At 72.4% G+C, this 56,671-nt stretch carries 47 protein-coding genes and 3 pseudogenes (1 of these 50 cut by a window edge); 20 read left to right on the top strand and 30 right to left on the bottom strand.

Annotation, left to right across the window (positions count from 1 at the left end; all coding sequences use genetic code 11):
* Nucleotides 1–91: 91 nt before the first annotated feature.
* The 6 genes and pseudogenes from ACZ7N4_RS00005 to ACZ7N4_RS00030 all read right to left on the bottom strand — a co-directional run bounded on the left by ACZ7N4_RS00005 (nucleotide 92) and on the right by ACZ7N4_RS00030 (nucleotide 7,753).
* The gene (locus tag ACZ7N4_RS00005) at nucleotides 92–1,192 is read right to left on the bottom strand and encodes a calcium:cation antiporter (protein ID WP_471351877.1); all 1,101 of its coding nucleotides are present in this window, start codon (nucleotides 1,190–1,192) and stop codon (nucleotides 92–94) included.
* A 162-nt stretch (nucleotides 1,193–1,354) separates the two neighbouring features.
* Nucleotides 1,355–2,356, bottom strand: coding sequence for a TerC family protein (locus ACZ7N4_RS00010; RefSeq protein ID WP_471351879.1), 1,002 nt, complete (start codon nucleotides 2,354–2,356; stop codon nucleotides 1,355–1,357).
* A 223-nt stretch (nucleotides 2,357–2,579) separates the two neighbouring features.
* Nucleotides 2,580–3,554, bottom strand: a pseudogene (locus ACZ7N4_RS00015) (TerD family protein); the annotation flags it as partial.
* Between the two features lie 386 nt (nucleotides 3,555–3,940).
* On the bottom strand, nucleotides 3,941–4,519 hold the full coding sequence (locus ACZ7N4_RS00020) for a TerD family protein (protein ID WP_471351882.1): 579 nt from the start codon (nucleotides 4,517–4,519) through the stop codon (nucleotides 3,941–3,943).
* Between the two features lie 173 nt (nucleotides 4,520–4,692).
* A complete protein-coding gene (uvrB, locus tag ACZ7N4_RS00025; protein WP_471351884.1) occupies nucleotides 4,693–6,834 on the bottom strand; it encodes an excinuclease ABC subunit UvrB in 2,142 nt (713 codons plus the stop codon).
* A 40-nt stretch (nucleotides 6,835–6,874) separates the two neighbouring features.
* On the bottom strand, nucleotides 6,875–7,753 hold the full coding sequence (locus tag ACZ7N4_RS00030) for an MHYT domain-containing protein (RefSeq protein WP_471351887.1): 879 nt from the start codon (nucleotides 7,751–7,753) through the stop codon (nucleotides 6,875–6,877).
* 278 nt (nucleotides 7,754–8,031) lie between these two features.
* Between ACZ7N4_RS00030 and ACZ7N4_RS00035 the strand changes: the two genes are divergently transcribed.
* Nucleotides 8,032–8,904, top strand: coding sequence for a glycerophosphodiester phosphodiesterase (locus ACZ7N4_RS00035; RefSeq protein WP_471351889.1), 873 nt, complete (start codon nucleotides 8,032–8,034; stop codon nucleotides 8,902–8,904).
* 41 nt (nucleotides 8,905–8,945) lie between these two features.
* Entirely contained in the window at nucleotides 8,946–9,500 is a 555-nt protein-coding gene (locus ACZ7N4_RS00040; protein ID WP_471351891.1) for a methylated-DNA--[protein]-cysteine S-methyltransferase, read from the top strand.
* 4 nt (nucleotides 9,501–9,504) lie between these two features.
* Here the strand turns inward: ACZ7N4_RS00040 and ACZ7N4_RS00045 are convergent, their stop codons facing one another.
* On the bottom strand, nucleotides 9,505–9,948 hold the full coding sequence (locus tag ACZ7N4_RS00045) for a VOC family protein (protein WP_471351893.1): 444 nt from the start codon (nucleotides 9,946–9,948) through the stop codon (nucleotides 9,505–9,507).
* Nucleotides 9,949–10,047: 99 nt separating this feature from the next.
* Between ACZ7N4_RS00045 and ACZ7N4_RS00050 the strand changes: the two genes are divergently transcribed.
* Nucleotides 10,048–10,956: a pseudouridine-5'-phosphate glycosidase gene (locus tag ACZ7N4_RS00050; RefSeq protein WP_471351896.1), complete on the top strand. Its 909-nt coding sequence runs from the start codon at nucleotides 10,048–10,050 to the stop codon at nucleotides 10,954–10,956.
* Nucleotides 10,941–11,876: a carbohydrate kinase family protein gene (locus ACZ7N4_RS00055; protein ID WP_471351898.1), complete on the top strand. Its 936-nt coding sequence runs from the start codon at nucleotides 10,941–10,943 to the stop codon at nucleotides 11,874–11,876. Before ACZ7N4_RS00050 ends, ACZ7N4_RS00055 begins: the two co-directional genes overlap by 16 nt.
* Nucleotides 11,877–12,143: 267 nt before the next feature.
* On the opposite strand, the gene ACZ7N4_RS00060 is transcribed toward ACZ7N4_RS00055, so the two are convergent.
* Nucleotides 12,144–12,938, bottom strand: coding sequence for a methyltransferase (locus tag ACZ7N4_RS00060; RefSeq protein ID WP_471351901.1), 795 nt, complete (start codon nucleotides 12,936–12,938; stop codon nucleotides 12,144–12,146).
* Nucleotides 12,939–13,113: 175 nt separating this feature from the next.
* Here ACZ7N4_RS00060 and corA point away from each other — a divergent pair, with 175 nt between their 5' ends.
* Nucleotides 13,114–14,241 carry a magnesium/cobalt transporter CorA gene (gene corA, locus ACZ7N4_RS00065; RefSeq protein ID WP_471351904.1) on the top strand — a complete coding sequence of 376 codons (1,128 nt, stop codon included), beginning with the start codon at nucleotides 13,114–13,116 and terminating at the stop codon, nucleotides 14,239–14,241.
* Nucleotides 14,242–14,298: 57 nt separating this feature from the next.
* Here the strand turns inward: corA and ACZ7N4_RS00070 are convergent, their stop codons facing one another.
* Both ACZ7N4_RS00070 and ACZ7N4_RS00075 read right to left on the bottom strand, forming a co-directional pair.
* A complete protein-coding gene (locus ACZ7N4_RS00070) occupies nucleotides 14,299–14,712 on the bottom strand; it encodes a PPOX class F420-dependent oxidoreductase (RefSeq protein ID WP_471351907.1) in 414 nt (137 codons plus the stop codon).
* Nucleotides 14,713–14,794: 82 nt separating this feature from the next.
* Entirely contained in the window at nucleotides 14,795–15,427 is a 633-nt protein-coding gene (locus tag ACZ7N4_RS00075; protein ID WP_471351909.1) for a nucleoside/nucleotide kinase family protein, read from the bottom strand.
* 452 nt (nucleotides 15,428–15,879) lie between these two features.
* Between ACZ7N4_RS00075 and ACZ7N4_RS00080 the strand changes: the two genes are divergently transcribed.
* Together ACZ7N4_RS00080 and ACZ7N4_RS00085 are read left to right on the top strand one after the other, a co-directional pair.
* The gene (locus tag ACZ7N4_RS00080) at nucleotides 15,880–16,578 is read left to right on the top strand and encodes a DUF2293 domain-containing protein (protein ID WP_471351912.1); all 699 of its coding nucleotides are present in this window, start codon (nucleotides 15,880–15,882) and stop codon (nucleotides 16,576–16,578) included.
* 584 nt (nucleotides 16,579–17,162) lie between these two features.
* On the top strand, nucleotides 17,163–18,650 hold the full coding sequence (locus ACZ7N4_RS00085) for a glutamate synthase subunit beta (RefSeq protein WP_471351915.1): 1,488 nt from the start codon (nucleotides 17,163–17,165) through the stop codon (nucleotides 18,648–18,650).
* 64 nt (nucleotides 18,651–18,714) lie between these two features.
* On the opposite strand, the pseudogene ACZ7N4_RS00090 reads toward ACZ7N4_RS00085, so the two are convergent.
* From ACZ7N4_RS00090 to ACZ7N4_RS00100, 3 genes and pseudogenes are all read right to left on the bottom strand, one after another.
* Nucleotides 18,715–18,915 (bottom strand): annotated as a pseudogene (locus ACZ7N4_RS00090) (carboxymuconolactone decarboxylase family protein); the annotation flags it as partial.
* Between the two features lie 114 nt (nucleotides 18,916–19,029).
* Nucleotides 19,030–19,284 (bottom strand): DUF397 domain-containing protein, encoded by a 255-nt coding sequence (locus ACZ7N4_RS00095; protein ID WP_471351917.1) that lies wholly within the window; start codon nucleotides 19,282–19,284, stop codon nucleotides 19,030–19,032.
* Complete coding sequence (locus tag ACZ7N4_RS00100) at nucleotides 19,285–20,145, bottom strand: helix-turn-helix domain-containing protein (RefSeq protein WP_471351920.1); 861 nt, start codon at nucleotides 20,143–20,145, stop codon at nucleotides 19,285–19,287.
* A 269-nt stretch (nucleotides 20,146–20,414) separates the two neighbouring features.
* Between ACZ7N4_RS00100 and ACZ7N4_RS00105 the strand changes: the two are divergent.
* The 3 genes and pseudogenes from ACZ7N4_RS00105 to ACZ7N4_RS00115 all read left to right on the top strand — a co-directional run.
* A pseudogene (locus ACZ7N4_RS00105) lies at nucleotides 20,415–21,005 on the top strand (ATP-binding protein); the annotation flags it as partial.
* A gap of 416 nt (nucleotides 21,006–21,421) precedes the next feature.
* A complete protein-coding gene (locus tag ACZ7N4_RS00110; protein WP_471351922.1) occupies nucleotides 21,422–21,898 on the top strand; it encodes a hypothetical protein in 477 nt (158 codons plus the stop codon).
* Between the two features lie 256 nt (nucleotides 21,899–22,154).
* A complete protein-coding gene (locus tag ACZ7N4_RS00115; protein ID WP_471351925.1) occupies nucleotides 22,155–24,254 on the top strand; it encodes an ABC transporter ATP-binding protein in 2,100 nt (699 codons plus the stop codon).
* A 105-nt stretch (nucleotides 24,255–24,359) separates the two neighbouring features.
* Here the strand turns inward: ACZ7N4_RS00115 and ACZ7N4_RS00120 are convergent, their stop codons facing one another.
* The 6 genes from ACZ7N4_RS00120 to ACZ7N4_RS00145 form a co-directional block, all read right to left on the bottom strand.
* A complete protein-coding gene (locus ACZ7N4_RS00120; protein WP_471351926.1) occupies nucleotides 24,360–24,536 on the bottom strand; it encodes a hypothetical protein in 177 nt (58 codons plus the stop codon).
* Nucleotides 24,537–24,710: 174 nt separating this feature from the next.
* Nucleotides 24,711–25,355, bottom strand: coding sequence for a DUF899 domain-containing protein (locus ACZ7N4_RS00125; protein ID WP_471351929.1), 645 nt, complete (start codon nucleotides 25,353–25,355; stop codon nucleotides 24,711–24,713).
* 131 nt (nucleotides 25,356–25,486) lie between these two features.
* Entirely contained in the window at nucleotides 25,487–26,929 is a 1,443-nt protein-coding gene (locus ACZ7N4_RS00130; protein ID WP_471351931.1) for an amidohydrolase, read from the bottom strand.
* A gap of 95 nt (nucleotides 26,930–27,024) precedes the next feature.
* The gene (locus ACZ7N4_RS00135) at nucleotides 27,025–28,914 is read right to left on the bottom strand and encodes an FUSC family protein (RefSeq protein WP_471351933.1); all 1,890 of its coding nucleotides are present in this window, start codon (nucleotides 28,912–28,914) and stop codon (nucleotides 27,025–27,027) included.
* Between the two features lie 164 nt (nucleotides 28,915–29,078).
* The gene (locus ACZ7N4_RS00140; RefSeq protein WP_471353114.1) at nucleotides 29,079–29,843 is read right to left on the bottom strand and encodes a nucleotidyltransferase domain-containing protein; all 765 of its coding nucleotides are present in this window, start codon (nucleotides 29,841–29,843) and stop codon (nucleotides 29,079–29,081) included.
* Nucleotides 29,844–30,421: 578 nt separating this feature from the next.
* On the bottom strand, nucleotides 30,422–31,117 hold the full coding sequence (locus ACZ7N4_RS00145; protein WP_471351935.1) for a uracil-DNA glycosylase: 696 nt from the start codon (nucleotides 31,115–31,117) through the stop codon (nucleotides 30,422–30,424).
* 127 nt (nucleotides 31,118–31,244) lie between these two features.
* Between ACZ7N4_RS00145 and ACZ7N4_RS00150 the strand changes: the two genes are divergently transcribed.
* Nucleotides 31,245–32,084: an RNA-binding S4 domain-containing protein gene (locus ACZ7N4_RS00150; RefSeq protein ID WP_471351938.1), complete on the top strand. Its 840-nt coding sequence runs from the start codon at nucleotides 31,245–31,247 to the stop codon at nucleotides 32,082–32,084.
* An 82-nt stretch (nucleotides 32,085–32,166) separates the two neighbouring features.
* On the opposite strand, the gene ACZ7N4_RS00155 is transcribed toward ACZ7N4_RS00150, so the two are convergent.
* On the bottom strand, nucleotides 32,167–32,847 hold the full coding sequence (locus ACZ7N4_RS00155) for a class I SAM-dependent methyltransferase (protein WP_471351941.1): 681 nt from the start codon (nucleotides 32,845–32,847) through the stop codon (nucleotides 32,167–32,169).
* A gap of 74 nt (nucleotides 32,848–32,921) precedes the next feature.
* On the bottom strand, nucleotides 32,922–33,830 hold the full coding sequence (locus ACZ7N4_RS00160) for an acyltransferase domain-containing protein (protein WP_471351943.1): 909 nt from the start codon (nucleotides 33,828–33,830) through the stop codon (nucleotides 32,922–32,924).
* A 48-nt stretch (nucleotides 33,831–33,878) separates the two neighbouring features.
* On the opposite strand from ACZ7N4_RS00160, the gene ACZ7N4_RS00165 reads away from it, so the two are divergent.
* Complete coding sequence (locus ACZ7N4_RS00165; RefSeq protein ID WP_471351946.1) at nucleotides 33,879–34,175, top strand: DUF6343 family protein; 297 nt, start codon at nucleotides 33,879–33,881, stop codon at nucleotides 34,173–34,175.
* A gap of 436 nt (nucleotides 34,176–34,611) precedes the next feature.
* Here the strand turns inward: ACZ7N4_RS00165 and ACZ7N4_RS00170 are convergent, their stop codons facing one another.
* From ACZ7N4_RS00170 to rpsA, 4 genes are all read right to left on the bottom strand, one after another.
* Complete coding sequence (locus ACZ7N4_RS00170; RefSeq protein ID WP_471351948.1) at nucleotides 34,612–34,992, bottom strand: tetratricopeptide repeat protein; 381 nt, start codon at nucleotides 34,990–34,992, stop codon at nucleotides 34,612–34,614.
* Between the two features lie 49 nt (nucleotides 34,993–35,041).
* Entirely contained in the window at nucleotides 35,042–35,659 is a 618-nt protein-coding gene (coaE, locus tag ACZ7N4_RS00175; RefSeq protein ID WP_471351951.1) for a dephospho-CoA kinase, read from the bottom strand.
* Between the two features lie 45 nt (nucleotides 35,660–35,704).
* Nucleotides 35,705–36,643 carry a PAC2 family protein gene (locus ACZ7N4_RS00180; protein WP_471351953.1) on the bottom strand — a complete coding sequence of 313 codons (939 nt, stop codon included), beginning with the start codon at nucleotides 36,641–36,643 and terminating at the stop codon, nucleotides 35,705–35,707.
* Nucleotides 36,644–37,008: 365 nt separating this feature from the next.
* Nucleotides 37,009–38,505 carry a 30S ribosomal protein S1 gene (gene rpsA / locus ACZ7N4_RS00185; protein WP_471351956.1) on the bottom strand — a complete coding sequence of 499 codons (1,497 nt, stop codon included), beginning with the start codon at nucleotides 38,503–38,505 and terminating at the stop codon, nucleotides 37,009–37,011.
* 221 nt (nucleotides 38,506–38,726) lie between these two features.
* Here rpsA and ACZ7N4_RS00190 point away from each other — a divergent pair, with 221 nt between their 5' ends.
* Both ACZ7N4_RS00190 and ACZ7N4_RS00195 read left to right on the top strand, forming a co-directional pair.
* The gene (locus tag ACZ7N4_RS00190) at nucleotides 38,727–39,704 is read left to right on the top strand and encodes a class I SAM-dependent methyltransferase (protein ID WP_471351959.1); all 978 of its coding nucleotides are present in this window, start codon (nucleotides 38,727–38,729) and stop codon (nucleotides 39,702–39,704) included.
* Between the two features lie 60 nt (nucleotides 39,705–39,764).
* Entirely contained in the window at nucleotides 39,765–42,740 is a 2,976-nt protein-coding gene (locus ACZ7N4_RS00195) for an ATP-dependent RNA helicase (RefSeq protein ID WP_471351961.1), read from the top strand.
* Here ACZ7N4_RS00195 and pgfA read toward each other — a convergent pair.
* From pgfA to ACZ7N4_RS00210, 3 genes are all read right to left on the bottom strand, one after another.
* Nucleotides 42,730–43,722 carry a cell envelope lipid trafficking protein PgfA gene (pgfA, locus tag ACZ7N4_RS00200; protein WP_471351964.1) on the bottom strand — a complete coding sequence of 331 codons (993 nt, stop codon included), beginning with the start codon at nucleotides 43,720–43,722 and terminating at the stop codon, nucleotides 42,730–42,732. The genes ACZ7N4_RS00195 and pgfA overlap by 11 nt on opposite strands.
* A gap of 26 nt (nucleotides 43,723–43,748) precedes the next feature.
* Nucleotides 43,749–43,883 (bottom strand): SPW_0924 family protein, encoded by a 135-nt coding sequence (locus tag ACZ7N4_RS00205; RefSeq protein ID WP_471351966.1) that lies wholly within the window; start codon nucleotides 43,881–43,883, stop codon nucleotides 43,749–43,751.
* A gap of 181 nt (nucleotides 43,884–44,064) precedes the next feature.
* A complete protein-coding gene (locus ACZ7N4_RS00210) occupies nucleotides 44,065–45,846 on the bottom strand; it encodes a lytic transglycosylase domain-containing protein (RefSeq protein ID WP_471351969.1) in 1,782 nt (593 codons plus the stop codon).
* Nucleotides 45,847–46,164: 318 nt separating this feature from the next.
* Here ACZ7N4_RS00210 and ACZ7N4_RS00215 point away from each other — a divergent pair, with 318 nt between their 5' ends.
* The gene (locus ACZ7N4_RS00215) at nucleotides 46,165–47,049 is read left to right on the top strand and encodes a DUF4184 family protein (RefSeq protein WP_471351972.1); all 885 of its coding nucleotides are present in this window, start codon (nucleotides 46,165–46,167) and stop codon (nucleotides 47,047–47,049) included.
* Here ACZ7N4_RS00215 and ACZ7N4_RS00220 read toward each other — a convergent pair.
* Entirely contained in the window at nucleotides 46,940–47,458 is a 519-nt protein-coding gene (locus ACZ7N4_RS00220) for a hypothetical protein (protein ID WP_471351975.1), read from the bottom strand. The two genes, ACZ7N4_RS00215 and ACZ7N4_RS00220, sit on opposite strands and share 110 nt — an antisense overlap.
* A 633-nt stretch (nucleotides 47,459–48,091) precedes the next feature.
* Nucleotides 48,092–50,818 carry a DNA polymerase I gene (gene polA, locus ACZ7N4_RS00225; protein ID WP_471351978.1) on the bottom strand — a complete coding sequence of 909 codons (2,727 nt, stop codon included), beginning with the start codon at nucleotides 50,816–50,818 and terminating at the stop codon, nucleotides 48,092–48,094.
* A 321-nt stretch (nucleotides 50,819–51,139) separates the two neighbouring features.
* Between polA and ACZ7N4_RS00230 the strand changes: the two genes are divergently transcribed.
* The 5 genes from ACZ7N4_RS00230 to ACZ7N4_RS00250 form a co-directional block, all read left to right on the top strand.
* Nucleotides 51,140–53,482, top strand: a complete 2,343-nt coding sequence (locus tag ACZ7N4_RS00230) for an FdhF/YdeP family oxidoreductase (protein ID WP_471351981.1) — start codon at nucleotides 51,140–51,142, stop codon at nucleotides 53,480–53,482.
* Between the two features lie 47 nt (nucleotides 53,483–53,529).
* Entirely contained in the window at nucleotides 53,530–54,021 is a 492-nt protein-coding gene (locus tag ACZ7N4_RS00235; RefSeq protein WP_471351983.1) for a hotdog fold thioesterase, read from the top strand.
* Nucleotides 54,022–54,264: 243 nt separating this feature from the next.
* A complete protein-coding gene (locus tag ACZ7N4_RS00240) occupies nucleotides 54,265–54,675 on the top strand; it encodes a hypothetical protein (RefSeq protein WP_471351985.1) in 411 nt (136 codons plus the stop codon).
* Complete coding sequence (locus ACZ7N4_RS00245) at nucleotides 54,672–55,289, top strand: Tat pathway signal sequence domain protein (RefSeq protein ID WP_471351988.1); 618 nt, start codon at nucleotides 54,672–54,674, stop codon at nucleotides 55,287–55,289. Before ACZ7N4_RS00240 ends, ACZ7N4_RS00245 begins: the two co-directional genes overlap by 4 nt.
* Before the next feature lie 290 nt (nucleotides 55,290–55,579).
* On the top strand, nucleotides 55,580–56,671 hold the 5' portion of the coding sequence (locus tag ACZ7N4_RS00250; protein ID WP_471351990.1) for a branched-chain amino acid ABC transporter substrate-binding protein. 144 nt of this gene lie beyond the right edge of the window; only the first 1,092 of its 1,236 coding nucleotides appear in the window; the start codon lies at nucleotides 55,580–55,582; the stop codon falls past the right edge of the window.

Genomic DNA, 56,671 nt, shown 5'->3' on the forward strand with positions numbered 1-56,671 from the left:
GCTACGAACGCAAGGCCGAGCACTTCCTGGCCTTCACCGCCATCGCCTGCACCCTCATCTGCTACCGCAGACTCACCAAATGAGATGACGTCTAAGGGTTGATCGCCAGTTCCAGGTAGGCCGCGAACAGCACGAGGTGGACGCCGCCCTGCAGGGGGGTGGCCCGGCCCGGCACCACGGTCAGGGAGCTGACCACCACGGTCAGCACGAGCAGCAGCATGTGGGTCGCGCCGAGGCCGAGGACGAGCGGCCCGGACAGCCAGACCGAGGCGAGCGCCACGGCCGGGATGGTCAGACCGATGCTGGCCATCGCGGAGCCGAGCGCGAGGTTGAGGCTGGTCTGCACCCGGTCACGGCGGGCGGAGCGCAGTGCGGCGATCGTCTCGGGCAGCAGGACGAGCAGGGCGATGATCACGCCGACCACGGCGTGGTGCAGGCCCGCCGCCGCCACGCCCGACTCGATCGTGGGTGACACGCCCTTGGCCAGGCCGACCACGCCGATCAGGGCCAGCGCGAGCAGGGCGAGGCTGGTCCAGGCGGTGCGCGCGGACGGGGGCCGGGCGTGGTCGTCGTCGGTGATGACCTCGCCCTGTCGGGTGATGGGCAGGAAGTAGTCACGGTGGCGCACGGTCTGGGTGGCCACGAACAGGCCGTAAAGGATCAGTGAGGACAGCGCGGCGAAGGTCAGCTGGACGCTGGAGAACTCGGGTCCGGGCTTGCTGGTGGTGAAGGTCGGCAGCACCAGGCTGAGCGTGGCCAGTGTGGCCACCGTGGCCAGCGCCGCACCCGTGCCCTCGGGGTTGAAGACTGCCGTGCCGTGCCGCAGGGAGGCGACCAGCAGGCTCAGTCCGACGACGCCGTTGCAGGTGATCATCACGGCGGCGAAGACCGTGTCCCGGGCCAGGGTGGAACTCTTGTCCCCGCCGTCCGCCATCAGTGTGACGATGAGAGCCACCTCGATGACCGTGACGGCAATGGCGAGCACCAGGGAACCGAAGGGCTCACCGACCCGGTGGGCGACCACCTCGGCGTGGTGCACCGCCGCGAGGACGGACCCGGCGAGGACGACGGTGACCAGGCCGACGACCGCGCCGGGCAGGTCTCGGCCCCAGGTGAAGACCAGCAGGACGATCGCGAGCACCGGCACGAGGATCGTCCATGAAGGGGTGAGCGACCGGAGCCGAGTGATCATGCGGCGATGGTCGCAGAGACCTACAGGGTTCGCATTCCACTCTTTTCGGACACCTCTCATCTTTTCGGCTGCGAGGCCCGGTGCCGGTGGGACCGGGCCCCGCGTCGCGACGAGACCCCGCTGGGGAGCAGTGCGGGATCGCGGGCTTCCGCGTCGTCGCCGTCAGACGTCGACGCTGTCCTTCCGAGCGCCCTCGCCTCCGGCCTGCGCAGCCTCGACGGCCCCCTGCTTCCTGGTGGCCAGCAGGCTGGTGATCGTGGTGACGGCGAGGACCGCGCAGATCACACCGAGCGAGACCGGGATGCTGATCTCGGGCACGTGGACACCGGACTCGTGCAGGGCGTGCAGCACCAGCTTCACCCCGATGAAGCCGAGGATGATTGACAGGCCGTACGAGAGGTGGACCAGCTTCTTGAGCAGGCCGCCGATGAGGAAGTACAACTGCCGCAGACCCATCAGGGCGAAGGCGTTGGCGGTGAAGACGATGTACGGGTCCTGGGTCAGTCCGAAGATCGCGGGGATGGAGTCCAGGGCGAACAGCACGTCGGTGGTACCGATGGCGAGCATCACGACCAGCATCGGGGTCATGACGCGCTTGCCGTTCTGCTGTATCCACAGCTTGGTGCCGTGGTACCGGTCGGCCACGCCGAACCTGCGCTCCGCGGCCTTCAGCAGCTTGTTCTCCTCGTACTCCTCGTCCTCCTCGTCCGCGCGGGCCTCCTGGATGAGCTTCCAGGCGGTCCATATCAGGAAGGCGCCGAAGAGGTAGAACACCCAGGAGAAGCTGGCGAGGATCGCGGCCCCGGCGGCGATGAAGACGGCCCGCAGGACCAGGGCTATGAGGACGCCGACGAGCAGGACGCGCTGCTGGTACTGGGTGGGCACCGCGAACTTCGCCATGATCAGGACGAAGACGAAGAGGTTGTCGACGCTCAGCGACTTCTCGGTGATGAAGCCCGCGAAGAACTCGCCGGCCGGCTGACCGCCGCCGAAGACGAGCAGACCGAGCCCGAAAAGACCGGCCAGGACGATCCAGACGACCGTCCAGATGCCCGCTTCCTTGATCGACACCTCGTGCGGCTTGCGGCCGATGAAGAAGTCGACCGCGATCAGGGCGGCGAGACCAACGATGGTGAGGACCCACAGGCCCATGGAGACTTCCACTGCACCTCCGGCAGTTACGTGACGGCAAACACATCAGCGTTGTCGCTGCCGGAGGTCTCTTCCACCCGCGATGGGCCGACGCCCCGGGACCCGGACCGGTCCGTACTGACGGGTGCGCCGCAGTCAGGGAGTACTCCCCTCCGTACGGATGAGAGTACCCCAATCCCCAAGGGAAGGTAAAGCGTCCAGTAAAAGAATCACCAAGTTGCGAGGTCAGAGGGCTTTACCACTGCTTGATGCGAGCTCTGGTCACCTCGGCGAGCACCACCTGGAGGATGTCGCTGCCGACCGGGACGAGTGAGGGCTCGTACGTCCAGGCGTGACCGACCCACGGATCCGCCAGGTGGTCGTCGGGCAGCGGAGTGAGTCGCAGCAGCGAACGCCACAACGGATCGAGCAAGGGACCGTAGGCGGCGGCGTCCTCACGGTCGGCCACCAGCAGGAGGTGCACGCCGACGGCCGGGCCTTCGTCGGCGAGATAGCGCAGCCGCGTCACCGAACGGTCGTAGAACCCGTGCGGAAAGTCATTGACGACCAGCAGGTGCTGGGCGGTGTCCACATCGGCCGGCAGCGACTCGGCCGCGCCGCCACGCACCGCCATCTGGACCAGGTCGACCCGCCGGGTGAGGCGCTCCAACACCTGCGCGACCCCCACCGCCCCGGTCGCGGGCGGCGCGGCCAGGACTCCGGACCGCGTCAGCGGAAGCAACGCCTGCGACCCGGCACCGGCCGGGTCGATGACCTGGACGCCGAAGGCCCCGGGCGGGTGCACGGCGAGCACACGCGCCGCGAGGGCGACCGCCACCGCCATGGCCAGGTGCCGTAGCCCGGCGGAGTCGGGCACACCGTCATCGGTGGCCCGCGTCGGACCGCTGTCGATCCACAGACCGCGTTCCAGCGGCATCCTGACCAGCAGCGGGAGGCGCAGAGGCACGCTTTCGGACAGGTGGACATCGCCTAGCCGCAAGGCGATCGGCGGCTCGTCTGGGGCCCGGTAGGCGTGCCAGACGGGGCTGTCCCAGCGGGCGAAGGCGGGTGGGAGCGCGGGTTCGACGACCTCGGCCTCGGCGGCGAGCTGGGCCAGATCGCGGTCGATGGCCGTGCGTGCCTGGTCGGCCAGCTGGGTCCGGCGAGTGTGGGCCGCCTCGCGGGCGGCGTCGCTCGCGGTGCCGAGCCGTTGACGCGGGTCGGCGAGGGCCGCAGGGCGAGGAACACGTCGACCCTGTGCACGGCCTCGGGCAGGGCGGTCAGGTCGACGGCCAGGCGGGGCTCGGCGGCGGCCAGGCGGGGCGCCTCGACGGAGGGCGGTGCTGGGGTGCCGGGGCCGGCCACCCCCTCCCGGCCGTGCACCGTGCCGTGTTCGTCGGCGAGTGTGACTCCGGCCAGTACCGGCACCCCTGCCGAGATCCGGATCTCCAGCCGGACCCGGGGCAGCGGGTGGTTCTGTCCCCGCACCAGCTCAGCCGCCATCGCCGTCGCCCCCTGTGTCGTTCCGTCGTGCGTACCGCCCTGATCGGCGCGCCGGACTCGCCGCCGTGCCGCCGCCGCGGAAGCGCCACCGCGCCGGTCGAGCGGGCGGTGCGTCTAGAGGTGCGGCACGATCGTCGGCATCAGGTCCTGGAAGGTGCGTCCGTTGGCCGGGGCGCCGATGGCGGTCATCGTCCAGCCGGTGCCCGACCGGTGGACCTTGGCCATGATCTGGGCGGTGTACTCGCCGCCGCCGGCCAGGGTGTAGCGGGCGAGTTCCTGACCGTTGGTCTCGTCCACGAGACGGCAGAAGGCGTTCTGCACCTCCTGGAAAGTCTGGCCGGTGAAGGAGTTCACCGTGAAGACGATCTGGTCGATGTGGACCGGGACGCGCTGGAGGTCCACCAGGATCGCCTCGTCGTCGCCGCCCTGTCCGGCGCCGCCGACGAGGTTGTCACCGGTGTGGCGCACGGAGCCGTCGTCGCTCACCAGATGGCGGAAGAAGACGACGTCCTTGGGCTCCGCGCCGGCGAAGAGGACCGCCGAGGCGTCCAGGTCGATCTCACGTGTGCGGGAGCCGAAGAGCCCGCGCCGCTTCGCCGCCTGCCAGCCCAGCCCCATGCGGACCGCGGTCAGGGTGCCTCCGTCCTTCTTCTCCAGGCTGATGGCCTGACCCTTGGACAAGTTGACGGACACGGCTGAATCCCCTCTCGAAGGTCCCCTGTTGCCGCGCCGAGCTGTCGCTGCGCACCGGCGCGGTTGTCAAAACCCTACGCAGGGCCGCTGACAGTGCCGACCCCCGACTCGCGCTTTGTGTCGGTGTTGCAACACTCGGCGCTCATGCCGGGGGCCGGCGTTGCCCTGCGGGTTCAGGCGAGGCCGGCCTCCCGCATCTGACGCAGTTCCTTCTTCATCTCCGAGACCTCGTCACGCAGCCGGGCCGCGACCTCGAACTGCAGCTCCGCGGCGGCGGCGCGCATGCGCTCGGTCATCTCCTCGATCTGCTCGGCCAGTTCGGCCGCCGGACGGTCCGTGGGTACCGTCTTGCCCTTGGCGGCCTTGCCGGCCTTCGCGCCCCCCTTGGCCGCCTTGTCACCGAGCGACGGGACGGGGGCCTTCGCGCCCTTGCCGTCCTTCGTCTTGCGGTAACCGGAGCCGAGGAGTTGCTCGGTGTCGACCTCCTCGCGGGCGATCTGCGCGACGATATCGTTGATCTTCTTGCGCAGGGGCTGGGGGTCGATGCCGTTCGCCTTGTTGTAGGCGACCTGCTTCTCCCGGCGGCGGTTGGTCTCCTCGATGGCCTTCTCCATCGCCGGGGTGATCTTGTCGGCGTACATGTGGACCTGGCCGGAGACATTGCGTGCCGCGCGGCCGATGGTCTGGATCAGCGAGGTGCCCGAGCGGAGGAAGCCCTCCTTGTCGGCGTCCAGGATCGCCACCAGGGACACCTCGGGCAGGTCGAGGCCCTCACGGAGCAGGTTGATGCCGACCAGGACGTCGTACTCACCGGCACGCAGCTCACGCAGCAGCTCGATACGGCGCAGGGTGTCGACGTCGCTGTGCAGATAACGGACCTGGATGCCGAGTTCCAGGAAGTAGTCGGTGAGGTCCTCGGCCATCTTCTTGGTCAGCGTGGTGACGAGGACCCGCTCATCCTTCTCGGTGCGCTTGCGGATCTCGTGCACCAGGTCGTCGATCTGGCCCTCGGTGGGCTTGACCACGACCTCCGGGTCGACCAGGCCGGTCGGGCGGATGATCTGCTCGACCACGCCGTCCGAGCGGGACATCTCGTAGGAGCCCGGGGTGGCCGACAGGTAGACGGTCTGTCCGATGCGCTCCTGGAACTCCTCCCACTTCAGGGGGCGGTTGTCCAGGGCGGAGGGCAGGCGGAAGCCGTGGTCCACGAGGGTGCGCTTGCGGGAGGCGTCACCCTCGTACATCGCGCCGATCTGCGGGACGGTCACGTGCGACTCGTCGATGACGAGCAGGAAGTCGTCCGGGAAGTAGTCCAGCAGGGTGTTGGGCGGGGAGCCGGGCAGGCGGCCGTCGAAGTGCATCGAGTAGTTCTCCACGCCGGAGCAGGTGCCGATCTGGCGGAGCATCTCGATGTCGTACGTGGTGCGCATACGAAGACGCTGGGCCTCCAGGAGCTTGCCCTGCTTCTCCAGCTCGGCGAGGCGCTCCCCCAGCTCCTTCTCGATGTCGTTGACGGCCCGCTCCATGCGCTCGGGACCCGCGACGTAGTGGGAGGCGGGGAAGACGTAGAGCTGCTGGTCGTCGCTGATGATCTCCCCGGTGATCGGGTGCAGCGTGGAGAGGGCCTCGATCTCGTCGCCGAACATCTCGATGCGGACGGCCAGCTCCTCGTAGACCGGGAAGATCTCGATGGTGTCGCCGCGGACCCGGAAGGTGCCGCGGCTGAAGGCCATGTCGTTGCGCGTGTACTGGATGTCGACGAAGCGGCGCAGCAGCTCGTCCCGGTCGATCTCGTCGCCGACCCGGAGGGGGACCATGCGGTCCACGTACTCCTGGGGCGTACCGAGGCCGTAGATGCACGACACCGAGGCGACCACGACGACGTCGCGGCGGGTGAGCAGCGAGTTGGTGGCCGAGTGGCGCAGGCGCTCGACCTCCTCGTTGATCGAGGAGTCCTTCTCGATGTAGGTGTCCGACTGGGGGACGTAGGCCTCGGGCTGGTAGTAGTCGTAGTACGAGACGAAGTACTCGACCGCGTTGTTCGGCAGCAACTCGCGGAACTCGTTCGCCAGCTGGGCGGCCAGCGTCTTGTTCGGCGCCATCACGAGGGTGGGGCGCTGGAGCTTCTCGATCATCCACGCGGTGGTGGCGGACTTGCCGGTGCCGGTCGCGCCCAGGAGGACGACGTCCTTCTCACCGGCCTCGATGCGCTTGGCCAGCTCGGCGATGGCCGCCGGCTGGTCACCGCTGGGCTGGTAGGGGCTGACGACCTCGAAAGGCGCCACCGTGCGTTCGATGTGGGAAACGGGCCGCATGACATCAACCGTACGACCCCCCACTGACAACGGGCTCCGGTCAGCGGTTCTGCGGGGTCCGGGAGCCGTGGTGCTCGGGCCGGGGGGCCGGCCGGCGCCCCTCGTGGAGGGCGGGGCGGCGCTCCGTGTGCGTGGCGACGGCGGCGGCCGGGACGCCCGGTTTGTGCTCGACGGGCCTCCCGTCGGGCCGGCCCGTGATCATGAGCGGGTCGAAGATCACGACGACGCCGGCGAGGAGCAGGAAGGCCAGCGGGCCGATCAGCATGGGCGCGAGCACGGATGCCTCGGGGGCGCCGCCGGCGGTGTGGGAGGCCCCGTCGAGGTGGACGCTGAGGGCGGCCATCCCGGTGTAGTGCATGCCGCTGACCGCGAGTCCCATGACGAGACTCGCTCCGACGCTCCACAGGAAGCCCCGCACCTGTCCGGCGGCCCACAGGGCGGCGGTGGCGGCCACGACCGCTATGACGACAGAGGCGGCGACGGTGAGCGTGTTGTAGGTGAACCGCCCGTGGAAGCGGACGCCCGCCATGCCGAGGTAGTGCATGGAGGCGACGCCGAGACCGGTGATCGTGCCGCCGGTGAACAGGGGCGTACCGGTGGCGCCCCGGTAGCCGACGATGAAGATCCCGACGCCGACCATGACGACGGCGAGGCCGAGGCTCGCGTAGGTGAGCGCCTTGTCGTAGTGGACCGGCGCCTCCTTGATGGTGAAGCCCATCATGGCGACGAAGTGCATGGTCCAGATGCCGGAGCCGATCGCCGCCGACCCGAGGGCCAGCCAGGCGGGGCGCCGCGAGTGGGTGACAAGCAGGGAGCGTGTGGTGCAGCGCAGGCCGAGGGCGCCGCCGAGGCACGCCATCAGATAGGCCACCAACGGGGTGACGGCCCCGTAGCTGAATCCGTCGACCGTGCCTTGCATCCGCGGCTGCCCTTCCGCCTTCTTGCGTCCCGGAATTCCTGAATATGCCCCCGTCCCAGGACCGCGCGGGCGGTCAGGGTTGTCGCAGAGAGTATGACCCCCACCGGAATGGTCGAACGACTTTCCGGCAAAGAAACACGTCCTTGCCGCAGATGTGCGGCACCGGTGAGCGGACCTGGACATCACCATTCGATCTGTGGCCATGGTGCGCCCGGGTGCTGTTGACCCGTTGCTGTCAGTCTGGTGCTGTCGGTATTCGCTCGACGCGAGGAGGACGCATGTACGCACGCGTGGTCGCCGCCGCCGTGGCCGCGGCCCTGGGAACGGCCGTGGCCCTGCTGAGCCCCACTTCGGCCGCACGCGCACGCGAGGTGCACGTGCCCACGGTGGTCGCCCACCGGGGCGCCTCCGCCTACGCCCCCGAGAACACGCTGGCCGCCATCGACAAGGCCGCCCAGCTGGGCTTCTCCTGGGTGGAGAACGACGTCCAGCGCACCAGGGACGGCGAGCTGGTGGTCCTGCACGACGAGACCCTGCAGCGGACCACGAACGTCGAGGACGTCTTCCCCGGCCGTGCGCCCTGGAAGGTGGGGGACTTCACCGCGGCCGAGATCGCCCGGCTGGACGCGGGCAGCTGGTTCTCCCCCGCGTACGCGGGCACGCGCGTGCCAACCCTGAGGCAGTACATGCGCCGGGTCGAGCACAACCACGAGAAGCTGCTCCTGGAGATCAAGAGTCCCGAGCTGTACCCGGGCATCGAGCGTCAGACGCTGAGGCTCCTCGGCAACGAGGGCTGGCTGGACCGCCGGCACCTGGAGCGGCTGATCGTGCAGAGCTTCAGCGCCGACAGCGTGCGGACGGTGCACGAGCTGAGGCCCGCGGTGATCACCGGCTATCTCGGTACGCCGACCGTGGCACAGCTGCACGGGTTCGCTCGTTTCACCGACATGGTCAACCCCTCGTACGGGTCGCTGTCCCCGGAGTACGTCGCGACCGTGCACGCCTTCGACGGGCCGCACGGCAGGCCGCTCCGGTTGTTCGCCTGGACGGTGGACGACGCGGCCGCCGCCCGCAGGGTCGCCGGGTACGGGGGTGACGGGATCATCTCCAACAAGCCCGACGTGGTACGGGCGGCGCTGGACGGGAGCTGAGCCGGGCGGGCGTTGTCAGTGGCGGGTCGTACTGTGAGCGCATGGACAGCCATGGGCAGGATGAGCAGCGGGTCGTGTGGGCCGTCGTGGGCACGGACATCGGCCCGCTGATGCTGGCGGCGACCCGCGACGGCCTGGTCAACGTCGTCTTCCACGCCTCGGACACGGTGCGCGACCGGGCACTGGAGCGGCTGGCCGCCCGGCTGGGCGGCGAGCCCGTGGAGCATCCGGGATCGCCGTTGCTGGCGGAGGCGATACGCCAGCTGCGGGCGTACTTCGCGGGCGAGCGGCACGACTTCGACCTGCCCCTGGACTGGTCGCTGATCTCCGGGTTCAACCGGCAGGTCCTGCGCGAGCTGGCGTCCGGTGTGCCGTACGGCACCGTGGTGGGGTACGGCGATCTGGCGGGGCGGGTCGGGCAGCCCGGCGGGGCGCAGGCGGTCGGTGTGGCGATGGGGGCGAATCCGCTGCCGGTCGTGGTGCCGTGCCACCGGGTGGTGGAGAGCGACGGCGGCATCGGCGGTTTCGGGGGCGGGCTGGAGACCAAGCGGAAGCTGCTCGCCCTGGAGGGTGTGCTGCCGGAACCGCTGTTCTGAGCGGTCAGGGACGCGGCTGCTCGTCGTAGTGCCGGGCCTCGAAGACGTTGCCGTCGGGGTCGCGGAAGTAGAAGCTGCGCGTGGCGTTGCCGCGGGCGCCGGACAAGCCGTGGTCGATGTCCGACACGGGGACGTCGTGGTCCTCCAGGCGGGCGCGCAGGGCGTCGAAGGCGTCGGCCGGCAGGGACAGACAGACGTGGTTGACCGGGTGGCCCGCGCCGGCGACGGAGCCGGGCAGCATCCGCATCCGTTCGACGAGGGTCTTCGGGGCGAGATCGAGGATGGTCTCCTCGTTGACGCGGGCGGAGGGGAAGGACACCGTCCCCTGCACGAACTCGGCGACGTTGACCGGTTCCAGGCCGACGGCCGTGTCGTAGAAGACGGCTGCGGCGACCGGGTCGGTCACCCACAGGACGACGTGGTCGAGGCGCGTGGTGTTGTTCGTCATGTGTCCCAGGCTGATGGCCTCCCTCACCGGCCACAAGCGTTTAGCCGCGGCCGGTGCCCGCCAGAGATGAGGAAGGACCGACGGACAGGAGGCGGGCACGTGGTGCTGGTGGTGTCGGAGGAAGTCCGGGAAGCGATCGACGCGGGGCGGCCGGTGGTGGCCCTTGAGTCCACGATCATCGCGCACGGCCTGCCCCGTCCGCGCAACCTGCGGGTGGCGCTGGAGCTGGAGGAGGCGGTGCGGCGGGAGGGTGCCGTGCCGGCGACCGTCGCGGTGCTCGACGGACGGCCCCGGGTCGGCCTGGACAAGCAGCAGCTGGAGCGGGTCGCGAACGAGGACGGGATACGCAAGCTGGGCCACCGGGACCTGCCGCTCGCGGTGGCGGCGGGGGCGAGCGGCGCGACCACCGTGTCGGCGACGGCGCAGCTGGCCGCGCTGGCGGGAGTGAGGGTGTTCGCCACCGGCGGGCTGGGCGGTGTGCACCGGGAGTGGACGGTGACGCAGGACGAGTCGGCCGACCTGGGGCTGCTGGCGCGTACAAGGATCACAGTGGTGTGCGCGGGCGTGAAGTCGATCCTGGACGTGCCGGCGACGCTGCAGCGGCTGGAGACTCTGGGCGTTTCCGTCGCCGGGTACGGCACGGACCGGTTCCCCGGCTTCTACCTGTCGGATTCGGGATATCCGGTCGACTGGACGCTGAAGACCCCGGAGCAGGTCGCCGCCGTCATGCGCGCCCAGGACGCGCTGGACGCACCGGGGTCGGCGTTGATCGTCGCCCATCCGGTGCCGGAGGCGGAACAACTCGATCCCGAACTGCACGCGCGCGTGCTCGCCGACGCGCTGCGCGAGTGCGAGGAGCGGGGTGTCACCGGGCAGGCGGTGACACCGTTCCTGCTGGACTACCTGGTCCGGCACACCGACGGGGCCTCCCTGAGCGCCAACCTGGCGGCGGTGCGCGGCAACGTACGGCTGGCGGCACGGATCGCCACCGCGTGGACCTGGGGGTGACCGCGGGCCGGAACAGAGCGCTGCTGGTCGTCGGGGACGTGGTCACCGATGTGGTGGCCCGGCACCGGGATCCGCTCGCGGCCGGCACCGATACGGCGGCCGTGATCCGGACGCTGCCGGGCGGCGCGGGCGCCAACGTGGCCTGCTGGGCCGCTCACGCGGGCTGCGCGGACGTACGGCTGCTGGGGCGGGTGGGTGCGGACGCCGCCGTGTGGCACGAGCGTGAGCTCGTCTCGGCAGGGGTGCGGCCCCGGCTCGTGGTGGACCCGGAGGCGGCGACGGGGACCGTGATCTGCCTCGTCGACGCGGGTGCGGCGGCCGAGCGGACGTTCCTGACGGACAGCGGGGCGTCCCTGCGGCTGGACCCGGCCGACTGGTCGGAGGGGCTGCTCGACGGGGTGGCCCGGCTGCACCTGTCGGGCTATCTGCTGTTCACGGAGCCGAGCCGGGCGCTCGCCGAGAAGGCGATCGCGGCGGCACGCGCGCGTGGCGTGCCGGTGAGCCTGGACCCAGCGTCGTCCGGCTTCCTGGCGGAACTGGGGGTGGACCGTTTCCTGGCGTTCGCGGAGGGGCTGGATCTGCTGCTGCCCAGCCGGGACGAGGCGTGTCTGCTGACCGGGCTGCCGGATCCGGCGGACGCGGCAGCCAAGCTGAGCCGGCTCGTACCGCTGGTGGTGGCCAAGGCCGGTGCGGACGGGGCACTGGTGGCCCGCTCCGGGACCGTACTGGCCCGGATTCCCGCTGTGCCGGCGGTGCCCCGGGACACCACGGGCGCGGGTGACGCCTTCACCGGCGCGTTCCTTGCCGCGCTGCTGGCCGGCGCAACCGCGGAGGAGGCGGCGGAACGGGGCTGTGGAGCCGGGGCCGACGCGGTACGACGGGTGGGCGGCAGGCCGCCGCGTCAGGGGAGCGGGGGCTAGGCGGGCGAGCCGAATGCCGGTCTCGTCGATGAGCGCCCGTGGCACCGGGACTTCGGGGCAGCGGGCGGCCAGCCTGCGGAAACGGTCCGGGGCCGGCAGCTGTAGGCCGCGCCTGCGGAATCGGTCCGGCAGAGCAGTAGCGGCAGTAGGCGACGCCTGCGGAAACGGTTCGGCACAGCAGTAGGCGACACCCGAGGGAACGGTTCGGCGCAGCAGTCGGCCAGGTCCGCGGAAACTGTCCGGCTCCGCCGGTGGCCTCCGGTTCGGCTATCCCTTGCGGCCCCACGCGGAGATCATCGGGGCGGTGGTCAGGTCCATGGTGCCGGACTCCACGTTGGCGAGGTGCTGGTCGATCTCCGCGTCGGTGGCCAGGCCGGCGGAGACGAGCCGGTCCCGGATCTGGCGGACCGTCGCGTCCTCCAGGGCGGTGCAGGCGGGTGAGGCCACGGGGAAGTACGCCTCGGCCTCCACGTCCCGCAGTCCGGCCTGCCGGAGCAGCCGCGGGAGTCTACGGCCGTAGGACAGGTCCGCGCCGCGGTCGGCGAGCAGCGTGCGGAAGCCTCGGCGCAGCCGGTTGGCGAGCCGCTGCTCCGGGCCGTACTCGTCGGGGCAGGTCAGGGGTTGGAGGGCCGGGTCGGCGTCCTCGACCAGCAGTCGGCCGCCGGGGCGCAGGGCCTCGACCATGGACCGCAACGCCCGTTCCCGGTCGGGCACATGGACGAGGACCAGCCGGGCGTGGACGAGGTCGAAGCCCTCCCCCGGCGGCTTCTCGGCGCCCACGTCGTGCACGCGGACCTCCACCGGTGGGCGGGCCGCGGCGGTGAGCCGTGAGGTGTCGATGTCGGTGGCGACGACCTGACCGGCCGGCCCCACCTTCTCGGCGAGCCAGGACACGACGGATGTCCCGCCGGCCCCGACTTCCCAGCAGCGCCAGCCGGGCCCGATGCCGAGTCCTTCGAGGTGCCGGAAGGTCGTGGGGTCGAAGAGGGCGGTGAAGGCGTCGAAGCGCTCGCCCGCTTCCTTTTGCCGGTTGTCCAGGAGGTACCCGTCCGCTCGCGTCATGCTCCGATCCTCGCAGTCTCCCGGCCGCCCTGCCCGGTCGCTGCTTCGTCCACAGGCGGGAACCAAGCGGAACTCGCTGTTCCCACAGGCTCGCCCGCGTTGTACCGGGGGCTGGCACACTTGCCGGGCAAGGCGCGAAAGCGTTGTGCGAGGGGATCCACGCGAGGAGATCCAGATGCCGATGGCAGGGAATCTGCGGAAGGTCACGGGGCTTGGCAGGGTCGGCGGACTGCGCAAGGTGGCGCGGCTGGCCCGGCGCCGGCCGCGCGTGGACCTGAGCCATCCCGCCAGATCGCCGCTGGGCTCGTCTGTGGTGAACTGCGTGACGTACCAGGACGGGGTGCGCGTGCCCGGGTCTGCCGACCTGGTGGACGCGGTGCGGCTGGTACGGAAGGCCGGTGAGGGCTTCGTCTGGCTTGGACTGCACGAGCCGACGGACCGAGAGTTCGCGGGGATCGCCGAGCTGTTCGACTTGCATCCGCTGGCGGTTGAGGACGCGGTCGAGGCACATCAGCGGCCGAAGCTGGAGCACTACGGCGACACGCTCTTCGCGGTGTTCAAGACGGTCTGCTACGTGGAGCACGAGCAGCTGACGGCGACCAGCGAGGTGGTGGACACCGGCGAGATCATGGTGTTCGTCGGCAAGGACTTCGTGATCACGGTGCGGCACGGCCGACACGGCTCGCTGGGCCCGTTGCGCGAGGAGTTGGAGGCGGACCCGCATCAGCTCTCCAAGGGGCCGGCCGCGGTGCTGCACGCGATCGCCGACCATGTCGTCGACGACTACCTGACCGTCACGGACGCGGTGCAGGCCGACATCGACCAGGTCGAGACGGAGGTGTTCTCGGAGAACGGCGCGCGGCTCGACCCGGGCCGTATCTACCAGATGAAACGTGAACTGCTGGAGCTGAAGCGGGCGGTGGTGCCGCTGGGCCGCCCGGTGGAGGATCTCGCCACCCGGCCCATACGGGTCGTCGCCCCGGAGATACAGGCCTACTTCCGGGACGTGTTCGACCATCTGACCCGGGTCAGGGAACAGATCGCCGCGTTCGACGAGCTGCTCAACTCCATCCTGCAGGCGCATCTCGCGCAGGTGACCGTCGCGCAGAACGAGGACATGCGGAAGATCACGGCCTGGGCCGCCGTGGTCGCCGTGCCGACGATGGTGTGCGGGGTGTACGGCATGAATTTCGACCACATGCCGGAGCTGCACTGGCGGTTCGGTTATCCGCTGGTCATGGCGGTGATGGCGACGGCGTGTCTGGCGTTGTACCGGGGTTTCCGGCGCAACGGCTGGCTGTGAGCGGCGAGGCCGCGGGGCGCCGTTCCCGGCGGCCGCGCGGGCTCGGCGGTGCGCCGGTCAGGGCGAGAAGGACACGACTTTCCGCGGGACGATCCTGACGATCACGCGGACCTCGTCGTCCTTCTCCGCCGGCGGGTCGATGCCGAGGTATTTGTGCGACAGCTCGTACGGGAGGCGCTTGCCCTCGTCCGGCAGGATCTCGGCGACGCCTCGGATCTCGGCCGAGTGATACGGGTTGGCCAGGTCGAAGACGGAGAGGCTGATGCGCGGGTCGCGGAGGAGGTTGCGCACCTTCTGGCGGCGGTCGACGGACGAGAAGAGCACAGTGTCGCCCTCGCGCTTGATCCAGACCACGGAGTTCTGCGGGGCGCCGTCGGGTCCGAGGGTGGCGACGCTGGCGAAGTTCCTGCCGTCCAGCAGAGCACGCAGAGAGTCGTCGAAAGACACGTGAGTGACTGGGGAGGGCGTCATGAGATCACTGTAGTTACATGCGCGCGCATATAAAAGGTTTTCGCCGGGCTGCCTGTTCCGGATCTCCGGAGGAACAACCGGCTCAGCCGCTCCAAGCGGGGTGGCGCGGGTCGTCGGCGCGGACCAGGACGTCCGCCGTACCGGCAGGGTCGGTCTCCGCCTCGTAGCGCTCGAAGGCGGGAAGGGTCCAGTGGCCGGCCTCGGGGGTCCGGCGCCGCAATGCGCCCGGGGAGAGAAGGAGGTGCACGGTGAGGTCGAAGGGGAACCAGTGGCGCAGCAGGAGGGGGCCGTGGAGCAGCAGGATGCCACCGGGCGGGAGGTGGACGTACGGGCTGCGGGTGGCCCGGTCCGTGGCCGGATCCCACAGGTCGGGCAGGATCCGCCCGCTGCCCCCGGGGTCGAGCGGGGCGAAGACCTCGCGCCACAGGGCGCCCGTGTCGAACCATCCGCTGTAGTAGGACTCCGCGTCCCGCCGCCCGTGCTCCAGGCGGAGCGAGGCGGGGCGCAGGAAGCCATCGGTGCCGATCACTCGCGAGGGCCGGCCGCGCACTCGTAGCGCCTCGCCGACCCGAGCGGCGAGGGCTCCTGGATCGGCGGCCGGTGCACCGTCGAAGCCGACGCGCTGCCAGGCCCCTCCATCGGCCGGCACCGCACCCGCCAGCCGATCGGCGAGCTGCTCGGCCAGCCGGTCCCAGGTGATCGCTTCGAGTCGCACAGGGCCCATGATGCCGGGCAGCCGGCCCGAAGGGCGGGGTGTTGTCGAGGAGACGGTGGCGAGGAGCCGATGGCACGGGGCGGCGGAGCGGGGGCGTGGCGTGAAGAGCCGCAGTCGGGAGGGTGAAACGGCCGTCATGGCGGAAGGGAGTGCCGTCATGGCGGAAGGGAGTGAGGCGGAAGGGCCGGCAGCGAGGCTGGGGGGCGCTCACGTCCGCTGGTCAGGGGACGCGCGGTGCCGGGTCGCGGACACCTGAACACGACAGCTGGGACACGGCGGCGCCCGGACGGGTCGGTATGCGGCGACGGGGAGCAGCTGCGCGGTGCAGGCCGAGGGCCGATGGGTCGCGGCCGGGCGAAGGAGGGAGAGGAGGCGCGAAGGCGGGGTCGACGGGGAGAGGAAACCGCGGGGCGGCGTGGGAGAGGCGGGCGGTGGCAGGGAAAGTACCGCGTATGGCGTTTCCCGCAACTCCCCACTCCCCTGGTCGGCTTGTCGTCGTCCAGCCGCTCAAGCGGAAGCGGTGCGCCCGCTGCCATCGTGGTCCGCTGTCGCTGCTGATGCTGGAGGACGGGGCGCCGCGGTGCCTGGACTGCGCCGACCTCGGCCATCTGGTGTTCCTGCCGCGTGGCGACACGGCACTGACCCGCAGGGCGCGGGAGGAGAGCACCCTGTCGGTGGTGGTGGTTCGGTTCGATCGGCGCAGGAGCCGCTACGAACGCCAGGGCGTGCTCGTGGAGGAGCCGGCGCTGGCCCGGGCCGAGGCCCGCTGTCTGGCGGACGCGGAGGCGCGGCGCCGGCGGCGGGCACGGGACGCTCGGCGGAGAGCGGCGCAGGACGAACGGTTCGTGGTGGCGTTCGCGGCCGAGATCCTCCGGTTGTTCCCCGGTTGTCCGGCCGACCGGGCGCGGGCCATCGCGGCCCATGCGTCGGTGCGGGGCAGCGGTCGCGTCGGGCGCAGCGCGGCCGGGCGGGCACTGACCGAGAGGGCGGTGATCTCGGCCGTCGTGGCGGGCGTACGGCACGTGGACACGCCGTACGACCAGCTGCTGATGAGAGGGGTGCCGTGGTCTGAGGCGCGTCGTCGGATCGCCCCGGCCGTGGAGAGTGTGCTCCGAGGGTGGCAGGGGGTCGGGGAGGAGGCGGCGGGTTGAGATCGTGACCGGTTCACGGTGCCGGGGTCTGAGCGGGACTCCGGGGCCTTACCGGGGTGAAGCGCCGTTGCCGGGCAGCAGCCCGGGCGGATCACCGCGTCTCTCGCGATCACCGGCCGACCGGGCTCACCCGGGTGCGTCGGAGGCCGCCGTGTACTGGCCGTGGTACGTGTGCGAGTGGACGTTCGGGAATCGTGTCCGGGCCGTCGCCTCGGCCACGGCGACCCCGGCCTGTGTAAAGCCCCCTGTCTGACCCTGGCGCCTGTCCCAGCGCCGGCCCGCTTGTTCCCGGCGCCGGCCTGGCCCGCCCGGCCCAGCGTCGACGTGTCCGAGGGGGTGGCCCACCCTGGGCGTCCCCATTCGGCACCCTCGGCACCCTCGGCACACTCGGCACACTCGGCGCCCTCAGCGCCCTGTGCCCCTCGGCCCCTGGCCGGGCTCGGAGGACCCCTGGGAGAAAGCGCTGTCCGCAGGCCTGCGGGGCCGCCGGTGGGGACGTATCGTGGCCGAAAGAGTGCCGCCCGATGACGAACGGCCCTTCGTACACCCGGTGCCTCCGGTGCCCGTACGCGAGGAAGACGCCCATGGCCGATCCCAAGGGGTTCATGACCACGCCGCGCCAGGAGTGGCCGCGACGGCCCGTCGAGCAGCGGGTGCGGGACTGGGACGAGGTGTACGTCCCGGGCGCGCTGCTGCCCATCATCAGCAAGCAGGCCGACCGCTGCATGGACTGCGGCGTCCCCTTCTGCCACCAGGCCTGCCCGCTGGGCAATCTCATCCCCGAGTGGAACGACCTGGTCTCGCGGGAGGACTGGGAGTCCGCGAGCGACCGGCTGCACGCGACCAACAACTTCCCGGAGTTCACCGGGCGGCTGTGTCCGGCGCCGTGCGAGGCGGGGTGTGTGCTGGCGATCAACCAGCCCGCCGTCACCATCAAGAACGTCGAGTGCGCGATCGCCGACCGGGCGTGGGAGGAGGGTTTCACCCCGCCCCGGCCGCCCGAGCGGCTGACCGGGAAGACGGTCGCCGTCATCGGCTCCGGGCCCACCGGGCTGGCCGCCGCACAACAGCTGACCCGGGCCGGGCACACGGTCGCGGTGTACGAGAAGGACGACCGGATCGGCGGGCTGATGCGGTACGGCATCCCCGAGTTCAAGATGGAGAAGCGGCACCTGGAGCGGCGGATCGAGCAGATGCTCGCCGAGGGGACGAAATTCCGTACCTCGACGGCGGTCGGCCGGGACGTTCCGGCGGATGAACTGCGGACCCGGTACGACGCGGTGGTGATCGCCACAGGAGCGACGGCGTGGCGGGAACTTCCGGTGCCGGGCCGCTCGATGAGCGGGATACACCAGGCGATGGAGTATCTGCCGCTCGCCAACCGGGTGCGTGAAGGGGATCTGGAGGTTTCGCCTCTGTCGGCCGCCGGCAAGCACGTCGTGATCGTCGGCGGCGGGGACACCGGGGCGGACTGTCTGGGTACCGCGGTGCGCGAGGGGGCCGCGTCCGTGACCCAGCTGGACATCTACGCACAGCCGGGTGCCGAGCGCGACGAGGACGCCGAGCCGTGGCCGACGTATCCGAAGATCTACCGGCTGTCGGCCGCGCACGAGGAGGCACGGGAACTGCGCACGGCGCCGGCGGCGGACGCGGACGCGCGGCTGTTCGCGGCGTCCACGCTCCACTTCACGGGAGACGAGAGGGGGAATGTGCGTTCACTGCATCTGGTGGAGGTCGACGATCAGCGGCTTCCGGTGCCGGACACCGGGCGGTCGCTCCCCGCCGACCTGGTGCTGCTCGCCCTGGGGTTCTCCGGGCCCGACCAGGAGGACGGGATGATCGAGCAGTTGGGGCTGGTGCTGCAACCGCGCGGCACGATCGCCCGGGACGACGGTTTCGCGACCAACGTGCCCGGGGTGTTCGCCGCGGGGGACGCGGCGCGCGGGCAGTCGCTCATCGTGTGGGCGATAGCGGAGGGGCGGGCGGTCGCGGCGGCGGTCGACCGCTATCTGACGGGGAGTTCCCGGCTCCCTGCCCCGATCAGGCCGACGGACCGGCCGATGGTGGTCTGAGCGGCGTCACCACCGGCTCCGTCCCCCGGTTGCCGCGGGTGCCCGCCCGGCGGCGGGTGCTGGGTCAGCCGGTGCGCTCGTCCGTGCCGGCGACCTTGCCCGTGGCCGGGGCCACGCGGTTCCACGTGTCGATCGTGAGGATCAGCGCGGGGACGTGGGCCAGTTCCCGGTCGTCGAAGTGGGCGGCGGCCTCGGCGTAGACGGCGTCGGAGACACCGCCGTCGGCGACCAGGGTCACCGCCTCCACCAGGGCGAGGGCGGCCTGAGACGGGCCGGGAGACGGGCATAGACGGTCGGGCGGGGAGGATCGGGCCGAGGCGGTAGGGGCGGCCCGTGCCGCGGCGTGGGAGGAGGTGAGGCGGAATCAGCGGACGGGAGGTCAGGACAGCAGGAAGTCCGCCGCCCCCGCCTTGGCACCCTCTATGAAGGCGGTCATCTCGTCCATGGTGTAGATCAGTGCCGGCCCGTCCGGGTCGGTGGACTGGCGTACGGCGATCCGGCCGTCGGCCAGCTTCATCGCTTCCAGGCAGTTGCCGCCGTTCCCGCCGCTCCAGGGCTTGTGCCACCCCTCGCTGCCCAACTCCCGCGCGGGCATGCCGTTGTAGACGCGTCCGCGCGGCTTCATGCGGTCCATTCACAGCTCCTTGCGGAGATCCCGGAGGATCTCCTTCGTGCGTTGTGCCGTAGCGGCCTGCGCCGCCATGCGGTCCATGACCTCCAGGTGGGTGGCCACCTCGGTGCGCGCGTCCAGGTAGACCGCGCCGGTCAGGTACTCGCTGTAGACCATGTCCGGCAGTTCCGGCATGGCAAATCGGAACAGCACGAAGGGTCCGTACGTCCCCGGGTGCGGCCCGTTCGCGAACGGGGCGACCTGGAGCGTCACATGGGGCAGCTTCGTGGCCTCAAGCAACTTGTCGATCTGTGCGCGCATCACCTCCGGGCCGCCGGCCGGGCGGCGCAGGGCGGTCTCGTCCATCACCGCCCAGAAACGGGGGGCGTCGGGGCGGGCGAGCAGTTGCTGCCGTTGCATGCGCAACGCGACGTGCCGCTCGATGTCGTCCGGGCTCGTCTGGCCGACGGCGCCGGATCTCAGCACGGCGCGCGCGTAGTCCTCGGTCTGCAGCAGGCCGGGGACGAAGTGCGGTTCGTAGGAGCGGATGAGGGCGGCCGCTCCCTCCAGGCTGACGTACATCGAGAACCAGCCGGGCAGGATGTCGTGGAACCGCTGCCACCAGCCGGGCCTGTTGGCCTCCTCGGCCAACCGGACGAAGACATCGGCCTCGTCGTCGGGGACGCCGTAGGCTTTCAGCAGCAGTAGCAGGTACGGGATTTTGAGGGCTACCTCGGCCATCTCCATGCGGCGGACGGTGGCGGGGGCGACCCGGAGGACGCGGGCGGCCTCCTCGCGCTTCAGCCCGGCGCGTTCCCGCAGGTCCAGCAGGCGCCGGCCGAGGACCACCTGGCCCACCGTCGGCGCGGACCGCGGTTCGCTCACGCTCCCACCTCCACCGAATGCCGCTCATCGAGGCGTTGTGCCGAAGCCCGCCGCCGAAGCCCCTGGCAGGAGCCCCTTGTCCGGAAGTTTCCCGACAGCCCTGCGGCGCCGTTCGAAGGTGCATTCGAAGACCGGCCGGTTCTCCGACGACTCCAATTGACGCCGCGCGAGGTGCTGTTGCGAGCAGTGTGCCACGGCCTCCCACCGAGTCACACAGCACTCTGCAATTTTCAGAGTGACTCTTGCCAAGTGTCCGTGGCAGGGAGATAGTGGCAGGCGTGATTCCGTCCGCGCCCTTAGGAACAGACGCGGCCGCAGGCCCTTCCGGCCTCGCTGCCGTGGCGGGAGCGACCCCTCGGGGGGTTACCGCCGAGCGCAGGTTCCGCTTCGAGCTGGCCGCACACCCGGGTTCCGTCGCGCAGGCGAGACGCCTGACGCACGCCCGGCTGTCCGGCTGGGCGGTCTGCGCGGACACCTGCGACAACGCGGCTCTGGTCATATCCGAGCTGGTCACCAACGCGGTCGTGCACACCGCGAGCAGCCGGGTCGTGTGCGAACTGCACGACCACGACGACATGGTGCGCATCGCCGTACACGACGAGGGCTGTGCTCCTGACGCACCCCACCCGTCCCCACAGCGGCCCGACGAGGAGCACGGGAGGGGGTTGCTCCTCGTGGACGCGCTGTGCGGGGCCTGGGGTGCCCAGGAGCACGGCCCCGGCCTACTGGTGTGGGCCGAACTGCCCCGGCGGACCGACACGACCGAGGAGACCGCCGCGCCTCGGGGCGACCTGGGCTGGGGCGCCCGCCCCAAGTCCGGCCGCCCGGACGACACCGACGAGGACCGTCCGGCCGAGGCCGGCGGAGAAGCGCCGGAGGAGCGGGAGCGGGCGGAGCCGGGGCAGCGCGGGGAAGGGAAGCCGGGCCAGTACGGGCACGGGACGCCGGGGCGGCGGACCGGCAGCGAGGAGCCGGGACGGCGCGGGCTCGAGGAGTCGGGGCAGGGCGGGCCCGGGTCGCCGGGGCAGCACCGGCGCGAGGAGCCGGGCCAGGGCGGTAGCGGGGAGGGCGAGTACCACCGGCACGTTCCCGCCGGTCCGCCGCTGCGCCGGGCGCCCGAGCAGCACCGGCACACCAGGCACCCGGATCAGCAGCGGCGCATCGCACACGCCGACCAGCACCGGAACATCGCACACCCCGACCAGCACCGGACCCTCGCGCCCCCGGACCAGCACGCCTACCGCGCCCCCGGGCAGCGCCTTCCCGGGGAGAGCCCGTGACCGGCCCCGGTCGCCTCGGTGGAGCGAACGGAACCGGTGGGACCGTTGGGGCCGGTGCCGGACAGGAACACGCCCTCGGTCTCAACACGCTCGTCCGGCTGCAACGCCGCCGGACGGACCCGGAGCCGGGGCGCCGGCTGTCGATCCCGGACGGCATGACGGCCCCGCTCGGCTGTGACGCCGTGGCCGTGCCCGATCGCCTCGGTCCGCTCGTCGTACCCAAGCTGCCGCGCGTGGGCTGCGTGTACACCGACGGCTCGCACTGGTGGTGGATTGTTCCGTCGGACTCCGACTACGCCCTGCCCTGGCCGTCCCCGGCCCGCTACGCCGCCGGCGCCCTGGTCAGCGACACCGCCCGGCTGATCCACCGACCGGAGGGCACGGTTCCGTACACCCCGCCGATCCCGCTGTACCTGGCCCTGTGCCGGGTGACGGATACGGTCCCGGACTGGTCACGGGCCGCCTCCGCGTAACCGCACCGCTCACCACCCGTCCCACCGCTCACCACCCCACCGCTCCCCGCTCCCCGTCCCCCGCCGCACCGCTCGCCGCTCGCCGCACTCGCCGGCCTCCCCGCCGGGGCCCCCGGTCCCCGCCCGTGGCCGTAGCGCAACCGCGACCGACCACTGTCGGCCGCGCTCCTTCCGCGCCCCTCACACGTCCCCTCGCGCCCTGCCGGGCAGCGGTCCCGACGGCGATAGTGGCCGTTCCATCGGGGTGCGGGAGGTCATGGTGGGGAAGAGGCGGGAGGTCGCCGAGCCCGTGGTGTCGGCGTCGGAGCGGCTGCTGTTCGGGGGGCCGCTGCGGTACGACATGGGCTGGAACCAGCACGCGGACGCCTTCCTGGCGCTGAGCTTCCGGGCGATGACGACGCAGTTGCCCGGCATGCTGGCGTCCAGTCTCCGGCTGGCCCGGCAGGCCGACGCGCGGGCCGCCCGGGTGCTGCTGACCGCCGAGGTGGGCCGGGGCGCGGCCCAGGCGGTGAGCCTGCTGGCCGTGAACACCGCGCTCGGCAAGCTGCTCACCGGCCCCGACATCGCCCAACGGCTGCGCGCGGCCGCACCGGCCCTCGCCGCACTGGCCGTCGTCATGCTGGTCGCCGCCCTGTTGCGGGCCGCCTCCACCTACGCCACCGGACGGCTGGAACCGAAGGTGGAGCGGGTGGCGACCGAGCTGTACCTGGAGCGGGCGGCCAACGTCGAGCTGGCCGCGATCGAGGACCACGCCTTCCACAAGCTGCTCGACACGGCCCAGTACGGCGCCCGGTCCGCCCGGCACATGATCAGCTACGGCGCCCGCGTGATCAACGCGATGATCTCGCTGGTGGCCGCGGCGAGCGTGCTCACCGTGCTGCATCCGGCGCTGCTGCCCCTGCTGGTCACCATGACCCTGCCCAGCGCCTGGAGCGCGTTGACCAACGCCCGGCGCCGCTACGAGTCCTTCCACACCTGGGTGCAGCACGCCCGGGCCGGCCAGCTGATCAGCGGCCTGCTCACCGAGCCAGCCGCCGCGCCCGAGATCCGGGTGCACGGGGTGGGTCCGTTCCTGCTGCGCCACTTCCGGTCCATGTCGGAGACCGCGGAGGCGGAACAGGCCCGGCTGGCCCGGCTCGCCGCGCGGACCGGTCTGATCGCGGCCGCCTGGACGGGCGTGGCGACCCTCGCGACCTACGCGACACTGGGCGCGCTGCTGCTGGCCGGGGCGATGGCCCTGTCGGTGGCGGGTACGGCGGTGATCGCCATCCGGACGGGTGCGGCGAACCTCGACACGCTGGTGGTGGAGATCAACCAGTTGCATGAGGAGGCCCTGTTCGTGGGCGATCTGCAGCGGATGTACGCCGCGGCGGCCGAGCGGGCCATCCCTGCGGGCGGGGAACCGCTGCCGGAGCACCCGAAGGAGATCCGCTTCGAGAACGTCACCTTCAGCTACCCGCATGACGAGCACCCGGCCGATGAGCGACCGCCCCGCGAACAGCCGGGTCACGAACCGTCGGCCCACGAACAACCGACGCACGAACAACCGAAGAACGCACAGACGACCCACGAGCAGCCGACGCACGAACAGCCAGCCGATCGGCCGCAGGGCGGCAGCTCGCCCCGCCCCGCGCTCGACGACGTCACCCTCACCCTCCCCCTCGGCCGGATCATCGCGCTCGTCGGTGAGAACGGCTCGGGGAAGACCACGCTGGTCAAGCTGCTGGCGGGGCTGTACACGCCGGACCGGGGCCGGATCCTGTGGGACGGGGTCGATGCCGCGCGCACGGACCGGCGGCTGCTCGCGGAGCGCATCGCGATGGTGGCCCAGGACTTCAAGCGCTGGCCGTTCACCGCCCGGGTGAACGTGGCCGTCGGCCGCTCCGCCGCACCGATGACCGAGGAGCGGCTGGCCGCGTCGATCGCCGAGGCCGGTGCGGAGGAGGTGGTCGCGGAGCTGCCGCGCGGCCTGGACACTCTGCTGGCCCGGAACTTCAGCGGCGGGCACGAGTTGTCCGGCGGTCAGTGGCAGCGGCTCGGCATCGCCCGGGCGGCCTACCGGCGCGGCAGCATCCTGATCGTGGACGAGCCGACGGCGGCGCTGGACGCGCGGGCCGAACTGGAGGTGTTCGAGAAGATCCGGGCACTGGCGGACGGCGGTCAGACGGTCGTCCTGATCACCCATCGGCTGGCCTCGGTCCGGCATGCCGACCTGGTGCACGTGCTGGAGCACGGGAAGCTGGTGGAGTCCGGTACTCCGGAGGAACTTCTGGCCAGGGGCGGTGTGTACGCCGGCCTGTACACGCTGCAGGCGCGGCAGTTCACGACGCGGGTGCCGGCCCCCAGACCGGCCTGAGCCCCGACACCGGCCCGCACCCGGCTCGGACCGGCCTCAGCGCCACGGACGGCCCGAGCACCGCGGACGGCCCCGGCGCGCACAGCCCCGGCACCTCGGACCGCCTCACTCTGCGGAGTCGCCGCCGCGGACGATCACCAGGAAGGTGTCCGTCGCGAGGTCCATGACGACCTCGGCGGGCAGGCCCTCCAGGCGCCGCGCGTGCGCGAACTCCTCCGCGGGCCAGGAGCCGCGCGGGCCTCCGGCGGAAAAGCGTTCGAGCACCGTTCGCCCGTTCACCATCTCGCACCTCCAGAAAGCGTCGTCCGTGTAGGAGTTAACGCCTTGGAGACGGCAAACGCCTCGCTCGGTGACGCTACTGAGACATTGCCGATACGAGGTCGGCGCGGACGGTGAGGATCCGTTCACCTTGTGACACGAACCGCACTCTCCGTATCACCTCCGGTACCGAATGCGTCAGGAGTCGTACTCGTCGTGCAGCCGGAGCCGGTCGCTGCCCGCCGGGCTGGGACCGAGGGCGGTGAGGTCGAGCAGGGCCGAGGTGGTGCCCAGTCCGTCCAGCCCGTCGTCGTACACCGAGTAGGTGTGGAAGACCCGGTCGTGGTCGCGCAGGAAGCAGCTGAGGCCGGGGCGTTCGACCAGGTCGCCGTCCGTGTCGGCGGTGGCCTCGAAGTCGCGGTTGAAGTCGCTGTGCGCCGAGGAATACCAGGGCACCGCCCAGCCCATCCGCGCCTTGAAGGGCAGGATCCGGGTGAACGGCGCCCGGGAGACGGCCGCGAAGGACGTGTTCCGGGCGCGCAGGTGGGCGAGGTGGCCGACCTGGTCGAGGAAGGCCGCGCAGCAGGGACAGCCGGTCTCCCAGTCCGGGGCGAACATGAAGTGGTGGACGACGAGCTGGGTCCGCTCCTCGAAGAGGTCGAGCAGGGTGGCCTTGCCGTCGCCGCCCTCGAAGACGTATTCCGGGTCGACCTCGACCATGGGCAGCCGCCGGCGCTCGGCGCCCAGAATCTCCCGCGCTCGTCTGATCGCCTCCTCCTTGCGCAGCAACTCCTCGCGCGCCGCGCGCCACTGCTCGCGCGAGACGATCTCCGGAAGCGACATGTGCCCTCCTGCCCGGCGGTTCTGGTCGGTTCGGGGTGGTGACCGCCGCCGGGCGCGGAACTCATCGCAGGGCAGGGAGATTTTTTCGGCCGGCCTCGGCAGGGCACGATGTCCGGCCGGTCGGCAGGGGCTCAGGTGTCGTACCGCTGGACCCGCCGACCGTGGTCGCGCGCGGTCAGCGTGGGCAGCCGGTCCGTCAGTTCCCTCACGACCGCGGGCACGTCGAGGGTGAGGAGTTCGCGGTCGCGCATCAGCACACGGCCGTCCACGACGGTGGTGCGGACGTCGGCGGCGCGGGCGCTGTGCACGAGGGTGGCGGCGAGGTCGTGGACCGGCTGGGTGTGCGGCCCGGTGAGGTCGACCAGGACGATGTCGGCGCACCGGCCGGGCGCGAGGGTGCCGATACGGTCCCCGAGGCCGACCGCGCGGGCGCTCTGCACGGTGGCGTGGTGCAGGGCCTGGCGGGACGTCAGCCAGCGCGGGTCGCCCTCGGTGGACTTCTGGACCAGGGAGGTCAGCGCCATCGCCTCCCACACGTCGAGGGAGTTGTTGGAGGCGGCGCCGTCCGTGGCGAGGCCCACGGGGACACCGGCCGCGCGCAGGGCCCGTACCGGGGTGGTGGTCGGCCACGCGAACTTGAGGTAGCCGCGGGGCGCGGTGGCCACGGCCGTACGGCCGCCCGTGCGCGCCAGCAACGGCAGGTCCCGTTCCACGATGCCGGTGCCGTGGGCGATGAGCAGGTCGGTGTCGAGGAGTCCGGTGCGGTCCAGTACCTCGATGGGGGTACGGCCGTACCGGGCGAGGCTGGTGTCGGTCTGGTCGCGGTTCTCGGCGGCGTGAATGTGGACGGGCAGACCGTGTGCGCGGGCGAGTTCGGCGGTGGCGGTGAGGTCGGCGTCGCTGACGGTGTAGGGGGCGTGCGGGGCGAGGGCGGTGGTGATACGGCCGTCGGCGGCGTCGCGCCGCCGGAGCGCGAACTCCAGCGCCGCCTCCCGCGCTCCGGGCCCCTGGCTGGAGAAATAGGTCTCGCCGAGGTGGGCGCGCAGGCCGCACTCGGCGACGACGTCGGCGACCGTGTCCATGTGGAAGTAGTGGTCGGCGAAGCAGGTCACCCCGCCCCGGATCATCTCGGCGCAGGCCAGCCGGGCCCCCAGCTCCACGTCCCGCTCGGTGAGGTTGCTCTCGACGGGCCAGACGACGTCGTTGAACCACTCCTCCGTCGGCAGGTCCTCCGCGAGCCCGCGCAGCGCGGTCATCGGCGCGTGCGTATGGCAGTTGATCAGGCCGGGCAGCGCCACCTGGCCGCGCGCCTCGATCCGCGTCCGGGCCGGTACGTCCCGCGCTGCGACGGCCGTCGTCACCGCGTCGATCACCCGGCCCCGGACGACGATCGCGGCCTCCTCGCGGAACCCGATCCGTTCCTCCTCCCCTGCCCCCGTCCCCTCTACGCGACCTCCGTTGTCTCCGTGATCTCCGTGGTCTCCGTGGTCTCCCTGCGCTTCGTGCACCAGGACCGTGCAGCCGGTGATGACCAGGTCGGCGGGAGAGGCACTGAGGGATCCGACGGCACTCATGAGCCCAACGTACGGCCCCCTCCTACCGTGCTGTGCATCGAACCGTCCATCCGGTGACGGCCCTGTCGCGCGGCGGGGCGGACCGGCCGGCACGGCTACGCGGCGGCCGGCAACGGCACCCGCATCCCCCGCCGCTCCAGTTCCCCCAGCGCCTCGCGCAGCCGGGCGAGGTGCCGCGGGGTGAGCCGGCCGGTGCCGTCCAGGTGCACGGCGCAGGCCGTGGTGGTGTCCACGAGCCGTTCCAGCACTTCGGCGACGGCGTCCGTGCCCGCGGTGTGCCGGGCGAGGGCGGGCAGTTCGGCGGAGGCGAGCGCGATGGCGGTGCGGGCCTCGGCGAGGGCGCGGTAGGCCTCGCGGCGCAGCGCCCACCGCTCGGCGCGGTCGTCGGACTCGCCGAGGACGTGCAGGAGGTAGGTGTGGGCGGCGCCGCCGGCCGCCGTGAGCCGGGCCCGGACCGCGCCGCCCCGCTCCCCCGGCATCGGCAGATGGCCCACGACCAGGACGAGCGCGCAGGCCAGCAAGGTCTCGCCGATCCGGCTGACCGAGGCCTGCGGCTCCCCGCCGGCCATGACCAGGGCGAGGACGAGGACGGTGACGACGGCGGTGAGTGCGGCGAAGTGCCGGGTGGCGACCGGTACGAGCGCGCCGCACACCGCGACCACCGCGATCAGGCCCGCCGGGCGGGGCAGCAGCGCGGCGAGAGCGGCGAAGACCAGCGCGCCCAGCACGGTTCCGGCGGCCCGGCACAGCACGCGCGAGGCGAGCGGGCCGAGGTCGGGCTTGACGAGGAAGACGGCGGTCGCGGGCAGCCAGTACCAGTGGGTGTGCGGCCCGTACCAGCGGGTCTGGTGCAGGGCCTGGGCGATGGCGGCACTGGCGCCGAAGCAGAGGGCGACGCGCAGCCCGTACTCGCGCCCGCCCGCGCCGAGCGCGGCCCGCAGCGCGTGCCGGACGCCCCGACGCCGGCCGAGGAGCCCGCGCTGGGCACCCTCACCCCCGTCGAAGGCCTCGGCGGCGCGCAACAGGGCGTCGTCCAGGGCGCGCAGCGCGGGCACCATCGGGGTGCCGCCGCGGGAGCGCGGCCGGACGTGCGGCAGGTGCGGGGCGGGCAACGGGCCGGTGCCGGTGTCGCCGCGCACGGCGGCGGCGAGCCGCCTGGGCCCCTCCGCCGCCCGCGCCGCCACGGGCTCCCCGGCCCAGTACAGGGCGGTGGCGGCCTCGGCGAGAGGCAGGGCCGCCGCGAACCGGGCGTGCAGCCGCCGCTCCGCGGCCGAGCCGGCATGGCGGCGCAGCCGGGGCCCGGCGAGGGCGTCCTGGGCGTGGTCGAGCGCGGCGGTGAGCGCGGCCCGCCGGGCGGTGGCGTGTTCCCCGCCGACGGCGGAGACGAGCGCGGCGATCGCCTCGTACACGTCGGCCACCGCCTGGCGCTCCCCGTCGAACCGGAAGTCGCCGGCGAGCGAGCCCGGAGTGGGCAGGACCAGCCGCAGCACCAGCAGCCAGCCGGCACCGGCCAGGAAGGCCAGGGCCCGCTGCCAGCCGCTCTCGGCGGCCGGCATCCCGGCGCCGACGGCCGCGGCGACGAGCAGCTGGGTGCCGGCGGCGGAGGCGACGGGTCCGACGGCGCTGACGCCGCCGGCGACCAGTCCCAGCGCGGTGAGCGCCAGGGTCAGCGGTACGGCGGCCAGCCCCTGCCCTGCGTACGTCCCCAGGAGCAGCCCCAGCGCCCCGGCCGCCGCGGGCACCCCGAGCCGCTTCACGGAGGCCCGCCGGCTGCCGGGACGGTCGTTGATCCCGGCGAGCATCGCGCCGATGGCGGCGAGCACCCCCGTGGCCGGCCGGCCACCGAGCATCCCGGCCAGCAGCAACGGCCCGGCGGCCAGCGCACCCCGGCAGACCGCGCTCCAGGGAACGGGTCCGCGCTGGGCACGGAAGGCGTGGGCGAGCCAGAGGGGTACGGCGGGCCGGGACACAGGGCTCCTGTTCATTCGAGGGCGGGGTGGGCCTTCGGACGACGGTGGCCGGTGGATGTGCTCCCACGGTAGAGCGCGTTCCCCGGGCAAACGGGCCGCTCACGTTTCGCCCGTGTGAAAGCTGTCGCGCCGGACGTTTTCTTTATGAACGCAATGCCCGGTTCCCCGAGGCACTCGTCTCACGGGCGCAGCGCCCTGGCGATGATCTCCTCCGCTTCGGTCACGGCGGCGGTGAGGGCGCCGGGCTCGGGACGCAGGGTGCCCACGACCGCGTCGATCCCGCGCAGCCCGGCCCGCTCCAGCAGTCGCTTCTCGTTCGTCACCCATTCACCGCGGGCCGCGAGGACGGCGTGGGCGGACTGGGTGGCGGCTGTGGCGAGGGCTCCGGCGGTTTCGGTGAGGCGGGCGCGCGGGGCGTGGTTGGCCTTGGCGTAGGAGAGGGTGGCGTGGGCGGTGCCGGACCAGCGGTCGAAGGCGGTGCGGCGGAGTGCGGGCGGGTAGGCGGCCGGGCGCGGGAGGTCGCCGCGCAGCACCTGGTTCAGGGCCAGTTCGGCCACGATCAGATAGGTGGGGATGCCGGCCAGGTGGAACAGCAGCGGCTCCACCCTGAAGCGGCCCTCCTCCGCCTCGGCCAGCTCGTGCTCGACGACGTCCAGGTCCCGGTAGTGCACGTCGGCCCGGCGCCCGTCGATCGTCAGCCAGGCTCCGCCGTTGAAGACCCCACCGCCCCAGTCGCCGATGCCGGAGACCTCGCCCGGCCAGCCGAGGGCGCGCAGGTCGTCGGGGTCGAAGGGGCCGCGGTAGTAGACGGCCAGGTCCCAGTCGCTGTCCGGGCGGTGGGTGCCCTCGGCACGGGAACCGCCGAGGGCCACGGCCCGGACGGTGGGCAGGGCGGCCAGCCGGTCGGCGGTGGCATCGAGGAAGCCGGCGTCGGAAGAGTGAATGCCGGAAGTCCGGGGGTCGGGGGACTGGAAGTGAGGGGGCCGGGGGTCGGGGGACTGGGGGTCAGGGGGCCGGGGGTCAGAGGACTGGCTGCCGGAGGAGTGGGTGTCGGGAGTCGGGCTGCCAGGAGACTGGCCGGCGGAGGGACAGGGGTCGGAAGACCGACTGCCAGGAGACTGGCCGACAGAAGGACAGGGGGCGGAAGACCGACTGCCAGGAGACTGGCCGACAGAAGGACAGGGGTCGGAAGACCGACTGCCAGGAGACTGGCCGGCGGAGGGACGGGGGTCGGGAGACGGGTGCTGCATGCGCCCAGCCTGGCGCGGCCACCCCGAGGTTCGCCCTCGAATTCCGGCGAGCCCCCGTGGTCCGCGACAACGGCTCGCGCAGGGCGCCGAGTCGGCGTCGCGTTTCCTCGGCCACCGGCCCCAGCCATCGGCCGGGCCGGTCTCCGGCCACGGCCACGGCCACCGGGCACCGGGCACCGGCCACCAGCCACCGGCGTCCGGCCGGCCAGGCCAGTTCGTCGTCGAGGGGCGGGACGTCGGCCGGCGGGGCGGGCCGCCCGCGTCCGCACGCCTCACGACAGCCCGGCCGCCTCCCCCGCCGTCCGCAGCACCTCGCGGAGCATGTCGGCGGTGAGCCGGCCGGTGAAGGTGTTGCGCTGGCTGACGTGGAAGCAGCCGAAGAGGTCCAGGCCGTCGAGTGCCACCCGGGTGCCGTGGGCGAAGGCCGGGCGGGGGCGGGGCACGGTCCAGCCCGCCTCCGCGAACGCGGGCAGCGCGGCCTGCCAGCCGAAGGCGCCGAGCACGACCGCGGCCCGCAGCGTCGGCCGGAGCAGCGTCAGCTCCTGGACCAGCCAGGGGCGGCAGGTGTCGCGCTCCCCCGGGGTGGGCTTGTTGGCAGGCGGCGCGCAGTGCACGGGAGCCGTGACCCGCACGCCGTACAACTCCAGTCCGTCATCGGCCGTGACGGAGGTGGGCTGCGAGGCGAGCCCCACGTCGTACAGCGCCTGGTACAGCACGTCTCCCGAACGGTCGCCGGTGAACATGCGGCCGGTACGGTTCCCGCCGTGCGCCGCCGGGGCCAGCCCGATGATCGCCAGCCTGGCGTCGGCCGGACCGAAGCCGGGCACCGGCCGCCCCCAGTACGTCCAGTCGGCGAACGCGGCCCGCTTCGTACGGGCCACCTCCTCACGCCATTCGACCAACCGGGGGCAGGCCCGGCAGTCGGCGACGCGCCGGTCCAGCCGGGCCAGGGCACTGCTGTCGTCCATACGGCCACGGTATGCCCCGGGGGTGGTCGACCCCTGTACGGGTGCGGGCGGTGGGGACGGACGTGGGCCTGGCGGCTGCCGCGAAAACGCTTCCGGGTCGGTGGCCCCGGGGCGTTAAGGTCGGGGCATGGCTTCCGAGGATGCGGACGAGAACGTGGACCGTGCGACCGGCGGGGGAACCGGCACGCCGGGTGGCACGAGCCCCGCCGACCAGCCGCTCGCCCCCGAGATCGCCGCAGCGGTGGCCGCCGCCGAGGCCGCCGGTCCCGCCAACGGCGAGACCGTCCGCATCGACAGCTGGATCTGGGCCGTCCGCCTGGTCAAGACCCGCTCCCTCGGCGCCGCCGCCTGCCGGGGCGGGCATGTGCACGTGAACGGCGAGCGGGTGAAGCCCGCCCACTCCGTGCGCATCGGCGACGAGGTACGGCTTCGGCACGAGGGCCGGGAACGGGTCGTGATCGTCAAGCGCCTGATCCGCAAGCGGGTCGGCGCTCCCGTGGCCGTCCAGTGCTACATCGACAACTCCCCTCCGCCCCCGCCTCGCGAGGCCGTCGCCTCCGTCGGTCTGCGCGACCGCGGCACCGGCCGCCCCACCAAGCGGGACCGCCGCGAGCTGGAACGCCTCCGCGGCCTCGCCGGCCCCGGCACCCCCACCGGCTTCGCCGGCCTCCCCGGTTTCAGCGGCCCGAGCGGCTCCACCAGGTCGGGAGGCCGTGGCGCATCCGGCGGGCCTGCTGGGTCCGGCGCGGCTGATGCGTCCGGCGCGGCTGATGAATCCGGCGCTGCTGATGGACCCGGCGCGGCTCGTGGGTCCGGAGATCGAGGCGGACGCGGTGGACGACGCGGTTCCGGCGGTTCCGGTGGCCGCCGTGGCATGGGTGGTCACCATGGCTCCGGTGGTCACGGTGGCTTCGGGGCCGCTGGTCCAGGGGCCGGTGGTTCCGGTGGGCGGTCCCGCGGGCGATGAACCGGCGCTCCGCCGCCGACCTGCAGTCAGCCCACCACTTCCTGTCGCCGGCCGTCGGCGCGATACGAACGAGCGCGCGCCCCTACGCCATCGGCACCGCCCTCACCCACATCCCGTCCGGTGTCAGATACGCGTCCACCTCCAGCCCCGCCTCCGCCAGCGCCGACTCGAACTGCTCCCTCGTCAGGGTTCTGGTCAGGAACGTCTGGGTCCAGACCGCGTCCGGGAACACGTACTCCGCGTGGACCGAGTTCACCCCCTCCCCGGCCGGCTCCACGGAGGCGATCCGCACGGTGAAGCCGCTCGGGTCCACCCGCTCCCTGGGCACGTTCGTGTGGTAGTCCGGACCCTCCCGCTGGATGAGCACGCAGCCGCCGTCCGCGACGTGCCGGGCGCAGGTGCGCAGCAGGCCCCTGCGCACCTCCTCGTCACCGGCGTGCACCAGGAAGGACGCGAGCATCACCACGTCGAACACTTCGCCCAAATCGAGGTCTTCGATGGGGCCGCGTATCGTGCGCGCTCCGCGGACCCGGCCCAGCATCTCGGCGGACTCGTCCACCGCCGTGACCGTGAAGCCCCGTTCCAGCAGGGGATGGGTCACCCGGCCCACGCCGCTGCCCAGTTCCAGGATGTGTGCCCCGGCCGGTACCGCCGCGGCGATGATGTCCGGTTCGTCGCCGACCGGCAGCCGTGCGTACAGCTCGACCGCGCAGCCGTCCGGGGTGATCGCACCGGGCCCCGTGCCCTCGTATCCCTCACGCATTTCCACCGTCATGCCCGTTCAACGGACGGCCCCCGCACGCCCGTTCCCCTCCCGCCCTGGTTCACTCGTCCGAGTCATTTCTCCGGCAGCGGGAACCATCCGTGCCCGATGTACCAGTGGCCTCCCGCCCGCAGGTGGTCACCGATGGCCCGCTCCACGGACGTGCGCCGGGGCAGCTGGGCGACCGGCAGGTCCGGGTCCCCGAAGACGAACCGGACGGGCTCGGTGTCGGCCGGTTCCGTGTCCTGCCGGGCGATGCGGAACCGCTCCTGGAACCGGAGGATGCGGGAGTCGGCGGCCAGGTACTCCTTGAGCTGGGCGTCGAGCAGCCAGGAGTGGCAGGTCGCGAACCCGAACCGCTCCTCCGGATAGTGCCGGGCGAAGAAGTCCCGGGCCAGCGTCAGGGACCGGTCGCAGGCTGCCGGGGAGAGCGGCCCGAGGAAGTCGGGGATGTGCAGGGTCAGACAGAGCGCACCCGGCTCCACCCCGAGCCCCGCCGGGGCGAGGGCGGCCGCCGTCCGCTCGCGTAGCCGCGTCCGCTCGAACTGCAGCCGCCCCAGCTGGTACAGCTCCCCGCAGAAGTGGCGGGTGAGCCACCGCGGAGCCTGCACCCCCGCCCGGCCGTACCGCCTGCGATGCGCGGCCATGTTGCGCCCCAGGTCGGCGAGGGTGCGCCGGGAGACGTCGGCCGGGATGCCGCGTTCGCGGTGGTACGCGCGCGTGTACGGCAGCGTCGCGACGAACACGTACGCGGGGAAGCAGCGCTGGAGAGGGCCCGACGCCCAGTCCAGTTCGGGCAGGTCGACCTCACCGCCGAGCCGGCCCACCGCGCCGGCCAGCTGACCGACCGACGCCTCCAGGAGCTGCCGTAGCTCCGGATCGTCCGTCACCCTGCGGCGCATCCGCACGAGGTCGTTGATGTCCTCGTGAGGTACTGCGAGGTCGAGCAGGACCTCGGCCAGCTCGTCGGTGTCCGGCAGCACATGGCCCCCCAGGGGAGAGTACGTTGTGAGAGAGGAGTGGTGATCCGGATGCGTACGGGCAGTGAACCGGCGACCGCGCGCAGTGCGCTGCGGGCACGGTTCTGGCTGAGTGTGTGGGGGCTGCTCTGGACGGCCTTCGGCACGGTGGCGTTCTCGCTGGTGGGCCGCCCCGGCTGGGCGGCGGCCTGCGGGGTGCTGTGGCTGCTGGTCACCGTCGACATGGCCGTGGTCCTCCGGCACATCCGTCAGGGCCCGCACTACCAGCCGGGCCGCGACGTACCGCCGTACCGGCCGCCGGAGGACGGACCGCCGTATCCGGGGCCGCCGAGGCACCGTCATCCATGACCGCCGAGCGAGCGCCCCGCCCGTGACCGGCCCGCCGGCCGCCATGCGTCGCCGTACGTGGCCGTGCGTCGCCGGCCGACGGTATCCGGCGCCGGTCGTACGGCCCCGGCAGCGGGCCGCGCGGCCCCCGCAACCGGCCTCGCATCATTCGTGGCACCGTCTCCGCCCCTGGCACCGCCGCCCGCAGGCATCCGCCGCGCCGACGCCGATGCGGACGCGGATGCGGATGCGGATGCGGATGCGGATGCCGACGGTGATCGGCTGCCCGTCCGTCGGTCACCCCGCACGGCGGGGAGCCGCAGCGCATCCGCCGCGCGGCCGGTCCGCGAGCCGTGCACACCCGTCGGCCCGGCGGCGGCCCGGACGCCATGCCATCCCACCGCACCGCTAGGCCACCCCCGTCCCGCCGCGCCGCCCGACCGCCCCCGTCCCACCCTCAGGTGTCGAAGCGTGCCGCCTTCAGGTACTCCGGGTTCGGATCGAGGGCCGCCGCGAGCCGGAAGTGGCGCTTGGCCTGATCGGGGCGGCCCTGGCGCTCGTAGGTGCGGGCCAGTGCGAAGTGGGCGAACGCGTTGTCCGGTTCGCGCTCCAGCACGATGGTGAATTCCAGCTCGGCGGGCCGCAGTTGCGCCGCCGCGAAGAAGGCGCGGGCGCGCAACAGCCGGGCGGCGGTGTTCTCGGGGTGCGCGGCGATGACTCCGTCGAGCAGCTTCACCGCGCCCCGCGGGTCCCGCGCGTTGAGCAGTTGTTCGGCCGCACGGAAGTCGATGACATGCGTTTCCGGCGTACGTCCGGTGGAACCGCTGGTCTCGGGCACGGCTGAGTCCTTCCCTTGCTGGACCGCTTCAACGCCCCGGAGCGGACAGCTATTCCGCGTCCCGGGTGTCCTGCCGCGCCCGACGTACGAGGTCGTTCCACACCTCGGCGACGCGCTTCCTCAGGGCGTCCAGGGGTACGTCGTTGTCGATCACAATGTCCGCGATCTCCCTGCGCTGCTCGCGGGTCGCCTGCGCGGCCATGCGCGCGCGTGCGTCCTCCTCGGTCATCCCACGCAGCCGCACCAGCCGGTCGAGCTGGGTCTCGGGATCGGCGTCGACGACGATCACGACGTCGTAGAGCGGGGCGAGACCGTTCTCCGTGAGCAGGGGCACGTCGTGGACGACGACGGCGTCCTCGGCCGCGGCGCTCTCCAGCTCGCGGGAGCGGGCGCCCACCAGCGGGTGCACGATCGAGTTCAGGACGGCGAGCTTCTCGGGGTCGGCGAAGACGATCGAGCCGAGCCGGGGCCGGTCCAGGCTGCCGTCGGCGGCGAGGACCTCGGCTCCGAAGGCGTCGACCACGGCCGCGAGCCCGGGCGTGCCGGGCGCCACGACCTCGCGCGCGATGCGGTCCGCGTCGATCAGCACGGCCCCGTGCTCCACGAGCAGCCGCGACACCTCGCTCTTGCCGGCGCCGATCCCGCCGGTCAGGCCCACTGTCAGCATGAGCGGAAGCTTAGGCCCTGGCTCCGGCGGCGGAACCGGCGGAGGTCAGTTGTCGCCCTCCCGTTCCGCCAGGAAGCGCTCGAACTCCTGCCCGATCTCGTCGGCCGAGGGGATCTCCACGGGTTCGGCGAGCATGTTGCCCCGGGTGTCGGCGCCGGCCGCGGCGTCGTACTGGTGCTCAAGGCCCTGGACGAGCGCGGTCAGCTCCTCGTCGCCCTCCTGGATCTGCCGGTCGATCTCGGTCTGGGTGCGGTGCGCGTCGGTGCGCAGGGAGTGGGCGACGCCGGGCAGGACCAGGCCGGTGGCGGCCGTGATGGCCTCCAGGACGGTCAGGGCGGCGTCCGGGTACGGGGACCGGGCGATGTAGTGCGGGACGTGGGCGGCGACTCCCAGGACGTCGTGTCCGGCTTCCATGAGGCGGTACTCCACCAGCGACTCGGCGCTGCCGGGCACCTGTGCCTCCTCGAAGGGGCTGCGGTGACCGGGGACCAGGTCGGTGCGGTTGCCGTGCGGGGTCAGGCCCACCGGGCGGGTGTGCGGGACGCCCATGGGGATGCCGTGGAAGTTCACGGAGAGGCGCACGCCGAGCCGCTCCACTATCTGCCGCACCGCCGCCGCGAAGCGCTCCCACTCCACGTCCGGCTCGGGTCCGGACAGCAGCAGGAACGGGGCGCCGGTGGTGTCCTGGACGAGGCGGACCTCGATGGTCGGGGTTTCGTAGTCGGTCCAGCGGTCCCGCTTGAAGGTCAGCAGGGGCCGGCGGGCCCGGTAGTCCACGAGCCGGTCGTGGTCGAACCGGGCCACGAGCTGGTGGGGCAGTGAGTCGAGCAGCCGGTCGACGATCTGGTCGCCGGTCTCACCCGCGTCGATGTATCCGTCGAAGTGGTAGAGCATGACAAGGCCGGCCGACTCCTGGGCGAGCGCCATGTCGACCACGGCGAGGCCCTTCGGCTCCCATGCGTACAAACCCTGCGGATCAAGCACTGTGACCGCTCCTCCTCGTGTTCCTCATGGACAACGCGCCCTGGAACAGCGGAATTCCCGCGACACGCCGCTGATCAGCGATCTCTTCCGCCTCATGGTGACGACCCGTCACCTGGCTCGTACCCCGAACACCCTGTGTCCCGAACACCCGGCGCTCCGAACGTCCTGTGTCCCGAACGTCCTGTGCCCGGAACACCCTGTGTCCCGAACACCCCCTGGCCCGGCCCGGCGACCTCGCCCTCCCGAACCCTCGCCGTCCGTGAGCCCGCCTCCCGGAAGCCCCGCACCGCGGAAAACACCGAGGGGCCGTACCTCGAAAGGTACGGCCCCTCAGCCGACTATCGGCTAAGCCTTACGGCTGGCGATCAGCTCTGGCCGCCGGCCAGCTTCTCGCGCAGCGCGGCCAGCGCCTCGTCCGAGGCCAGCGCACCGGAGGTGTCGGCGCCCTCGGAGGAGTACGAACCGCCACCCGTGACCGGAGCCGCACCCGCGGTGTCGCCACCCTCGGCAGCGGCCTGGGCGTCCGCCTCGCGGGACTTGATGACCTGCTGCTGGTGCTGCTCGAAGCGGGACTGCGCCTCGGCGTACTGGCGCTCCCACTCCTCGCGCTGCTTCTCGTAGCCCTCGAGCCAGTCGTTGGTCTCGGGGTCGAAGCCCTCGGGGTAGATGTAGTTGCCCTGGTCGTCGTAGGACGCGGCCATGCCGTACAGGGTCGGGTCGAACTCGACCGCCGACGGGTCGGCACCGAAGGACTCGTTGGCCTGCTTCAGCGAGAGGCTGATGCGACGACGCTCGAGGTCGATGTCGATGACCTTGACGAAGATCTCGTCGTTGACCTGGACGACCTGCTCCGGGATCTCCACGTGGCGCTCGGCCAGCTCGGAGATGTGGACCAGACCCTCGATGCCCTCGTCCACGCGGACGAACGCACCGAACGGAACCAGCTTCGTGACCTTGCCGGGCACGACCTGGCCGATCTGGTGGGTGCGGGCGAACTGCTGCCACGGGTCTTCCTGGGTCGCCTTCAGCGACAGGGAGACGCGCTCGCGGTCCATGTCGACGTCGAGGACCTCGACGGTGACTTCCTGGCCGACCTCGACAACCTCGGACGGGTGGTCGATGTGCTTCCAGGACAGCTCGGAGACGTGGACCAGACCGTCGACGCCACCCAGGTCCACGAAGGCACCGAAGTTGACGATCGAGGAGACCACACCGGAGCGGACCTGACCCTTCTGGAGGGTCGTGAGGAACGTCTGGCGGACCTCGGACTGGGTCTGCTCCAGCCAGGCACGGCGGGACAGGACCACGTTGTTGCGGTTCTTGTCCAGCTCGATGATCTTGGCCTCGAGCTCCTTGCCGACGTACGGCTGGAGGTCGCGGACGCGGCGCATCTCGACCAGCGAGGCCGGGAGGAAGCCACGGAGGCCGATGTCGAGGATGAGACCACCCTTGACGACCTCGATGACGGTACCGGTGACGATCCCGTCCTCTTCCTTGATCTTCTCGATGGTGCCCCAGGCACGCTCGTACTGGGCGCGCTTCTTCGAGAGGATCAGGCGACCTTCCTTGTCCTCCTTCTGGAGGACCAGGGCCTCGATCTCGTCACCGACGGCGACGACCTCGTTGGGGTCGACGTCGTGCTTGATCGAGAGCTCGCGGCTCGGGATAACGCCTTCGGTCTTGTAACCGATGTCGAGCAGGACCTCGTCCCGGTCGACCTTCACGATGACGCCGTCGACGATGTCGCCGTCGTTGAAGTACTTGATCGTCTCGTCGATCGCGGCGAGGAAGGCTTCCTCGTTACCGATGTCGTTGACCGCTACCTGCGGGGTGGTGGCGGTGGTCTCGGTGCTGCTCGTCATGTGGGAAAGGGCTCCGGTACGGACATTGAAGTCGTAGGTACTGCTTACGCCGGGAGCCCGTTTCGCTCTGCAGAAGCCGGACAGCCAAGGAAGCGCCCACCAAGGAACTGGTGATGGCGCCTCGACAACCGAGGGGACATACAACAGATGCGAGCGCAGCCTGCTACGTCTGAGGTGCGCAGGCCCGCAGCGCAACTTGTAGCATACGGGGGCGGCCGGACATGGTCAATGCGCGAAGGCGCACACCCGGGGCGGATCACCGCATTCCAGGCAGAAGAATCGTCCCAACAGGCCACGCGGGCCCACGGGATCCCCTCGCGCGGGTCCCCGGCGGTGGACGGAAGAGTACGACGAGGGAGCCGATCATCCAAGAGCCGGAAGCGTACGAACCGGACGGGTTCGAGGGGTTCGAGCCGCAGGCCACCCGGCGTGACGCGGATGTCACGGAGAGCGCCCGGGCGAACCGGGGCTGGTGGGACCGCAACGCGGACGAGTACCAGACCGAGCACGGCACGTTCCTCGGCGACGACCGCTTCGTGTGGGGCCCGGAAGGCCTGGACGAGGTGGAGGCGGAGCTGCTCGGCCCGGTCGAGGAGCTGAAGGGCAAGGAGGTCCTGGAGATCGGCGCGGGCGCGGCGCAGTGCGCGCGCTGGCTGGCCGCCCAGGGCGCGCGGCCGGTGGCGCTGGACCTCTCGCACCGCCAGCTGCAGCACGCGCTGCGCATCGGCGGATCGTTTCCGCTGGTCTGTGCCGACGCCGGCGCGCTGCCGTTCGCGGACGGCTCCTTCGACCTGGCGTGCTCCGCGTACGGAGCGCTGCCGTTCGTCGCCGACCCGCGGCTGGTGCTGCGCGAGGTGCGCCGGGTGCTCCGGCCCGGCGGCCGGTTCGTGTTCTCGGTGACGCATCCGATCCGCTGGGCGTTCCCGGACGAGCCCGGCCCGGAGGGGCTGTCGGTCTCCTCGTCGTACTTCGACCGCACGCCCTACGTCGAGCAGGACGAGGAGGGCCGTGCGGTGTACGTGGAGCACCACAGGACGGTCGGCGACCGGGTGCGGGACGTCGTGGCCGCGGGTTTCCGGCTGGTGGACCTGGTGGAGCCGGAGTGGCCGGTCTGGAACACCTCGGAGTGGGGCGGCTGGTCGCCGCTGCGCGGGAACCTGATCCCGGGTACCGCGATCTTCGTGTGCGAGCGGGACTGAGGCCTGCCGCCGGGCACGCGCGCGTGGAGGCGGTTTCCGCCGTCGTACGACACTGGGGACGTGATCCGCTACGACGCCCTGGACGCGCTCCCCGTGCGCTCCGCCCTGCCCGCCCTGACCGACGCCCTGGAGGGTGACGGCACCGCCGTCCTGGTGGCGCCGCCCGGAACCGGCAAAACGACGCTGGTGCCGCTGGTGCTCGCGGGACTGGTCGGCGGCGGTGCCGCGCGGCGGGTCGTGGTGGCCGAGCCTCGGCGGATCGCGGCGCGCGCGGCGGCCCGGCGCATGGCGTGGCTGCTGGGCGAGCGGCCCGGCGTGAGCGTCGGCTTCACCGTGCGCGGCGAACGGTCCGTGGGACGGCACACGCGCGTGGAGGTCGTGACGACGGGTGTCCTGCTGCAGCGGCTCCAGCGTGACCAGGAGCTGGCCGGGGTGGACGTGGTCGTCCTCGACGAGTGCCACGAGCGGCATCTGGACGCGGACACGGTGGCCGCGTTCCTGTGGGACGTACGGCAGGCGCTGCGGCCGGAGCTGCGGCTGGTGGCCGCGTCGGCGACCACGGACGCCGAGGGGTGGGCGCGGCTGCTCGGCGGGGCGCCGGTGGTCGAGGCGGCCGGTGTGGCCCATCCGGTGGAGGTCGTGTGGGCTCCGCCGGCGCGTCCGGTACGGCCGCCGCACGGGATGCGGGTGGATCCGGCGCTGCTGGCGCACGTGGCGTCGGTGGTGCGGCGGGCGCTGGCCGAGCGGGACGGGGACGTGCTGTGCTTCCTGCCCGGCGTGGGCGAGATCGCGCGCGTGGCGGGTCTGCTGGGGGATCTCGGCGGGGCCGAGGTGCTCCAGGTGCACGGGCGGGCGCCGGCCGCGGTGCAGGACGCGGTGCTGGCGCCCGGGGCGCGGCGCCGGGTGGTGCTGGCGACGTCCGTGGCGGAGTCGTCGCTGACCGTCCCCGGGGTGCGGGTGGTGGTCGACTCCGGGCTGGCGCGGGAACCGCGGGTGGATCACGCGCGCGGGCTGAGCGGGCTGACGACCGTACGGGCGTCGCGGGCGGCCGGGCGGCAGCGGGCGGGGCGGGCCGGGCGTGAGGCGCCGGGGACGGTGTACCGGTGCTGGGCTGAGGCCGAGGACGGCCGGCTGCCGGCGTTCCCGGCGCCGGAGATCAAGGTGGCCGATCTGACCGCGTTCGCCCTCCAGGCGGCGTGCTGGGGTGATCCGGACGCCTCCGGGCTGGCCTTGCTGGATCCGCCGCCGGCTGGGGCGATGACGGCGGCGCGCTCCGCGCTGACGGCGGTGGGCGCGGTGGACTCCGCCGGCCGGGCCACGGAGGTCGGGGGGCGCCTGAGCCGGCTCGGAGTGCACCCGCGGCTGGGGCGGGCGTTGCTGGACACGGGTGGCCGAGGGGCGGAGGTCGTCGCTCTGCTCTCCGAGGAAGTGCCGCGGGACTACGGGGACGATCTTGCCGGTGCGTTGCGTCGTGCGCGGCGAGGGGGTGACGCCTACGCCGCGCGATGGGCCGCGGAGGTGCGGCGGCTGCGGTCCGCGGGGGCTTCGACGGAGTTCGCCCACCCGCCCGCCCATGACCGTCGGACGGAAGCGGCCGTCCAGGCCGGACCAGGCACCGAAGACGACGAGTCGGCCATCCTCGGGGCCGGACCCGACGGAACCGACCGGCTCACCGAGCTCGGCACGGGGCCCGGGGGGAGGTCCGGGGGGAGGGGGTCGTGCACCGGGGTCAGCACGGAGACCAGCGGGGAGGGCCAGCGCACCGGGGTCGGCGCGGAGACCGCCGGCGGGGAGGGCGGCCTTGCACCCCTGGTCGCCGGGCTCGGCGGGAACGGCACGTCGGCCGTTCTCGGGGCCGGTCCCGGCGGGAAGGACCCGCGCGCCCGGTTCGGCACGGAGACCGGAGGGGAGGGCCAGCGCACCGAGGTCGGCACGAAGACCAGCGGGGAGGGTCCGCGCGCCAGGGGCGGCGTGGGGGCCGGCGGGGGTGACGGCCTCGTACGCCTCGGCGCCGGGGCCGGTGGAGACGGCGGGCCGGTCGGGGCCGGCGCCGGGGCCGGCGGGGGTGACCGGGTTGTCGGGGTTGTTGCCGGTCTCGCGTTTCCCGAGCGGGTCGCCAAGCTGGACGGGGGGTCGTATCTCATGGCGTCCGGGACGCGGGCCGAGTTGGGCGAGGGGTCGGCACTGCGGGGGGCTCCCTGGATCGTCGTCGCCGTCGCCGACCGGCCCGCGGGGAAGGGGCACGCGCGTGTGCGGCTAGGGGCGGCCGTGGACGAGGAGGTGGCGCGGATCGCCGCCGGGGCGCTGCTCGCCGAGCGGGACGAGGTGCACTGGGCAGGCGGGGACGTCGTGGCCCGGCACGTCGAGCGGCTGGGGGCGATCGAGCTGGCCGTGCGGCCGCTGAAGGACGCCGACCCCGCCCTCGTACGCGCCGCCCTGCTGGACGGGCTGCGGGAGGAGGGGCTCGGGCTGCTGCGCTGGTCGCCGGAGGCGGAGGGACTGCGGCAGCGACTGGCCTTCCTGCGGACGCACCTCGGGGAGCCGTGGCCGGAGGTGTCGGACGAGGCGCTCCACGCGCGCGTGGACGAATGGCTGGAGCCGGAGCTGAGCAGGGCCCGGCGGCGGGCCGATCTGTCCCGGATCGACGCCGGACAGGCACTGTCGCGGCTGCTGCCCTGGGCGAGCGGGGAGGCCGGCCGGCTGGAGGAGCTGGCGCCCGAGCGGATCACCGTGCCGAGCGGGTCCAGGGTCCGGATCGACTACCGGGACCCCGAGCGGCCGGTCCTCGCGGTGAAGCTGCAGGAGATGTTCGGGCTGCGGGAGACGCCGGCCGTCGCGGGCGTGCCGCTGCTCGTGCACCTGCTCTCGCCCGCCGGGCGGCCCGCCGCCGTCACGGCCGACCTCGCCTCCTTCTGGCAGGACGGCTACCGGGGTGTACGGGCCGAGCTGCGCGGGCGCTACCCGAAGCATCCGTGGCCGGAGGACCCGGCGACCGCGGAGCCCACGCGGCACACCAACGCGCGGCTCAGGCGCTGACCGGCGCGGGCTCCTCCGCCTGCTCGGGCGCGGGCTCCCGGGGGCGGCGGGCGCGGGCCTCCAGCCAGAGGGCGAGGGCGAGGAGGAGCAGGCCGAGGCCGAGGGAGCCCCGGGGGACGTAGGAGGTGAGGGCCAGGACGAGGGTGCGGTTGTGCTTGACCAGGGCGACCGTGTGCTCGATGTAGTCCTCGCGCATCTTCACGTGCCCGGCGAACGCGGTGACCTCGGCGCGACCGCCGAGGAGGGTGCCGCCGCGCAACTCCTCGCGGTGGATCTCCTCGCCGTAGACGGGTGCCCCGGTGACGGGTTCGACCCAGAACCTGCGGACCGTGGTGTACCAGCGGGTCGTGCCGGTCCTCGCGACCGACTCCGGGGTGACGCCCTGGACGGGCAGGGTCCGGGGCATGGGGACCTTGGTCCAGGGGACGGTCTGCTCGAAGTAGTAGACGGTCAGTCCGCGGAAGGCGCGGGTGCCCCGGTAGTGGATGGGGCTGGTGGTGCGGGTCTGCGCGTCGAAGTACTCGTAGTCCCGTTTCCGCGTCAGGAAGGGCCACTTGAACTCGATGCCCTCGCGCCTGACCGGGTCGCCGTCGACCATCTCGCCGGTGGCGTGGACGGGGTCCTGGCTGTGGGCGTCGAAGATGTAGCGTTCGGGGACCTTGGAGACCATCCTGCCGTCGGGGCCCTGGACGTAGGAGAGGCTGTCCCAGACGACGACGGGCCGCCCCGCCGTCCTCTCGATCCTCTCGGCGGCCTCCACGTCGCCCTTGAGGGTCTGCACGATGGTGACCTTCGGGACCTTCTTCGCGCGCATGGTGCCGTAGTCGAGGAGGGTGGCGTCGCGGGCCTCAAGGACCATGTCCTGGTACTGGTTAGCGGGGATCCGGGCCAGGCGCGGGAAGGCGTACCAGCGCAGCAGCGGGGACAGCGCCGCGCAGAACACGGCGCAGGCGAGCAGGACCAGGCTTGCCGTGCGGCGCATACCGGCCTCCTCCTGGACGGGTACGGCTACGGGTGCGCGGGGACCGTCGTCAGCAGCGGTTCGGGGGACGTCCGGCCCGACGGGGCGCCCAGCGCGCTGATCGTGAGGACCAGGGCGAGCGCGAGGGCGAGACCGGTCGCGGCGGCGATCAGGGCGCGCATGCGGGCCTCCCTGCGGACGGCCGTTGTCCTGGCTGTGGCGGACGGCCTCCTGATGGGACGTCAGGTTTTCGGCACCGTAGCAACGGGCGGGCGAGATGAGAACAGCGGTGCACGCACGAAGAAGGGCGCCCTCCCCGCCGGGGCGGAGGGGGCGCCCTGTGCGCCGGTTCGCCGGGCTGCGTCAGGAGGCGGTCTCGCTCGGGGTCGGGCTCGCCGAGGTGTCGGCCGCGGCGACCTTCAGCTCCACCGTGAGCGTCGCTCCGCCCGTGGTGGTGACGCGGAGCAGGAAGGTGCCGGTGGTGTCGTCCGCGTACAGCTTCGGCAGGGTGAGCAGGCCCTTGTCGTCGGTCAGGAGGCCGGTGAGGGTGCGGACGGGCTTGCCGTCGGCGTCCTTGAAGGAGGGGCCCTTGTCGTTCTCCGTGGCGTCGGCCGTGGACTTGATCAGGGTGGCGGTGGCCGCGACCTTGTCCGCGGCGACGCCCTTGTACGTCGCCTTCACCTGGACCTGGTCGGCGAACTCCCCGCCCGGGGTGCAGGTCAGCGGGGTGTCGCTGGTGCGGACCAGGGTGTCTGCGGCGCGGGCGGTGACCGTGGCGGTGAAGTCGACGCCCTTGACCGGGCGGCCCACGACGGCCGCGGTGACCTTGAAGTCGCCGGTCTTCTCGCCGGCCTGGAGCGCCGGGGCGACCGCGAGGCCCTTGGCGTCGGTGACGACCGTGGCGACGGTCTCGCCGCCCGCGAAAGTGGCGTCCGTGTCGCCGGTGACGGTGAACCGGATCCTGACCTTGGCGACGGACTTGCCGACCTTGGTCTCGGCGCGGACGCCGACCGGCTCGGTGAAGGCGTCGCCGGCCGTCGCGGTGAGCTTTCCGGTGCCCACGCCCTGCAGGTGGTCCACGAGGTCGGTGGGCGTCTGCGGGGGCGTCGGCGGGACGGGTGGCGTCGGCGGCTTGGGGTCGGGCGTCCCGGTGCCCCCGCCCCCGTTGTCACCGTTGCCGTTCCCGCCGCCACCGTTGTCGCCGCCGCCGTTGCCGGGGTCGCGGGGCTTGTGGGGCTTGTGGGGTTTCGGGTCCGGCTTGCTCGGCGGGTCCGAGGGCTTCGGGGCCGTGGTGTGGTGGGATGCGCCGTCGCTGCGGTGCTCGGGGACGCTGCCGGTGCCGTCGGGGATGGAGTGGCTGCCCTTGCGGTAGTACTCCAGCCAGTTCAGGACCAGGCCGAGGTAGTCCTGCGAGTTGTTGTAGCTGAGGATCGCGCTGTGCAGGCCGCTGTCGGTGGACAGGTCCCAGTCGTTGCGGCACAGGTAGTGGCCCGCGGCGAGGGCGGCGTCGTAGACGTTGTTGGGGTCCTTCCGGCCGTCCCCGTTGCCGTCGCGGCCCGCCCAGGCCCAGGTGGACGGGATGAACTGCATGGGGCCGACGGCCTGGTCGTAGGTGCTGTTGCCGTCGTAGGCGCCGTGGTCGGTGTCCGGGATGAGCGCGAAACCGTTGCCGTCGAGCTGCGGGCCCAGGATCCGGCCCACGGTGGTGCCGGCGGCGTCGACCCGGCCGCCGCGGGCGTGGCCCGACTCGACCTTGCCGATGGCGGCGAGCAGTTGCCAGGGCAGGTTGCAGCCGGGCTTGGAGGAGCGCAGTTCGGCCTCGGCCTTCTTGTAGGCGTCGAGGACCGTCGCCGGGATGCCGGCCTCCGCCACGCCCCGGGCGACGGGAGTGCCGCTGCCGGACGAGGGGCTGGGGTTGGGGCTCTTCAGGGGCGGCAGGTCCGTGTAGTAGGGCGAGTTGCCGGTGGCGTCGCCGGCGACGGGCTCGTCCGGAACGGGGGCGGCGGCGCCGGCCGCCGCCTGTCTGCCGTGGTCCTCGCCGGTCGCTCCCGGAGCCTGGGACGCCGAGAGAGCCGCGACCGCTGCCGCGGCCACGGCGGTGGTCGCCGCTCCCTTGCGCAGCCGCCTGCCGAAATGCGCCGCCATAGAGTGAAACCCCTCCCGTGGACGTCCGTGCGTCCTTCTCCGTCTGCCTGCCTCGCTCTGGTGTGACGGTTGACCCGCTGATCTGGTTGCCCCTGTTTCGCTTTTCGCTGCGTGGGACGTGTGGACGACCGTGCGGCGGCACGGCGCCGCAGGTGACCCTACGACAACTTGCTTGGAGCGGGCACCCGTTCGCGCCCCGTTTTCACCGGTTGGCCAACTGTCGTCGTCGTGCGCGCGCCCTGACGGCGGTCACGCATACTGGCCGGAGCTGATCACCGGCGCCGGAATCCGGGCCGCCGACCGCTCCCGGGGGTTCTGTTGCCGTTCACGCTCAGTCACGCGGCGGCCGTGCTGCCCGCTGTCCGCCGGGACGGCCGGGGCCGGGGCCGGCTGGTGCCGGCGGTGCTCGTCGCGGGGTCCTGCGCGCCGGACATGCCGTATTACGCGGCGGGTGTCCTGCCGGGCGGCATGGAGTTCGGCGCGGTCACGCACGCGTTCACCGGTGTCGTCACGGTCGACGTGCTCATCGCGTGGACTCTCGTGGGGCTGTGGCTGCTGGTCCGGGAGCCGTTGCTCGCGCTGCTGCCGCTGGCCTGGCAGGGGCGGCCGGCCGCGCTGTTGCGCTGCGGTGCGCCACGCGCGCGCGTACGAGCCGCGTCGGCGGGGTGGTGGTACTGCTCCGCGGTGCTCGGCGCGCTCACCCATGTGGTGTGGGACGCGTTCACGCACCACGACCGGTGGGGGACGCGACTGGTTCCGGCCATCGGACGGGAGCGCCCCGGGGGCATGCCGCTGTTCACCTGGTTGCAGTACGGGTCGTCGGCGGCGGGTGCCGTGGTGCTCGCGGTGTTCGTGGTCCGCGCGCTGCGGCGGGTGCCGGGCGGGGCGCCGGCGGGGGTGCGGGTGCTGTCCGTGCGGGACCGGTGGTGGGGGCTCGCGCTGATCGGCGGCTGTGCGCTGGCCGGGGCGGCGCAGCGGACGGCGCGGTGGCGGGCGCGGGGCAGGGCGGCGGGACCGTGGGAGCTGGTGCCCACCCTGTGCTTCGGTGTGGGCGCGGGGACGGTCCTGGGGCTGCTGCTGTACGCCGTCTGGGTCAGGGTCTGGCGTCCGGCCGCTGATCCCGGGGAGCCGGGGAGTCCGGCAGGCCCGGGGAGTTCCGGCGAGCCTGCCGGTGCCGGCCGGGGGCGGCCGGTCGCTCGGTGAGGGAGGCGACGAAGACCGTCAGGGTGGGCCGGGGGCGGGCTCTGGGGACCAGGGTGAGCACGAGGGCGAGATAGCCGCGGGCCAGGTCGGTCCACTGGCGCCAGTCGGGGGTGCGGGCCGTACGGCCGGTGAGTCTGCCGCGGAGCCAGTCGGAGGTGCGGGCCGTAGGGCCGGTGACACCGCTGCGGAGCCAGTCGGGGATGCGGGCCGTACGACCGGTGAGACCGCTGCGGAGCCGTTCGGTGGCGGTGCGGAGGGCCGTGGCCGGGTCGGCCGGGATGCGGGCGGTGCTTGCGCCGGCCGCGAGGGCCGGGACCGGCGCGGCGGGCAGTGCCTGCGCCGAGGCGGTGACCGCCCAGACCCCGGTGACTGCCTCGGGCGTCCGGCGGTGGAGCATGCGTATACCCATGCCCGCAGTGTTGCGGCTGCGGGGGGTGCGAGGCGTTCTGACGGGGGCCACGAGAGTGACGGCCCTCCGGGCGTTTCGCGGGTGGGCCGGTGTGGGCGTGACGGGAGCGCGCTGGTCGGAGCGGGGCCGTGCTGGTCGGGGTGGGGTCGGCGCCGCCGGGGTGGGCGGACGGGGTTGGGGTGGGCCGACGGTGCCGCGATGGACCGGCGGTACCGGGGTGCGCCGGCGGTGCCGCGCGCCTGCGGAGTCGGGGTGTGTCGGCGGGGTCGGGGTGCGTCGGCCGTGCCAGGGTGCGCCGGCTGCCGGGGAGGGTCCGCGGTGTGCGGGTGGACCGGCGGTCTGTGGCGGTGTGTGGATGGACCGGCGGTCTGTGGATGGACCGGCGGTCTGATGATGGACCGGCGGTGCAGGGGCGTCGGCGGGGTCGGGGTGCACCAGCCGTGCCGGGGGGACCGGCGGTTAAGGGGTGCGTCGGCGGGTCGGTAGCCGTCGCGGTGGAGAAAGGGGGGGCCGGGCCGGGGAGGAACGTGGGCGGGCGTCGGCCTCGTCCGGCCGGCGCCCGCCTTCGCCTCGGGGTGCAGTGCTCCCCCGCTCGGCCCGGCCCCCTCCGCTCCGCCCGCGCGCCGCAGGCTGCTAGTGGGCTGCCGATTCCCAGTCGGGGCCCACGCCCACCGAGACGTCCAGCGGTGCCCGCAGGTTCACGGCGCCCGCCATCTCGCGGCGAACGATCTCCTCGGCGGCCGCCCGCTCGCCGGGGGCGATCTCCAGGACGATTTCGTCGTGGACCTGGAGGAGCATGCGGGACCTGAGGTCCGCGTCCCGCAGGGCGCTGTCGACCTTGAGCATGGCGATCTTCACGATGTCCGCCGCCGTGCCCTGGATGGGCGCGTTGAGGGCCATGCGCTCGGCCGCCTCGCGGCGCTGGCGGTTGTCGCTGTTGAGGTCGGGCAGGTACCGGCGGCGGCCGAAGAGCGTCGCCGTGTAGCCCGTGGCCCGGGCCTCGTCGACCGCTCGGCGCAGGTAGTCCCGCACCCCGCCGAAACGCTCGAAGTAGGCGTCCATCAGGGCGCGGGCCTCGGCCGCCTCGATGTTCAGCTGCTGGGAGAGGCCGAACGCGGACAGGCCGTACGCGAGGCCGTACGACATCGCCTTGATCTTGCGGCGCATCTCCGCGTCCACGGCGCCGGGTTCGACGCCGAACACCTGCGAGGCGGCGGTGGTGTGCAGGTCCTCGCCGGAGGTGAACGCCCGGATCAGGCCCTCGTCCTCGGAGAGGTGGGCCATCACGCGCAGTTCGATCTGGCTGTAGTCCGCGGTCATCAGGGACTCGAATCCCTCGCCGACCACGAAGCCCCGGCGGATCGCCCGGCCCTCGTCCGTGCGGACCGGGATGTTCTGGAGGTTCGGGTCCGTGGAGGAGAGGCGGCCGGTCGCGGCCACCGTCTGGTTGAAGGTGGTGTGGATACGGCCGTCGCCCGCGATGGTCTTGATCAGGCCCTCGACGGTGACCCGGAGCTTGGCCTGCTCCCGGTGCCGGAGCATGATCACCGGCAGCTCGTTGTCGGTCTGGGTGGCGAGCCAGGCCAGCGCGTCGGCGTCGGTGGTGTAGCCGGTCTTGGTCTTCTTCGTCTTCGGCAGCGCCAGCTCGCCGAAGAGGACCTCCTGGAGCTGCTTGGGCGAGCCCAGGTTGAACTCGTGGCCTGCCGCGGCGTGCGCCTCCTTCACGGCCTGCTGGACCGCGCCCGCGAACATCTGCTCCATCGCTTCGAGGTGCGGCCGGTCCGCCGCGATGCCGTGCCGCTCCATGCGGGCGAGCAGCGCGGACGTGGGCAGCTCCATGTCCCGGAGCAGGTCGGCGGCGCCCACCTCCTCAAGGCGGCCCTCGAAGGCCGTGCCGAGGTCCAGGACGGCGCGGGCCTGGATCATCAGGGCCTCGGCCTCGGCGCCGTCGTCCGCACCGAAGGCCAGCTGGCCGTCGGCCGCGGCGGCGGGGGCCAGCTCGCGGTGCAGGTACTCCATCGACAGCGCGTCCAGGTCGAAGGAGCGGCGGCCGGGCTTGACCAGGTAGGCGGCGAGCGCGGTGTCCATGCGCACGCCCTCGACGCTCCAGCCGTGCTCGGCGAAGACGCGCATGGCGCCCTTGGCGTTGTGGAACACCTTGGGGCGGTCCGCGTCGGCCAGCCAGGCCGCGAACGCGTTCTCGTCGGCCTCGTCCAGCTCGGACGGGTCGAACCAGACCGCCGCTCCCCCGGCCTCGGCGAGGGCCACCTCGGCGACCGAGCCGGTGCCCAGCCCCCAGGTGTCGACGGTGGCCACGCCCAGGGTCGCGGCCCCGTGCGCGGTGAGCCAGGGGGCCAGCTCGCCGGTGTGCAGGATCCTGCCGTCGATCTCCACGCCGTCGGTGGTGACGGGAGTGACCTCGGCCTCCTCCGTGCCGGGGTCGACGGCGAAGAGCCGCTCGCGCAGGGACGGGTTGCGGATCTCCAGGGTGTCCAGGATCATCGCGACGGCCTTGCGGTCGTACGGGGCCCGTTCCAGGTCGGCGACCGTCTTCGGCAGCTCGACCTGGCGCTCCAGCTCGGTGAGGAGGCGGTTGAGCTTGACGGACTCCAGGTGGTCCCGGAGGTTCTGCCCGGCCTTGCCCTTGACCTCCTCGACCCGCTCGACCAGCTCGGCGAACGAGCCGAACTGGTTGATCCACTTCGCGGCGGTCTTCTCGCCGACGCCGGGGATGCCGGGGAGGTTGTCGGACGGGTCGCCGCGCAGGGCGGCGAAGTCCGGGTACTGGGCGGGCGTCAAGCCGTACTTCTCGAAAACCTTCTCCGGGGTGAACCGGGTCAGCTCCGAGACGCCCTTCGTCGGGTAGAGCACCGTGGTGTTCTCGGCGACCAGCTGGAAGGAGTCGCGGTCGCCGGTGACGATCAGCACCTCGAAGCCCTCGGCCTCGGCCTGGGTGGCGAGGGTGGCGATGACGTCGTCCGCCTCGAACCCCTCGACGGCGAAGCGCGGGGCGTGCATCGCGTCGAGCAGCTCGCCGATCAGCTCGACCTGGCCCTTGAACTCGTCCGGGGTCTTGGAGCGGTTCGCCTTGTACTCGGTGAACCGCTCGGAGCGCCAGGTCTTGCGGGAGACGTCGAAGGCCACCGCGAAGTGCGTGGGCGCCTCGTCACGCAGGGTGTTGGCCAGCATCGACGCGAAACCGTAGATCGCGTTCGTCGGCTGGCCGGTCGCGGTCGTGAAGTTCTCCGCGGGCAGCGCGAAGAACGCGCGGTAGGCCAGCGAGTGCCCGTCCATGAGCATCAGCCGGGGACGGGTGCCGCCGGGGGTCTTGTCGGTCTGCTTCGATGCTGTCTCTGCCACGTCCCCGATCCTGCCACGAGCCACTGACAACCCGGGCCCCGCGCCCGCGGCGGGCGTGAGCACCGCCACACGGGCCCGGCCGGGAACGGGCGGGCGACCGGGGAAGCGGGCGGCGGTACCGCTCCCGCCGACCCGACCGAACCAGGCGAGGGTCCCGCTCCCACCGACCGGGCCGGCTCCCGCCGATCCGACCGGAACCAGGCGATCCGACCGGGACCAGGCGTCGGTCCCGCTCCCCGTCAACCCGACCGGCACCGTTGTCGGTGACGCGTGGGAGGATCGGCACCGTACTTCTCACACGCAGTCGAAGGGGACCGTGCGATGGCGACGAAGCCGCCCAAGGGTGATCCGGTTCAGGACGCGCCGCAGGTCGCGGAGCCGAAGCACGCGGCGGCGGGGCTGCCGGCCATCGGGCACACCCTCCGCATCGCCCAGCGGCAGATGGGTGTGCGGCGCACCGCCCTGACCCTGCTGCGCGTGAACCAGAAGGACGGCTTCGACTGCCCGGGCTGCGCCTGGCCGGAGCCGGACCACCGGCACGCGGCGGAGTTCTGCGAGAACGGCGCCAAGGCGGTGGCGGAGGAGGCCACCCTGCGCCGGGTCACGCCCGAGTTCTTCGCCGCGCACTCGGTCGCGGACCTGTCCGGCCGCAGCGGCTACTGGCTGGGTCAGCAGGGCCGGCTCACGCACCCCGTGTACCTCCCGGAGGGCGGCACGCACTACGAGCCGGTCTCCTGGGAGCGGGCCTTCGACATCATCGCCGAGGAGATCGCCGCCCTGGGCTCCCCCGACGAGGCCGTCTTCTACACCTCGGGCCGCACCAGCAACGAGGCCGCGTTCCTGTACCAGCTCTTCGCGCGCGAGCTGGGCACGAACAACCTGCCGGACTGCTCGAACATGTGCCACGAGTCGTCCGGGTCGGCGCTCAGCGAGACCATCGGCATCGGCAAGGGCAGCGTCCTGCTGGAGGACCTGTACCAGGCCGACCTGATCATCGTCGCGGGACAGAACCCGGGCACGAACCATCCGCGCATGCTCTCCGCGCTGGAGAAGGCCAAGGCGAACGGCGCGCAGGTCATCAGCGTCAACCCGCTGCCCGAGGCGGGCCTGGAGCGCTTCAAGAACCCGCAGACCCCGCAGGGCATGCTCAAGGGAGCCGCCCTCACCGATCTGTTCCTCCAGATCCGCATCGGCGGCGACCAGGCCCTCTTCCGGCTCCTCAACAAGCTGATCCTGGAGGCGGACGGCGCGGTCGACGAGGACTTCGTCCGTGAGCACACGCACGGCTTCGAGGAGTTCGCCGAGGCCGCGCGCGCCGCCGACTGGGACGAGACGCTGACCGCGACCGGGCTCACGCGCGCGGAGATCGAGCGGGCCCTCGGCATGGTCCTCGCGTCGCGGCGGACGATCGTCTGCTGGGCCATGGGCCTCACCCAGCACAAGCATGCCGTCCCGACCATCCGCGAGGTCGTCAACTTCCTGCTGCTGCGCGGCAACATCGGCCGCCCGGGGGCGGGTGTGTGCCCGGTGCGCGGGCACAGCAACGTCCAGGGCGACCGCACCATGGGCATCTTCGAGCGGCCCGCCCCGGCCTTCCTGGACGCCCTGGAGAAGGAGTTCGGGTTCGCGCCGCCGCGCGAGCACGGCTTCGACGTCGTACGGGCCATCCGCGCTCTGCGCGACGGCGAGGCGAAGGTGTTCTTCGCCATGGGCGGCAACTTCGTCTCCGCCTCCCCCGACACCGAGGTCACCGAGGCCGCCATGCGCCGGGCCCGGCTGACCGTGCACGTGTCGACCAAGCTGAACCGTTCGCACGTGGTCACGGGCGCGCGTGCGCTGATCCTGCCCACCCTGGGCCGCACCGAGCGCGATGAGCAGGCGAGCGGTGAGCAGTTCGTGACGGTCGAGGACTCCATGGGCATGGTGCACGCCTCGCGCGGGCGCCTGAAGCCGGCCGGCCCGCAGTTGCGGTCCGAGCCGGCCATCATCTGCTCCCTCGCGCGCCGGGTGCTCGGCGAGCGCAGTGTCGTGCCGTGGGAGGAGTTCGCGAAGGACTACGCCACGATCCGGGACCGCATCGCGCGCGTGATCCCCGGTTTCGAGGACTTCAACGCCCGCGTGGCCCGCCCCGGCGGCTTCGCGCTGCCGCACGCCCCGCGCGACGAACGCCGCTTCCCGACGGCCACGGGCAAGGCCAACTTCACGGCGGCCCCGGTGGAGTACCCGACGCTGCCCGAGGGCCGGCTGCTCTTGCAGACCCTGCGCTCGCACGACCAGTACAACACCACGATCTACGGCCTCGACGACCGCTACCGGGGCATCACGGGCGGCCGCCGGGTCGTGCTGGTGCACCCGGAGGACGCCCGCGCGCTCGGTGTCGCCGACGGGTCGTACGTCGACCTGGTCAGCGAGTGGCGGGACGGGGTGGAGCGGCGGGCGCCGGGTTTCCGGGTGGTGCTGTATCCGACGGCCCGGGGCTGCGCGGCCGCGTACTACCCCGAGACGAACGTGCTGGTGCCGCTGGACGCCACCGCCGACACCAGCAACACCCCGGCCAGCAAGTCCGTCGTCGTGCGACTCGAGGGCCACGCCCCCGGAGACGAGGCGCCCGAAGACCGCGCGGAGGCCCCGGAGAGCCGTCTGGAACAATCGGCGACCGACTGAGCGTTTGCTCAGTGAGCCGACAGCTGACGACGAACGGAGCCGGGTCCATGGGTGAGCAGCAGCGAGTGAAGTTCCCGCAGGAGGTCATCGACGAGTACGCGTCGCTCGGTGTGGACCTGCCCGCCCTGTTCTCGGCCGGGCATCTGGGCACGCGGATGGGGGTGCAGATCCTGGAGGCCTCGGCGGAGAAGGTCGTCGGGACCATGCCCGTGGAGGGCAACACCCAGCCGTACGGCCTGCTGCACGGCGGCGCCTCCGCGGTGCTGGCGGAGACCCTGGGCTCGGTCGGCTCCATGCTGCACGGCGGCGCCTCGAAGATCGCGGTCGGGGTGGACCTGAACTGCACCCACCACCGCGGGGTCCGCTCGGGCCTGGTGACGGGCGTGGCCACGCCGGTGCACCGGGGACGGTCGACGGCGACGTACGAGATCGTGATCAGCGACGAGGAGGACCGCCGGGTCTGCACCGCCCGGCTGACCTGCCTGCTCCGGGACGTACGCCCGGGCGACGGCGCCCCCACGGAGCCGACCGCGAGCTGAACCCCGGCCGGGAAGCCGAGCTCTGGCCCCCAGAAGCGCGGGCCCACCGCGAGTCGAGCCCGGGTCCGCGACAGGACGAGCCCCGATCCACCGCGTCTTGAGCCCCGGTCCGCCACAAGCCCAGCCCGGGTCCGAGTCCGGGTCAGGGTTGGGTCCGGGTCCGGGTCCGCCGGAGCGTTGCCCCTCGCCCTCCCTCCCCCTTAGCTTCGGCACATGGGACGGCGAGGAGGCCCCCGGCGAGGGGTGAGGTTCCTGGTGTTCTGGCTGGCGTTGCCGGCCGTGCTGTACGCAACGGGCTGTGACGGGCCGAGCCGTACCCCCGCCCACGCACACTCCTCCTCCCCCACTTCCTCCCCTGCCTCCACCCCCACCCCGGCTCCCGTCCCCACCCCTCCATCCGACGCCGACCTCTGCGCCCGCCTCATCACCTACTGGTCGCGCGAGGTGCTCGACGGCGACACCTACGGCGACTACCAGTCGATGGGACTGTCCCACGGCCAGTACCAGATCCTGAGAGAAGTCGTGGACGCCGCACGGGCCGTGAGGCGACACCAAGGACGCGGCGCCGCAGATGAATTGATCGACCGTCAGGCGCGGACGGCGTGCGCCGAGCGCTACCGCCACGGGACCCCGAGCGGAGGCCCCTGGACATGAGCGGCATCGGTCCGCCGGAGCCCGGTGAGGGCACGTGTGCGCGGGAGAGCCGGCGGGAGGAGGGCATCACCGCGCCCGTGGGCGCCTGGTGCGCCCGCCACCGGCGGATCGCCGCCGCCCTCGCCGCCACGGCCGTCCTCCTCTCGGGCGGCGGCTACCTGTACGCCACCCGCCCGCACCAGCCGGCCCCGCACGCGAGGCGCCCGCATCCTCAAGTGCCGTACCCCGTCCAGGTGGTGGACGTGACCTACCTCGACGCCCGGGCCGCCCCGGCGGGCGCTCCGCCGCACAGTTTCAGCTTCGCCGTCCTGGTCGGCGTGGCGTCCGGGCCGCCGGTCACCGTGACCCGCGTGATCCAGCCGTACGCGGGGCTGTCCGTGACCACGGAACCACCCACTCCGCTCCGGATCCGGGCAGATTCGGCCCGCAAGATCACCATAACGATGCACGTGACCGAATGCGGAAAAGTCCCCAAGGACGCCGGCCTCCCTTTCCTGGACGTAACTCTGCGTAATGCGCGCGCAATGCAGGAGCAGAGCTTCATCCCGGGCCGGCGTTACGCGCAGGACCTCTCCCGCGCCGTGGAAGCAGCTTGCGGCAACAGGGCGCGGTAATCACCAAAACGGTCGAGACGCCTGGGATGATCATGGCGAGTCCTGCGCATTCTCAGAATGTGGACGGCGCGAATCCCCCTGAATTCCACCTTCCACCCCACCCAGTACCGCTCTGCATTACGTCGTGTCATAACAAGAGCGTCACAGCCTCGGTCAGACACTCCTCCACGTTCCCTACACACGCTTAGAGTCACGGCCAGTCACCGCGCCTTCGGATTGTCCAATTCAGCGCGGCGCGCGACTCGACCGCTTCCACGGGGAGGCGGTTGTGCCTGGGGAAAGGACTGATCGTGCGTCAACGTTCGCTTATCGCCATCACCGCCGCGCTGGCGGCGGGAGCGCTCACCCTCACCGCCTGCGGCTCGCGCGACAGCGGCGACAAGGGCTCGGACTCCGGCAACGGCGGCGGCACCACCGTCGTCATCGGCGTCGACTCCCCGCTGACCGGCGACCTGTCCGCCATGGGCCTCGGCATCAAGAACTCGGCCGACCTCGCCGTCCGGAAGGCCAACGACCAGAAGCTCGTCAAGGGCGTCACCTTCAAGATCGAGGCCCTCGACGACCAGGCGCAACCGTCAGCCGGCCAGCAGAACGCCTCGAAATTCGTCTCCGAGCAGGAGGTTCTCGGTGTCGTCGGCCCGCTGAACTCCTCGGTCGCCGAGTCGATGCAGAAGGTCTTCGACGACGCCAAGCTGGTCGAGGTCTCCCCGGCCAACACCGGCCCGGCGCTGACCCAGGGCCAGGACTGGCAGAACAAGAAGGTCCGCCCGTACAAGGCGTACTTCCGCACCGCGACCACGGACGCCATCCAGGGCCCGTTCGCCGCCCAGTACGTCTTCAACACCGCCAAGAAGAAGAAGGTCTTCGTCATCGACGACAAGAAGACCTACGGTTCCGGCCTCGCCGCGACCTTCACCGAGGAGTTCAAGAAGCTCGGCGGCAAGGTGGTCGGCACCGAGCACATCAACCCCGACGCCAAGGACTTCTCCGCGATCGCCACCAAGGTGAAGAACTCGGGCGCCCAGGTCATCTACTACGGCGGCGAGTACCCGCAGGCCGGCCCGCTCAGCAAGCAGATCAAGGCCGCCGGTGCCAAGATCCCGTTGGTCGGCGGTGACGGCATCAAGGACGACACGTTCATGAAGCTGGCGGGCGCCGAGGCCACCGGCGACCTGGCCACCTCCGTCGGCGCCCCGGTCGAGGACCTGCCCTCCGCCAAGCAGTTCGTGGCCGACTACAAGGCCGGCGGCTACAAGGAGGAGTACTCGGCCTACGGCGGTTACGCCTACGACTCCGCCTGGGCGATCATCGAGGCCGTGAAGAAGGTCGCCGACGCCAACGGCGGCAAGCTGCCCTCCGACGCCCGCGCCAAGGTCACCGAG

This window comes from Streptomyces sp. NPDC107654, from assembly GCF_055639035.1.

Excerpts from the sequence above, each read along its gene's own strand:
- ACZ7N4_RS00005 (WP_471351877.1), bottom strand. The coding sequence starts at position 1,192 with ATGATCACTCGGCTCCGGTCGCTCACCCCTTCATGGACGATCCTCGTG.
- uvrB (WP_471351884.1), bottom strand. The coding sequence starts at position 6,834 with ATGCGGCCCGTTTCCCACATCGAACGCACGGTGGCGCCTTTCGAGGTC.
- ACZ7N4_RS00030 (WP_471351887.1), bottom strand. The coding sequence starts at position 7,753 with ATGCAAGGCACGGTCGACGGATTCAGCTACGGGGCCGTCACCCCGTTG.
- ACZ7N4_RS00035 (WP_471351889.1), top strand. The coding sequence starts at position 8,032 with ATGTACGCACGCGTGGTCGCCGCCGCCGTGGCCGCGGCCCTGGGAACG.
- ACZ7N4_RS00040 (WP_471351891.1), top strand. The coding sequence starts at position 8,946 with ATGGACAGCCATGGGCAGGATGAGCAGCGGGTCGTGTGGGCCGTCGTG.
- ACZ7N4_RS00045 (WP_471351893.1), bottom strand. The coding sequence starts at position 9,948 with ATGACGAACAACACCACGCGCCTCGACCACGTCGTCCTGTGGGTGACC.
- ACZ7N4_RS00060 (WP_471351901.1), bottom strand. The coding sequence starts at position 12,938 with ATGACGCGAGCGGACGGGTACCTCCTGGACAACCGGCAAAAGGAAGCG.
- corA (WP_471351904.1), top strand. The coding sequence starts at position 13,114 with ATGCCGATGGCAGGGAATCTGCGGAAGGTCACGGGGCTTGGCAGGGTC.
- ACZ7N4_RS00070 (WP_471351907.1), bottom strand. The coding sequence starts at position 14,712 with ATGACGCCCTCCCCAGTCACTCACGTGTCTTTCGACGACTCTCTGCGT.
- ACZ7N4_RS00080 (WP_471351912.1), top strand. The coding sequence starts at position 15,880 with ATGGCGTTTCCCGCAACTCCCCACTCCCCTGGTCGGCTTGTCGTCGTC.
- ACZ7N4_RS00085 (WP_471351915.1), top strand. The coding sequence starts at position 17,163 with ATGGCCGATCCCAAGGGGTTCATGACCACGCCGCGCCAGGAGTGGCCG.
- ACZ7N4_RS00095 (WP_471351917.1), bottom strand. The coding sequence starts at position 19,284 with ATGGACCGCATGAAGCCGCGCGGACGCGTCTACAACGGCATGCCCGCG.
- ACZ7N4_RS00115 (WP_471351925.1), top strand. The coding sequence starts at position 22,155 with ATGGTGGGGAAGAGGCGGGAGGTCGCCGAGCCCGTGGTGTCGGCGTCG.
- ACZ7N4_RS00120 (WP_471351926.1), bottom strand. The coding sequence starts at position 24,536 with ATGGTGAACGGGCGAACGGTGCTCGAACGCTTTTCCGCCGGAGGCCCG.
- ACZ7N4_RS00125 (WP_471351929.1), bottom strand. The coding sequence starts at position 25,355 with ATGTCGCTTCCGGAGATCGTCTCGCGCGAGCAGTGGCGCGCGGCGCGC.
- ACZ7N4_RS00130 (WP_471351931.1), bottom strand. The coding sequence starts at position 26,929 with ATGAGTGCCGTCGGATCCCTCAGTGCCTCTCCCGCCGACCTGGTCATC.
- ACZ7N4_RS00135 (WP_471351933.1), bottom strand. The coding sequence starts at position 28,914 with ATGAACAGGAGCCCTGTGTCCCGGCCCGCCGTACCCCTCTGGCTCGCC.
- ACZ7N4_RS00145 (WP_471351935.1), bottom strand. The coding sequence starts at position 31,117 with ATGGACGACAGCAGTGCCCTGGCCCGGCTGGACCGGCGCGTCGCCGAC.
- ACZ7N4_RS00150 (WP_471351938.1), top strand. The coding sequence starts at position 31,245 with ATGGCTTCCGAGGATGCGGACGAGAACGTGGACCGTGCGACCGGCGGG.
- ACZ7N4_RS00155 (WP_471351941.1), bottom strand. The coding sequence starts at position 32,847 with ATGCGTGAGGGATACGAGGGCACGGGGCCCGGTGCGATCACCCCGGAC.
- ACZ7N4_RS00165 (WP_471351946.1), top strand. The coding sequence starts at position 33,879 with ATGCGTACGGGCAGTGAACCGGCGACCGCGCGCAGTGCGCTGCGGGCA.
- coaE (WP_471351951.1), bottom strand. The coding sequence starts at position 35,659 with ATGCTGACAGTGGGCCTGACCGGCGGGATCGGCGCCGGCAAGAGCGAG.
- rpsA (WP_471351956.1), bottom strand. The coding sequence starts at position 38,505 with ATGACGAGCAGCACCGAGACCACCGCCACCACCCCGCAGGTAGCGGTC.
- ACZ7N4_RS00190 (WP_471351959.1), top strand. The coding sequence starts at position 38,727 with ATGGTCAATGCGCGAAGGCGCACACCCGGGGCGGATCACCGCATTCCA.
- pgfA (WP_471351964.1), bottom strand. The coding sequence starts at position 43,722 with ATGCGCCGCACGGCAAGCCTGGTCCTGCTCGCCTGCGCCGTGTTCTGC.
- ACZ7N4_RS00205 (WP_471351966.1), bottom strand. The coding sequence starts at position 43,883 with ATGCGCGCCCTGATCGCCGCCGCGACCGGTCTCGCCCTCGCGCTCGCC.
- ACZ7N4_RS00210 (WP_471351969.1), bottom strand. The coding sequence starts at position 45,846 with ATGGCGGCGCATTTCGGCAGGCGGCTGCGCAAGGGAGCGGCGACCACC.
- ACZ7N4_RS00220 (WP_471351975.1), bottom strand. The coding sequence starts at position 47,458 with ATGGGTATACGCATGCTCCACCGCCGGACGCCCGAGGCAGTCACCGGG.
- ACZ7N4_RS00230 (WP_471351981.1), top strand. The coding sequence starts at position 51,140 with ATGGCGACGAAGCCGCCCAAGGGTGATCCGGTTCAGGACGCGCCGCAG.
- ACZ7N4_RS00235 (WP_471351983.1), top strand. The coding sequence starts at position 53,530 with ATGGGTGAGCAGCAGCGAGTGAAGTTCCCGCAGGAGGTCATCGACGAG.
- ACZ7N4_RS00245 (WP_471351988.1), top strand. The coding sequence starts at position 54,672 with ATGAGCGGCATCGGTCCGCCGGAGCCCGGTGAGGGCACGTGTGCGCGG.